We start from the raw sequence: 56,226 nt of genomic DNA, 5'->3' as shown, positions 1-56,226 counted from the left end.
CACAGCACGTCGGTGAAGACGGGGGGCTTGCCGGGCAGCCCGTAGACGCCCACGTCGAACAGGTTGATGCCGCGGTCGAACGCGTAGCGGACCATGGCTACGGCGTCGGCGAAGTCCATCCGGTCGAAGGTGTGCCACGAGCCGAGGGACAGCACCGACGCCTCAAGTGCGCTGGTGCCGATGCGGCGCTGGGGGAGCATGGTGGTGGTCATGCGTGGTTCCTTGTCTGCGGGGTGTATCCGGTCGCTTACGCGAGCCGGGGGTCGATGACGGCCTTGATCTCTTCGTGCCGGCTCATCGCGGCGATGCGTGCGCCGGCTTGCGACAGCCTGACCGGCGTGCCGAACAGCCGGTCCCAGGGCATGCGGTCCGAGAAGGAGGTGAAGAACCCGATCGCCTCGTGGTAGTCGGCGATGTCGCCGTTGAGCGAGCCGACGATGGTGAGTTCCTTGCCCATCACCGTGCCGAGCGCAAGCGGTTCGGCGACCGGTCCGGTACTGCCCACGACGACGATGCGCCCGCGCTGTGCGGCCATCGCCACGGCCTCTTGGCCAACTGTCGGGGCGCCGGCGAAGTCGAGCACCAGGTCGGCGCCGTGGCCATGGGTGAGTTCTTGCACCCGGGCGACGGCGGCTTCGGAACCCTGGGCGATGTCCACCGTCTCCTGGGCGCCGAACTCGTGAGCCAGGCTCAGCCGCGCCTGGGGAGCGCCGACAGTGATCACGGTGCCTGCGCCGCCGAGGTAGGCGACCGCGGTCGCGAAGAGGCCGAGCGCCCCCGAACCCTGCACGACGACACGGGAGCCGGGGCGTACGCCGCCGGCGCGGGAGAACGCCCGAAGAACGGTTTTCGCCGCGCAGCCGGCCATCGCGGCCCAGGTGTCGGGGATGGTGTCGGGCAACAGGAGGGTGGCCGCTTTGGGCACCACATAGGCGTACTCGCACAGGCCCGCTGTGGCGTAGGGGGGTACATCGGCGCGCTGTCGGAAGCCGTAGCCCCGGTCGGAACAGGCGACCGGCTCGCGTAGCACCGTACAACCGTGGCAGGCACCACACGTTGACTCCGACCAGCCGATGCGGTCACCGATGGCTAGTTGGCGGCCCAGCGCGTCCCGGGTGTCTTCGTCGATGGCGACGATCTCGCCGACCATCTCGTGGCCGAGCACCATCGGCAACATGCCGGGGAAGGTCATTTTGCCCGACCAGAGCTCGATGTCGGTGCCACACAGTGTCGTGCACACGATGCGTACGAGGACGGCGCCAGGTTCGAGTTTCGCTGGCAGCGGCAGGTCGGTGAGGTCTAGCGCGGCGCCGTGTGTGCTGAGGACCGCTGCACGTGTCGAGGAGGGAAAGTCCATCGATGCTCCTTCAGATCGAGCGTAGCGGGGCTCGACGATGCGTTAGTCTACGGACGTTGACTCAAATGTCGAGACCCTGAGAGCAACGAGGAGCACCCGTGCGCACAGCCGACTGCGACGCCCGCAATGCATCGGCCGACCTGATCCTGCGAGGCGGCGTGGTCCACTCCCTATCCCCGGGCGGCGGGGGAGCGACCGCGATCGCACTGCGCGACGGACTCGTCGCCCGCATCGGCGTTGACCGCGAGGTGATGGCACTGGCCGGCGCCTCGACCAAGGTCATCGAGCTCGCCGGACGTGCCGTCCTGCCGGGCATCAACGACGCCCACCTGCACGCCACTTGGCTCGGTGCCATGTGGCCGCACACCCTCTTCGGCGAAGAGGCCGGCCCCGGCCCCGCACCACAGCGGCCACTGCTGGACGCCGCACAGCGTCGCCGTGCGATCTTGCGCGCCGGCGAACTCGCCGCCTCGCTCGGCATCACCAGCTACACGGAGCCAGGCCTTGGCCCCGGCGAGGACCATGGTGCGACCGGTGCCTTCGGCACCTCGGTCGCGCAGCAGTACCGCGCGCTGGCTGCGGAGGGGCTGCTACGGGCCAGGGTCACGGTCCTTTGGCTCTTCGGAGAGCTCGACGGACCGAGCAACCTGGAGAGCTTTCTCGCCGGCCTCGCCACCACCGACGGTGCGACGAGCGACCCGCGCTGGCTCCGGTTCGCCGGGGTCAAGATATTCGCCGATGGCATCCCACCGATGCGGTCGGCCTATACGCACCACTGCTACGCAGACGGCGTCAGCGCCTCGCTCCTCGTGGCGGGCGTCGATGACGCCGACCGTGAAGAGAACCTGGCACGGATGATCGTCGCCGCGCACCGGGCGGGCCACCAGGTAGGGGTGCATGCCACCGGGGACCGCTCCATCGACGTCACGCTCGACGCGATCGAACGGGCCCGCACCGAGCGGGACATCGACCTTGGGCACTACATCATCCACGGCGACCTGGTGACCGGCCCGCAGCTGCGCCGGATGGCCGCGCTGGGGGTGGGCCTGGACACCCAGCCGGAGATAGCGATACGTACCCGCCCCCTGGTGGACGCCGCGCTCGGCCCGGGATCTGCGGCGGCTGCCTGGCCGTTGCAGGCGGCACTCGATGAGGGCGTGCCGCTGTGTTTGACCTCCGACGCACCGGTGCTCTCACCGGACTGGCGGCGCCAAATCGCAGCCGCCGACGAGTGGATGGGGCCCACGGCCGACCCGCGCCGGCGGATGGGGCGCCTGCTGCGCTGCTACACGGTGGAGCCTGCCCGCCAGGACCAGGCCATGTCGTGGAAGGGAACGCTCACTCCCGGGATGGCCGCCGACCTGTGCGTACTCGAAAGCGACCCCCTTGCCCTGGCCCCCGCCGAGTTGCCGGATGTCGAGGTCGAACTCACCGTGGTGGACGGGGAGATCGTCTATGAGCACGGCGTGCGGGTCGCGGTGCCAGAGACGGTCTGACACCGGCGGGCGGTGGCGATTGCGGCGTGCGACGGACTGTGACACTCGCGCCCACCACCCCCGCGACCCGGCCCGGGCAGCCACGGGCGCGGGCGACCCAAGTGGCCTAGCCCGCGGCGCGCTGCGGACGGCAACGCCCCGGGCGGCGGACGTCCCCCCGGGCACGGCCCGGCTAGTGCGCCGCCACCGTCACCGGGCGACGGCGCAGGGCCCAAGCGGCGCTCAGCGCCGCACACGGGGCCGCGATCAGCACGCACGCCCCCGTGACCAGGCCGATGGGCCGCCAGGGCACCATCAGCGGTGTGTCCACCGCGAGCATCGCCAAGCCGGCGTGCATGGTGCCGAGTTGAATGGCGGCCACCGCGCAGCCCAACACCGCGCCGACCACCACCACCAGCACCGACTCGGCGGTCACCAGCCGGATCACCTGCGCCCGAGTGGCGCCGGCCAGGCGCAACAGGGCCAGTTCGCGACGCCGGTCGGCGGTCGCCATCGCGAGGGTGTTGGCGAGCGCGATCCCCGTACAGGTCAGGGCGAGGCCCAGCACCAGCACCGTCCGCAGCCAGGCCAGGCGGCTCGCGGAGGGGGCGGTCGCCGCCAACCACTCCTCGCGGGTGGCGATGCTGGTGCCGAACGGGGCAGCCGCGACGCGGAGGCGATCGAAGGTGGCGGCGTCGGCCGCGCCGGTGCGCCCGATCTCGATGCGATCGACGCGGGCACCGGGGCCGTTGGCAGGCGTGACGTACAGGCCGTTGTCGCCCAACCCGTCGCGCAAGACGGCGGTCACCCGCAGGGTCACCCGGCTGCCGTCTGCGCGGATCACCGGCACCGGGGCCCCGACGGTGGTGCGGCCCCACTCCTCGGGCAGCACGATGCCGCCATCGTCCAGCGCGGACACCGATCCCGCGCGCACCGGCAGCCGGGCGATGGAGGCCAGCGCGGTCGGCTCGGCGGTCCTGGCCTCGGAGTCGACCACCGTGCCGTCCGGCTCGACCAGCGAGAGCGGGGTGGGCGCGGTCGGCGAGACGGTGACGCCGGGGACGGCGCGCAGCGCGTCGGCGAGGGCACCCGGGGACGCGGTGTGCGGCACGGCGACGTAGTCGGCGGCGGTCCGCGAGCGGGCCTCGGCGGTACGGGCCGCGCTGACCGTCTCCAGCGCCCCGGCCAGCGAGCCCGTCAGCGCCACCGCCACCAGCACGGGAGCGGCCACGGCGCCCGTGCGGCGCAGCGCTGCCGACGCGTTCTCCCGCACCAGACGTGCGGCGTACGCGGTGCGGCGGGCCGGCAACCAGGTCAAGGCGCGCAGCAGTGGCCGAGCCAGGACGGGCGAGAGCAGCCCGCAGGCGCAGATCAGCACCATCGGACGCACGGTGTACGCCTTACGCCGCAGCAGTTCGGCGGGGTCGGAGAACAGTGCGGTGACGACAAGCGCGGCGGCGGTGACGAGCAGTCCAAGACCCCAAAGCCAACGGCCCGCGGTCATCACCCCGGTGTCCACCTCAGCGCTGCGCAGCGCGTCCAGCGGACCCAGCCGACCCGCGCGACGGGCGGCCACCGCCACCCCGCCGAAGGCCACCAGCAGGCCCGTCCAGAAGGCGGCGTGCAGCGGCCAGTGCTGCGACCCGAGCGCGAGGTCGGGCGGCGCCATGTCAACGTCACCGAGCCAGCGCACCATCGAGGGCGCCGCGAGCCGACCGAGCAGGCAACCCGTAGCGGAGGCCACGGCGCCCAGGATCAGGGCCTCGGCGAGAACGGTGCGGCGGACCTGCGCGCGGGTGGCGCCAGCCAGGCGCAACAGGCCCAGTTCGCGCCGGCGCTGGGCCACCGCGTACGAAAAGGTGGAGGCGACGACGAACGCCGATACGAAGGCGCTCACCCCGCCCGCCGTGCCGAGCGCCGCCACCAGCGACACCACGGCCTCCCCACCGGGCAGCGCCAGCGCGGTGGCCAGCCCGAGCAGCATGACCGTCATCATCGCGACGCCGAGCGCCAGGGCCGTGAACGCCCCGATGAGACTGACCCAGCGGGCGCGCAGGGACTTCCAAGCAATCGGCAACATCCTCATGCCGCAAGCCAACCCGCCCGAACGCGCCTGATCAGTGGGGCGCGGGTCACTGTGCAGGGTAGGGCTAGCCCCACCGCGCGCGGCCGGTGTGGTGCCTAGGGTGGGCAGGACGGGCCGGACGGGCAGGGCAGGCCGGACGGGCCGATTGGGTCGGGAGGGGCCGGGGGCGGATGGGCGAGAACGGCGTGTGGCGCGCGATGCTGCGCCCGGGGTTTACGCGGTCGGCGCTGCCATGGCGGGCAGCCGGATACCTGCTGGTGAGCGGGGTGGCCGGGGCCTTGTTGTGCGCGGGGCTGCTGGTGGCGGTGGCGGTCGCCGGGGTGTTGGCGGTGGTGCTGGTGGGGTTGCCGTTGCTGGCGGCGTTGGCGTTGGTGGGAGTGCCGTTCGCGGCGTGGGAGCGAAGGTTGCTGCGGCTGCTTGGCGGCGCGCGGGTGGCGGACCCGCATCAGGTTCCGGCCCGCCCTGGCCTGCCTTGCTGGCTGCGGCTGCGCTACCGAGAGCAGGCGACCTGGCGGGAGCTGGGCTTCACGGTGCTGGCCGCGTTTTTGCTGTGGCCGGTGGACCTGATCGTCTTGGGCTGCGCGCTGGTGGTGCCGGCGTACCTGCTGGGGGCGCTGCCCCTGCTGCTGGTGGACGGCGAGCAGGTCAACGTCCTCAAGGTGTGGATGGTCCGTTCGCCGCTCGTGGCTGGCGCGCTGGGGCTCGCGGGTCTCGCGGTGGCGGCGCTGTGCGCGTACCCGCTGACGGCGGTGGCGGCGGGCCGGGCGGCGCTGGTCAGGCTGCTGCTCGCGCCAGGCGGGCAGGAGGTGCGGATCGGCGAACTAGTCAGTTCCCGGGCACGCCTCGTGGACGCCTTCGAGGCCGAGCGGCGCCGCATCGAGCGCGATCTGCATGACGGTGCCCAGCAGCGTCTGGTGGCCCTTTCGATGGCACTGGGTTTGGCCCGTTTGGACGCGCCGCCGGGCAGCGCGCTCGCGGACCAGCTGGACACCGCGCAAAGGGAGGCGGGGGCGGTCCTCGCCGAGTTGCGGGAACTGATCAACGGCATTCACCCCCAGGTGCTCACCGACCGTGGCCTGCCGGACGCCTGCGCGGACGCTGCTGACCGCTCGCCCGTGCCCGTCGAGGTCCGCTTCGACGTGCCGGGACGGCTCGCGCCCGCGGTGGAGTCGGCCGGCTACTTCGCCGTATCCGAGGCGCTGACCAACATCGCCCGGCACAGCGGCGCCGAATCCGCCGAGATTCAGGGGCGCTACGCTAACGGGCTGTTGACCATCGACGTGTTGGACGACGGGGGCGGCGGCGCCGATCCGGCGGGCGGCACCGGCCTCACCGGGCTGGCCGACCGGGTCTCGGTGGTGGACGGCGCACTGACGCTGAACAGCCCGCCCGGCGGCCCGACCCTGCTGCGCGTGGAGATCCCTTGCACCCCACTGAGCCCACCCCACTGCACATAGTCCTGGCGGAGGACGGCGTGCTGCTGCGCGAAGGGCTGATCGGCCTGCTCACCCGCTTCGGTCACCAGGTGGTGGCCGCGGTCGCAGACGCCGAGGCCCTACAGGTCGCCGTCGCCGAGCACGAACCGGACATCGTCATCACCGATGTGCGAATGCCGCCGGGGCAGACGGACGAGGGGCTGCGGGCCGCTGTCGCGCTGCGCGAGCGGCGGCCCGGGCTGCCGGTGCTGGTCCTCAGCCAATACGTACAGCGTTCGTACGCAGCAGACATGTTGGACTCCGGAGACGGCTCGGGCGTCGGCTATCTGCTGAAGGACCGCATCGGCCAGATCGATGACTTCGTGGCGGCAGTCGCCACGGTGGCGGCCGGCGGCACGGTGGTTGACCCGGAGGTGGTACGCCAGTTGCTGCGCCGCCGCCGAAACCCGCTGGAGCGGCTGACGCCGCGCGAGCGCGAGGTGCTGGCGCTGATGGCCGAGGGGCGGTCCAACGCGGCGATCTGTCGTACGTTGGTGGTCTCGGACGCCGCGGTGAGCAAGCACGTCGGCAACATCTTGATGAAGCTGGACCTGCCTCCGGCCGAGGAGACCCACCGCCGGGTGATGGCGGTGCTGAAGTTCCTGCGGGCCTGAACTCGCGCCCCATCAGGCCCGGGACCGGTCGCCGAGGAGGTCAGGGCCTGGCTTCCACCAGCCCCTGACAGTGCGCCGGCGTGCAACCTCCCCAGGCGCTGGGCGACGCGCGGACCGGCACGGCCGCCCGTGCGTCATCCCTCTCGTACGCGGGCGGCTGGCCGAAGTGATCAGGTCAGCAGTTGGCCGCCGTCCACCGGCAGGCTGGTGCCGGTGATGTGCGCGGCGCCGCTGCCAGCGAGGAAGACGGCCGCCGCGGCGACATCGTCCACCGCGGCGAACTTGTGCAACGGGATGCGGTCCTCCCACGCCCGCCGCTGCGGTGAACCCTCCGGCATGCCAGCGGCCATCATCTCCGTGCGGACCGGCCCGGGTGCCACGGCGTTGACGCGGATGCCGTGCTCGGCTAGTTCGATCGCCGCCCAGCGGGTAAGCGCGTCCACGGCCGCCTTGCTGCTCTCGTAGCCGCCCATGCCCGGCGTGGGCTGCCTGCCGCCGATCGAGGAGATGTTGACGATCGTCCCGGCGACGTCGGCCGCGACCATGCGGCGCGCGACGTGCTGGGTCATCAAGAACGTGCCCACCACATTGGTGCGCAGAATGGTGTCCAAGTCGCTGCCGGGCAACTCCAGGAGCTTGCCGTGCACCGTAAGCAGGCCCGCATTGTTCACCAGCACCTCGATGGGCCCGAACTGCGCTTGTAGCGCGTCGAGTTCACGGTTGATCGACGGCTCATCGGTGATGTCGAGAACCCGGCCATGGACGCCCAGGACCTGAGCCGTCTGCGTGACGCGCTCGGCGTCCCGGTCGGCGATCACCACGGTGTCGCCCGCGGCTGCGAATGCCGCGGCCACTGCTTGGCCGATCCCGCCGGCTCCACCGGTGACGAGCACGGTGCGTGTGCGCTTCATCTTCGCTCCCCTCGCGCCGAGACCCCTGTCACGGCGTCAGCGGTATAGTATACAAGCGTAGACAAAAAAGCCGAGGCTTCCGGGAGGAGCTTTGAGCACTGCACAGTCCGTGCCCCGCCGCCGATTGGGGCCTGGTGGCCCCGATGTGCCGGTGCTGGCGCTGGGGTCCTGGAATACCTGGGACCGGATGGATTTCGATGACGCGGTATCGCTGGTCGCGCGGGCCGCGGAGCTCGACTGCGCCTTCTTCGACGTCGCGCACTACAACATGGGCCCGCACGCGGAGAACGCGCGTACCGATCTGATCTTCGGCCGCGCCGTGCGGGAGGCCGGACTCGCCCGCGCCAACTGGCAGTTCTGCGGCAAACTCTGGCTTTGGGACTACCCCACCACCGGGTTCACGCAGCAGCTTGAGACGTCCCTGGAGCGCGTTGGCGTCGAGCGGGCCGACATGGTCGTCGTCGGCGACTACTTCGGCGACCTCGACGTCGAGCGAGTCGTCACCGATGTCGCCGAGCAGATCGACGCAGGCCGGTTCGGCACCTGGGGCGTGAACAACTGGCGGTATGGCGACCTGCGTGCGGCGATCGACTTCGCGCGCGAGCAAGGACTGGTGCCACCCACGTTCGCGCAGCTCAAGTACGGATTGGTGCGCAGGTCGATGGCCGAGGGTCGCTACTACGCCCCACTGTTCGACGCCGGGGAGCTCGCCCTCCAGGCGTCCGACGTCTTCGAGGGCGGCATGCTGGTCGGCAACCTTCGCCCGGGCCGCAAGATCGGTGCCGATGTCGGCGGCATCCGTGAGCGCATCGCCGCGTCCTACGGCGAAGTACGGCACCTGGCCGATGCGTTCGGCGCTTCGCCCGCACAGTTGGGCATCGCCTTTTGCCTGGCCAACCCCGGTACCGCCAACGTTTTGGTCGGCGTGTCCCGGCGGAGCCAGTTGGAGGACAACGTCGGAGCGATCGCCCTGCTCGACCGCGTGGGGCCAAAGGCGCTGCGCCGGGCCGTGGCGGACCTGTGGCTCGATCGCGACGTCGCCGCGGACGGCACCTGGTGAAACAAGACGCCGCCTGCGGGCGTGCGCATACCCCCTCAGCAGTCGTACGACAACTCTTCAGGAGGACACCATGACCGCACCCAGCACGTCCGCCGCGCCCGACCGCATCGTTGACATCGCGATCGGCTACATGGGGGCCAAGCAACTCTTCGCCGCCGCGCGCACCGGCATCTTCCGCGCCCTCGCCGATGGCGAACGCGACGTGGCCGAACTGGCATCGGCGACCGGGGTCAGCGAGCGGATGGCACGGATACTCGCCGACGCCATGAACGGACTGGGGCTGTTGGAGCGCCGCGCGGGCCGCTACCGGCTGGCGCCGGACGCCGCCGCCTACCTGACGGGCGACGGCGAGCTCGACCTCCATCCCTTCCTCGCCTTCCTGAACGAGATCAGCTACGGCCACTGGCTACAGTTCGACACCACCGTTGACACCACCAAGCCCGGTGAGCTGGAGATGGACGAGGCGCGGTGGAAGGCGTTCATGGCAGGAGTCATGCGCTACAACGCGCTGCACGCCGCCATGCTCGCCCGGTCCTTCGACTTCGGCCCCTATCGCGACCTACTTGACCTCGGCGGGCTCTCCCCGGCCTTCGCCATCGGCGCCCTACGGGCCAACCCCGATCTGTCGGCGCGCTTCGTCTTCGACCCGGGGTCATCGGACGCCATAGCCGAAGCGCTCGACACGGCGGGGCTCGCGGACCGGGCGCGGATCGATCCCGCGCCAACCGATACGGCCAGCCCGGGCGGAGACCACGATCTGGTCATGGTCAACCACGTCATCCACCGCTTCACCGCCGAGCAGAACCGCGCCATCCTCGTCAATGCCCGGGCCGCCGCGCGCGATGGAGCCACGCTGCTGCTCCTTGACTTCCTTTTGGACGACGACGACCGCCAGCGTCCGATCGACGCGCTGCACGCGGGGGAGTACCTCGTCATCGACGGCACGGTGGTCTACCCGCAGTCCGAGGTCACGGCCTGGTTGGAGGCGGCCGGATGGCGCCGGCGCGAGGTGCTCGCGCTGCCCGGAAGCCCGCGCGTCATCGTCGCTGAGGCGGTCTGACACACCTCTTGGCCCCTGGCTTAACGACGGCCCCACCCCTGCCAATTTGGCTGTGGTGGGGCCATTGCCTTTTTTGCCGACGTCCGTAGACTAACGGCCACGACACGTGAGATGGCGGGCAGGGGAACTCTTCCGTGCACCCGCCCCCCGTCTTTGGGCCGAGCGTTGCGATGGCGAAGAGGACCGGCGGTTTCCTCTCCCTGCTCAATCTGGCATCAGCGCCCCCTCTTACTTGAGAGAAGATTCCATGCAGAGGATCTGGAGAGCCACACTTGTCGCGGTCATCGCACTCGCGCTGGCCGCCTGTACGAACGCCGGTGCCTCTTCCGGCGGCAGCGGACCCGACGAGAAAATCAAGATCGGGACGCTCCTCGACGTCACCTCCTGGGACCCGGCACAGGCCGACATCGGTTTCGACGGCCCCTACCTGTCCGCCGTCTACGACCCCCTGGTCGCCCTGGACAAGGACTCGCATCCCATCCCCGCACTCGCCACATCATGGACGTACTCCCCGGATCACCTGACGCTCACCATGCGGCTGCGCTCCGGGGTCACGTTCAGTGACGGGCAACCCTTCGACGCCACGGCAGCGGTGCACAATCTTCAGCACCTCAAGGCCGGCGTCCGCTCCGGCCAGACCTACGCCAACGTCTCCGCTGTGCGCCAGGTGAACCGCAACGCCATCGCCATCCACCTGAAGAAGAAGGACGACGCCCTGCTGTACTCCATGGGCCTTGGGCGCAGTTGGATGGCGTCACCTGCCGCGATCAAGGCCAAGGCGCTCAGCACCCGGCCCGCCGGGTCGGGCCCCTACACCTACGACACGGGCAAATCGACGCCGGGGTCGAGTTACGTCTTCACCAGGAAGCCCGGGCACTGGGACCGTAAGACCTACCCGTTCGGCACGGTGAGCGTCTTCCCCATCGCCGACCCGACCGCGAGCTTCAACGCCATGCTCTCGGGCCAACTCGACGTCGCCTACGCCAACGCGGCAGACATCCCCCACGCGAAGAGAAACGGCTGGAACGTCGCATCCAAGGTCGCCACCTGGGTGGGCATCCAGTTCACGGACCGCATGGGCAAGCGGCTCAAACCCCTCGGTGACATACGAGTGCGGCAGGCCATCAACCACGCCTTCGACGGCGCGGCCATCCTGAAGTCGGTGGGGCAGGGCGCCGGGGTGGCGACCAACCAGGTGTTCCCCGCCGGAGACCCCGCGTATGACGCCTCGCTCAACGATCAATACGCCTTCGACATGGACAAGGCCAAGCAACTCATGGCCGACGCCGGCTACCCCGACGGATTTCGCGTGACGATGCCCATGTCATCGATCTTCCAACCGTGGCAGCCCGCCGTCCAGCAGATCCTCGGCCAGCTCGGCATCAAGGTGACGTGGAAGAACCTGTCGCCCGCCGACTACCAGAAGAACGCCGCGACCTATCCGATGTTCGTGGCGGTGGTGGCGCTTGACTCCAACGCGGCGGCGTCGGTGGACGGGCGGATCGCCTCACGGCAGTGGTTCAACCCGAACCCCTCGACCGAGGCATTTCCCGAACTCCACAAGCTCCTCGGCACGATCGGCGCGACATCCGGCCAGAAGCAGATCGCGCAGATCCGCCGGCTCAACGCGGAGGTCACCAACCAGGCTTGGCAGGACGTCTGGTACCAGGCGAACAACACCTACTTCAGCAACAAGGGCATCAAGGTAACCCCGCTCACCGGGATGATGTTCCCGACCCTGCGGTTCATTCAGCGCGGCTAATTCCCGTTTCGGCGGTGGTCGCCCGGTGCGCAGGCGGCCACCGCCCCCAGAGGGGTCCTTACATGATCAGATTCACGCTTCGGCGCCTGTTGTCAGGGGCCATCCTCCTGGTGGTCGTCACGTCCGCCTCATTCTTCTTGGCCCACCTAGCCATCGGCGATCCCACCGCCGGCCTGCTCGGCGACAGCGCCACCCCCGCCCAGCGGGCGGCACTGCGACAACAACTCGGCCTGAACCGCCCGCTCTTGGAGCAGTTTTGGGATTGGCTCTCGCACGCGGTGCGTGGCGACTTCGGGACGTCATGGCGTAACTTCCAACCCGTCTCGGACCAGATCAGCCTGCGCGTGCCGGTCACCTTGTCGATCGTGGTGGCCGCCACGCTCCTCGCGGCCGTGGTCGGGCTCATCGTGGGCATCGCCACCGGACTGCGTCCCAGCGGCATCCTCGCCCGTGTCCTCAAGCTCGCCTCGGTGGTCCTGTTCGCCCTCCCCGGGTTTTGGGTGAGCCTCATGCTCGTCATGGCTTTCGCGATCAAGCTCCAGTGGTTCCCCGCAGTCGGCTACGTGCCTTTGACGCACTCCGCCAGCGGGTGGCTGCGCTCCATCACCCTGCCGTCGATCGCGCTGGCACTCGGCGCGATCGTGATGATCGCCGAACAGCTCCGCAACGGCTTCCTTGAGGTGAACAACCAGGACTTCGTCCGCACGCTGCGGGCCCGCGGGCTGTCCGCACGGCGCGTAACGCTGCATGTGCTGCGCAATGCCTCGCCCGCCGCGCTCACCGTCCTCGCGATCATGTTCGTCGGGCTGCTCGGCGGCGCGATCGTCGTCGAAATCATCTTCAACCTCCCGGGCATCGGCAGCCTCACCCAGTCGGCCTCCCAGATCGGCGACATCCCGGTCTTGCTCGGACTGACCGTCGTGACGGTCGTGTTCGTCGTCGTCGTCAACTTCCTGCTCGACCTGGTGCTCGGGTGGGTCAATCCAAAGGTGCGCGAGAAATGAACGAAGCCGCATCCCCCGCAAAGACCGCACCCGTTTCGGCCAAGCAAGCACTGTGGTCTCGATACCTGCGCCGTCCCATCGGGATCGCCGCACTGGCCGTGTTCCTCCTGGTGGTCATCGCCGGACTGTTCGCCCCGCTGTTCGCCCCACACGACCCCAACTTCGTGGACTTCGCCCTCACCCAGGCACCACCGAACTCCGATCACCTCATGGGCGGCGACTCGGCCGGCCGGGACATCCTCAGCAGACTGCTGTTCGGGGCGCGTACGACCCTTTACGGAGCAGCCGTCGCCTGCCTGACCGGAGTCGTGCTCGGGGTGCCCGCCGGGGTGGCGGCCGGATACTTCGGCGGCCTCACCGACCGAGTCTTCTCGTGGATCAGCGACGGCGTGCAGTCCGTGCCCGGAATGATCGTCCTGCTCATCGTCGCCGCCGGCACGGGCGCGGACTTCACGGTGCTGATGGTGACGGTGGGCGCCTTCATGGCGCCGGGCTACTACCGCATATCCCGCTCGAAGGCCCTCGCGGTGCGCAAGGAGCCCTACATCGACGCCGCCCGGGTCGCCGGGCTCACCCACATCAAGATTCTGCACACGCACGTACTGCGGGCCGTCCACGCACCGGTGATCATCCAGTCCGCTCTCACCGCGGGTATCGCGATGGGCATGCAGACCGGCCTCCAGTTCCTGGGCATCGGCACCGCGTCCGACCCCAACTGGGGCCAGATGATGAACGACGGGTTCCGCACCATGCTGACCCACCCGCTCATCTTGCTGTGGCCATCGGCGGCGCTGGGCATCACGATCGCCGCACTCGCGTTCATGGGATCGACCCTCGCCGACCTGGTGAGCGTGCGGACCGAACCGGCACCCCGCCGCCGCCGACGTGCCCAGCAGCCGAGCGACGAGACGACCAGCAGCACCGGCGAGCTGGTACACCCGGCCGAACTCAGCGCGCTGCGGATCGAGAACCTCCACGTCACCTACGGCACACCGCACGGCGACAAACAGGTCGTACGCGGAGTCTGCCTGGACGTCGCCCCCGGCGAAGTCCTCGGCATCGTCGGCGAGTCGGGATCAGGCAAGTCACAGACCGTGTTCTCCGCACTGGACCTGCTGCCGATGGACGGCCGCGCGACCGCGGACGGCATCTGGCTCGGCGGCCAGTCGGTCGGCGAGCTGCCGCGGGCCAAGCGCCACGCGCTGCTCGGCACCCAGATCGGCTACGTGCCCCAGGAACCGATGAGTAACCTGGACCCCTGCTACACGGTCGGACATCAACTCGTCGAACCCCTGCGGGCGGTGCACAAGCTGTCCAAGGCGAAGGCGCGGGAGCGGGCACGCGAGATGCTCCTGCGGGTCGGCATCACCGATCCCGACCGCGTACTAGCCTCGCACCCGCACCAGATCTCCGGCGGCATGGCACAGCGCGTCCTCATCGCGGGAGCAGTCGCGGGCAACCCGAGCCTGCTGGTCGCCGACGAGCCGACCACCGCGCTGGACGTCACCGTCCAAGCCGAGGTGCTCGAACTGCTGCGTGAACTCCAGCAGGAATACCAGATGGCGCTCGTCATCGTCACGCACAACTTCGGCGTGGTCGCCGACATCTGCGACCGGGTCGCGGTCATGAAGGACGGCAGGGTCATCGAGACCGGCACGGTGGAGCAGATCTTCGCCCACCCCGGCGATCCGTACACCGCGGAGCTCATCAAGGCTTCGCAGGACGACACCGCAAGCCGCGCCGAACTGGACGCGGCCTGGACCAAGGCCGGACGGACGGTGCACACATGAAGACGGACGCGAACAACGACACCCCGCTGCTCGACGTAGCCGACCTCGTCGTGGACTACCGACGCGGACGCACCACCTTCCGCGCACTCAACGGCGTCTCGGTGACCATCGGGGCGGGCGAGTGCGTGGGACTGGTCGGCGAAAGCGGATCGGGCAAGTCCACCCTCGGCAAGGCCATCCTCGGGCTGACCGAGGTGACCTCCGGCCGGATCTCGTTCGCCGGCAGCGACATCACCCACGCCAAGGGAGCCGCTCGGCGTCGCCTGGCAGCCGATCTCCAGGTGGTCTTCCAGGACCCGTACGGTTCGCTAGACCCGACGCTGACCGTTGGCCACATCCTCGCCGAGCCCCTCACGGCCGCGGGCACCGGCCGAGCCGAGGCACGCAAGGCGGTGGCCGAGATGCTCGACCACGTCCGCCTGCCCGCGGACACCGTGACGCGCTACCCCAGCGAGTTCTCCGGCGGCCAGCGCCAGCGCATCGCCATCGCCCGCGCGCTGGTGCGCCGACCACGCCTCATCGTCTGCGACGAACCGGTCAGCGCACTCGACCTGACCACGCAGGCGGCGGTGATCGACCTGTTCATCGACATCCAGCGCGAGACCGGCGTCTCCTACCTCTTCGTATCGCACGATCTGGGGGTGGTACGGCGCATCTGTCACCGCGTCTCGGTGATGTACCAGGGGGAGTGCGTTGAGACCGGGCCGAACGAGACCATCACGCGAAACCCCGCACACTCCTACACGCGTCGGCTGCTCCTGGCATCCCCGGTCGCCGACCCGGCTCGGCAGGCCGAGCGCCGGCGCAGCTGGCTCGGGCTTCGTACGGCGACCGGGTCGCCAGTACCGTAGGGAAAACTATGCCGAAGATTATCGACCACGATCAGCGACGGCGGGAAATCGTCGCCGTCGCGAAAAAGCTCATCATCCAGGGCGGCTTCGAGGCCGCGACCATGAGGAGCATCGTCGCCGAGGCGGGTTTCGCCAATGGTGCGCTGAAGCGGTACTTCCCCAACAAGGACAGCATCGTTGCCGCCACGTTCCAAAGCGTACTCGCGGAGATGAACGAGCGGATCGACGACAGCGATCCATCGCTCGATCCGAAGGAGGCGCTGCGCCGCGACATCGAGGTGACGCTGCCGCTGGATACGTACCGCATCGCCTCCGCCCGTGTGCTGCTCGCGCTGTGGGAGCACTCGGTGGCCAACGAGGAACTCGCGACGCTGTACCGCGAACACCTACACGAGTGGCGCAGACGGCTCGCCGTGCGCATCACCGAAGCGCGGGGCAAGGGCGAGCCCTGCGACGCACCGGCCGTCACCGAACTCGCGGGGGAGGTCATCGGCATGTCCATCGGGGCCAATGTCACCTCCCTGATGTTCCCGGACGGCGCGTTGATCCCGGAGCACCGCGCCTATGTTGACCGGCTGATGCGCAACATCGCCGACTGCACTGACTGAGCCGGCTGCACTGACCGAGCTGACCGCACTGGCTGAGCTGACTGAGCCGCGCCCCCGCGGGCGCGCTCGTGGGGCGTGACGAAGGCCGAGAAAGGATCTTGTTATGGATGTGCGAGGCCGGCTTTTCATCGCAGGCGAGTGGACGGCCGCCGCGAGCACAGCGGAGTTCACCACCTGTGACCCTGCCACCGGGTCGGTCCTTGGTACCTGCGCCGAGGCCGGACCGACAGACGTTGACGACGCGGTCGGCGCCGCACGACGGGCGCTGGAGGACCCCGCGTGGGCCAGGTTGTCCGCTGCCGAGCGCGCCAAGATGCTGTGGCGCCTGGCCGAACTGATCGATCGCGACACCGCGGAGCTCGCGGAGCTGGAGACGCGTGACCAGGGACAACCGCTGGAGGTGGCCCGTACGGTCAGCGTCGCGGGGGCCGCGGAACACTTTCGCTACTACGCGGGCTGGGTCACGAAGATCGAGGGAGCGGTCAGCCCGGTCTCCTATCCCGACACCCTGCACTTCACCCGCCGTGAGCCGGTAGGGGTGTGCGCGCTCATCACTCCGTGGAACTTCCCGCTGATGATCGCGGCATGGAAGATGGCCCCGGCGTTGGCCTGCGGCAACACCGTGGTGCTCAAGCCGGCCGAGCAAACCCCGCTGACCAGCCTGCACTTGGGGCGGTTGTGCGCGGAAGCCGGATTTCCCCCGGGCGTGGTCAACGTCCTCACCGGCGGCCCCGCGACCGGCCGGGCCCTGGTGGAGCATCCGCGGGTGGACAAGGTTTCCTTCACCGGTTCCACCGAGGTGGGACAGGAGATCGTCCGGGCGTCGGCGAACGATCTCAAGCGGGTCACCCTGGAACTGGGCGGCAAGGCCCCCAGCATCATCGCCAAGGACGCCGACATCGACGCCGCCGTTCAGGGCAATGTGCACGGAGCGCTGCTCAACAGTGGGCAGGTCTGCGCCGCCTATGCGCGCTTTTACGTGGACAGCCGCCGAGCGGCGGAGTTCACCGAGAAACTCGCCGCCGCGGTCGCCGCCCTGCGCCTTGGACCCGGTCTGTCCCCAGACACCCAGTTGGGGCCGCTGGTGAGCGAGGAGCACCTGCGGAGGGTGGACGCCATGGTCAAGGAGGGCTTGGCCGAGGGAGCCGAGCTGGTCACCGGGGGAGCACGCGCCGATGGCCCCCTGGAGCACGGCCACTTCTACCGCCCCACCGTCTTCTCCCATGTGCGAGACGACATGGCCATCGCCAAGCAGGAGGTCTTCGGCCCCGTGTTGCCCGTACTCACCTACGAGGACGAGGACGAACTGGCGGCGCGTGCCAACGACACCCGGTACGGCCTGGCAGCCGCGATCTGGACCCGGGACCTGACCACCGCCCACCGGCTCGCAGCAGATATCCGTGCGGGCGCGGTGTTCGTCAACATGCCGCCGGTTCCTGACCCCGCCGCACCCTGGGGCGGATTCGGGGCCAGCGGGTGGGGGCGGGAGATGGGCTCCTGCGCGCTTGATGTGTTCACCGAGACCAAAGGCGTATGGATGCACCATGGGTGATCCGTCCGCCATCCAAGAGGAGAACCAGATGAGTGATCGTACGGTTGCCCACGACGGCGTTCGATCCGCTGTGGAAGCCTATGTGGCGGCGGTGAGCGCCGCAGACCCGAACGCCGTCCGAGCGGCCTTCCACACGGACGCGCACATGTGGGGATACCTCGGCCAGCAGTTCGTCTCGGCGCCGATCGAGGCGTTTTGCGAGGTGGTTGCAGCCGAAGCGGACAACCGCGAGTGGACCCTCGCCTACACCTCCACCATTCGCTCGGTGGAGGTGAGCGGCGACGTGGCGGTCGCCGTGCTGGATGAGTACGGCTACCAGGGTTACGACTTCACCAACCACTTCTCGCTGGTGCGCCAAGACGGCGTGTGGCGGATCGCCAGCAAGACGTTCTTCCGCCGGGACCCGGACCGACCGACAACCCCGGATGCGGCGCACCCTGCCACCGTGATCAGCGACGACAGCCCGCGCTGAGGCGGCCGGCGTCATCGAGTACGCCACTGGGCCCCCGCGGCGTTGCCGGCGCGGGGGCCCTGGCGGGTCATCTCCCGCGCGTCACAGGTGGTAGGCGTACTCGGTGAACTCCCAGTCGGTGACGTGCCGGTGGAAGCGTGCGACTTCGTCGCGCTTGTACGAGAGGTAGGACGTGATGAAGTCCTTGCCGAGTGTCTCGGTCACGGCGGTGTCCGCCTCCAATGCGTCGAGGGCGGCGGACAAGGACGTCGGCAGCGCGGCCGATCTCGCGGTGTCGTAGCCGTAGCCCTCCAGCGGGGCCGGCGGCTCCTCGCCGGCCACGACGCCGAGCAGGGCCGCGGCGATGGTCGCGGCGATCAGCAGATAGGGGTTGGCGCTCGCGTCGCCCAGGCGTAGTTCGAGGCGGGAGCCCGCACCGCGCTCGGGCGGTATGCGGACCATGGCGCTGCGGTTGTCCAGGCCCCAGTCGATGAGCCAGGGGGCAAGCGTGTCGGGACCAAGTCGCTTGTAAGAGTTGATTGTTGGGTTGGCCAGCGCGGTGAGCGCCGGCGCGTGGGCGAGGACGCCCGCCACCGCATGCCGGGCGGTGGCGGACAGGCCGTAAGGCGCCGCGGGGTTGGCGAAGGTGTTCTCGCCCCGGTCGTCCACGCACGACAGGTGGAGGTGGAAGCCGGAACCGCCCGCGTCGTTGAAGGGCTTGGCCATGAAGGTGGCCAGCCGTCCCTCCTTGCGGGCCAGTTCCTTGATCGCGGACTTGAAGCGGAAGGCACGGTCGGCGGCCTCGGCGGCGTCGCCGTGGGTCAGGTTGATCTCGAACTGGGAGCCGTCGTATTCGTGGTTGCCGCCGCTGACGCCGATGTTCAGATCACGCAGCAGGCGCAGCATGTGCAGCAGGTGGTTGTCCCGGTCCGCACGCAGCCCCGCCGTGTAGATGGCGCCGTCGGTGTCGCTGTAGCGGTGCCAGCCCTGCGGGTCATCGGGCGCAGCGTCGCACAGGAAGTATTCCAACTCCGGCCCCACCACGGGCCGCAGACCGTGCTCGGCGCATCGGTTGAGGACGGCGCGTAGCAGGTCGCGGGGGGACTCTGGCGCGGGCAGCCCGGTGGCCGGGTCGGTGACGTTGCCCAGACAGGTGGCGACTCCGGGTTCCCACGGCAGCGCGGTGAGGGTGGCGAGGTCGGGGGTGACGCAGATGTCGGGCAGGCCGGCGTCGAGGCCGCCGGCGACGGAGACCGTGTCGCCCCGAGGGCTGGTGTGGTAGACGGCGCGGCAAAAGGCCAAGCCGTGGTCGCAGGCCGCGGGAAGGTGCTCAAGGAGGATGTCTCGGGCCCGTTCGGTGCCGATGAGGTCGGGATAGGTCACCCGGACGACGTCGATGCCATCGGCGGCCAGTTGGTCCATGCGCCGGCGCACGGTTGGGGTGTCGGATGCGCTCACCGGTGTCTCCTACCAGGGAAAAGGGGCGCCTCCCAGGGCTTGAGGGCGCTGGGGGAGAGGGAGGAAGAGGGGGGCCTCGCACTGCGGTGGGCAGGAGGCCGAGGTTGTTTGGTGTCAAACGGTAGGGAGGTTGGGTGCTCACGTGCAAGAGGTTCGTCGTAGAAATTATCCATCCGGATAGCTATTGACCGAGGGTCCGCCGCTTCTTATCTTGTTTGAAGCCAAACGAGTTACGGTGCCCGCCGTCCCGCTGGCCGGGGCCCGGCCTTCATGGTCCGGGCCCCTACCTCCCCTTTTCTCTCCCCTGATGCCTCCTCAGCACTCCGCCAGGAGGCTCGGGCCGGCTGGTCGGTACCTCGCCCTCGCAGGCCAGGTGGCCGTGGTGGCCGCGGCCCGCTACCGCGCCCCTGCCTTCTTCAGCAGCCCGCCCTGACCGTTCAGTCCTCAAGGAGCCCCCATGACCAGCGTCCGTGGATACTTCCACCCCAAGACCGCGACGGGCGCCTCATCGTTGATCCCCTCGCCTCCGTGGCGCTACTCGGGCGATCTGCTGACCGTCGAGTACCGCACGGACCCGGCACGCGTGCGTGAGCTGCTGCCCGAACCGCTGGAGCTCGCGGCCGAAGACCCCGGCGCGGTCGCGCTGATCTGGGCCGACTGGCAGTCGTGCGCCGCCTCGGGACAGGAGCTGCTCGACCCGGTGCTGGCCCAGTACAAGGAGGCGTTCGTCGTCGTCCGTTGCACGTACGGAGGGCAGACCTACACCCGCTGTGTCTACATCTGGGTCGACAAGGACTTCGCCATCGCCCGCGGCCTACACCAGGGCTACCCGAAGAAGTTCGGCTCCCTTCACCAGACCCGCCCCCATCCCTACGGGCCCGCCCCACGGATCGAGGCCGGCGCTCGTTTCGGCGCCACCCTCGCCGCCGCTGACCGGCGGCTCGCCCAGGCCATCGTCACCCTGCGTGAGCCGTCCCAGACGAACGGATTCGTCAACGGCCATCCGATGGCCCACCACCGTTGGCTGCCCTCCATCGAGAAGGGCGGGGGCCTGGCTCTAGACGAACTGGTCGAGTCCGGCGCCGCCTCCTTCGAGGGCGGGCAGCCCTGGGTGGGGGACGCCGAGTTGGAGCTGTTCCAGGCGCCCACGGAGGAGTTGGCCCGCCTGGAAATCCATGAGCCGATCGCCGCCTACTACCAGCAGGTCGGCGTGGTGTGGGACGGCGGCCGACTTCTGGAGTCGAACACCTCAGGCGCCCAGTGACCGCACCGCAGCGCAGCGCAATGACTGTCAGGAGTACGAGGCCATGAGCGAACACCACACCACCGTCGCCGAAGTCACTATCGACACCCGGCACTGGATCGGCGGCCAACGGGTCGCCTCCACCCATACCTTCACCGATACCTCGCCCATCGACGGCGCCACACTCGGGGAGATATCCCGGGGCACTCCGAGGGAGGCAGATGCGGCCGTAGCCGCCGCCAAGGCCGCCTTCCCCGGCTGGGCCGCCACCCCACGCGCCGAGCGCGCCCGCATCCTGCACGCCATCGCCGACGCAGTCGAAAAGCACCTCGAAGAGTTGGCGATCGTCGAGACCATGGACAACGGCGCACTTTTGCGCTCCCACCGGCGCGGTGTCATGCCCCGCGTCGCCCACAACTTCCGCTTCTTCGCCGACTGGCTGCTGACCTTGGAGCACGAGGACTTCACCACGCGTGGCCATACCAATCACGTCACCTGGGACCCGGCCGGCCCGTGCGTACTGATCACACCCTGGAACGCGCCGCTGATGCTCGCGACCTGGAAGGTTGCCCCGGCGCTCGCCGCCGGCAACACGGTCGTGCTCAAGCCTGCCGAGTGGTCACCGCTGACCGCCTCACTGCTCGCCGACATCGCTGCCGAAGCCGGACTTCCGGCCGGCGTCCTGAACGTCGTGCAGGGCTACGGCTCCGAGATCGGTGACGCCCTCACCTCACACCCGGACGTACGCCGCATCAGCTTCACCGGGTCCGTGCCGACCGCGCGGCACATCGCCGCGTCGGCCGCAGCGAACCTCACTCCCCTCAGCCTTGAACTCGGCGGGAAGTCTCCGCTGCTGGTCTTCGCCGACGCGGATGTGGACCTCGCCGTAGACCTCGCCATCGAGCAGTACGACAACGCCGGCCAGGTATGCCTAGCAGCCGCACGCCTCCTCGTAGAAGAAGCCGTGGTCGAAGAGTTCACGCGCCGGTTCGTCGCCAAGGCGGCCCAGCTTCGGCAGGGCGACCCACGCGACGAGGCCACCGACATCGGCCCCAACATCCACCCCCGCCAGGTGGAGAAGATCGACGGCTTCGTGCAGCGGGCGCTTGCGTCCGGCGCGCGCGCGGTCATCGGCGGGCACCGGGGCGAGGGGCAGCATTACGCGCCCACCCTGTTGACCGACGTACGGCAAGATGCCGAGATCGTGCAAGAGGAGGTCTTCGGCCCCGTTTTGACCTTGCAAACCTTCACCACCGATGACGAGGCCGTCCGCTTGGCCAACGACACCCGCTTCGGGCTGGCCGCCACCGTAGCCACCGGCGACCTTGAGCGCGCCGGGCGGGTCAGCGCCCAATTGGTTGCGGGCACCGTCTGGGTCAACTGCTTCTTCGTCCGCGACCTCAAGGCGCCGTTCGGCGGCTCGCGCCACTCCGGCGTCGGCCGCGAGGGCGGCACGTGGAGTTTCGACTTCTACTGCGACCTCAAGAACACGGTCACCGCTGCGAAGGGTTGGCAAGACCATGGGTGAAATCGTCGGGGCGGGCCTGCTCGCCCACGTCCCCACCATCGTGCTCCCAAAAAAGACCCGACTGGAGCTCAACGAGGGCAAGGAGGTCACCCTCGTCACCGGCCTGGAGCAACTGCGTAAGGACGTTTTCGAGCGGGACGATTACGACACCGTCCTCGTCATGGACTCCCACTGGGCGACCACTGTCGAGTTCGTCGTCGCCGCCCAGTCCCGCCGCAGTGGCCTGTACACCTCCGAGGAACTGCCGCGCGGCATGTGCCGTACGCCCTACGACTTCCTCGGAGACCCCGAACTCGCCCACAACATCGCCTCGTTCGCCGGCAAGCACGGCACCTGGATCACCGCGATCGACGATGCGTACCTGCCGATCTACTACGCCACGCTCAATCTATGGAAGTTCCTCGGCAAAGGTCTGCCCGACAAACGCTGGATGACGATCGGCGTGTGCCAAACCGGCGACATGGAGGACCACTTGCGCCTCGGTCGCGCCGTGGCTGACGCCATCGCCGCCACGCCGGGCCGGCGTGTCCTGCTGATCGCCTCCGGAGCCCTGTCGCACACCTTCTGGCCGCTGCGCGAACTGCGCGACCACGAGGCCAGCGACCCGGCGCACATCTTCTCCCCCCAAGCGCGGGCAGCCGATCAAGAGCGCATCGCCTGGTTTACCCAGGGCCGCCACGACAAGGTCCTCGACACCATGGACGCGTTCTGGAAGGTCAAGCCGGAGGCGAAGTTCTTCCACTACCTGATGTTGGCCGGAGCCCTCGGCGAGCAGGCGTGCACCGCGAAGGGCCGGCAGTACGGCGAGTACGAGAACTCCGTTGGCACCGGACAGGCGCACCTGTGGTTCGACCGCCCCGCCGACGGTTGGACCGGCACCGGCCTACCCGCCGCGTCCGCCTCCCCGCACCCCGTCTAGAAAGGCTCCCGTCATGCCCGAGTACCGCCGCATCCTCCTCGACGGCGCCGCAACGGAGACCCTCCGCGACGGCGACGAACTGGTCGCCGGAGACGGGCGACGCGTCAGGATCAAGGACGCGCACCACCTGCCGCCGGTCATGCCGTCCAAGGTGATCGCGGTCCACCTCAACCACCGCAGCCGGGTGGACGAGTTCCAGATTGACCTGCCGGACAGCCCCACGTACTTCCACAAGCCGACCTCGGCGCTGAACAGCCACCGGGGCGCGATCGTTCGCCCCGAAGGCTGCAAGTGGCTCAACTACGAGGGGGAGGTCGCCATCGTCATCAAGAAGACCGCTCGCAACATCTCCCCGGCCCAGGCGGGCGAGTACATCGCCGGCTACACCGTGGCCAACGACTACGGCCTGCACGACTTCCGGGACACCGACGCGGGCTCCATGCTCAGAGTCAAGGGCTCCGACACCTTGTGCCCGCTGGGCCCCGGCCTGGTCACTGACTGGGATTTTCGCGGCAAGCGGCTGCGGACCACGGTAAACGGGAAGGTCGTCCAGGACGGCTCCACCGACGAGATGACCTGGGACATGCACTACCTCGTCGCCGACATAGCCCGCACCATCACCCTGTGCCCCGGGGACGTGCTGCTGTCCGGAACCCCGGCTAATTCCCGGCCGGTGCAACCGGGCGACGTGGTCGAGGTAGAGGTCGAGGGACTCGGCCGCCTCACCAATCACATCGTCACCGGCCCCACCGCCATCCGCGCCGATGTCGGAGCCCAGCCGACCGAGTCCGAGGAGGTGCTGTCCACCGCCCTCGGCGGCGACTGGGAGTTTCGTGGCATCAGGCCGCCGAAGCGCTGAGCGGCCCGCCGCCGGTAGGGTCGGCGTCATGACCGACCCCGTCGAGCCCACTGGCGCATGCGGCACCCGCAAGCGCGTGACGAACTACGGGACGGGTCGGGTCGCCCTGCTGGACGCCGCAGTACGCGTAGTGGCGCGAAGTGGTCTGCGCAAGCTGACCTACCGGGCCGTCGCCGAGGAGGCCGGGGTTACCCACGGGCTCGTCGTCCACCACTTCGGCTCCCGCGACGCGCTCATCGAAGCGGCCGTCAACCATGCCATCCACTCCTCGCTCCGTGTCAACGCCCTCAACACCGGCACCGGCACGGCGGAGGACTTCGCCGCCAATCTGGGAGGGATGGTGGCGGCAGGGCCGGACGTGCAGGCGTTCCAGTACGAACTGCTCCTAGAGGCCAGGCGCCGACCGGAGCTGATGCCCCAGCTGCGCGGCCTGTACGAGGAGTATTTCGACGCCGCGCAGCGCGAGCTCGCCCGCGTACTCGCCCGGCCGATCGACCGGGGGCTGTCACGACTGGTCTTCGCCGCACTGGAGGGGCTCGTACTCCACCAGCTCGTCTTCGGTGAGCGAGACGTGACCGAAGAGGCGCTGTCGGAGCTGCGGGCGCTGCTGGTGAAACTGACCGCGGACGCTACCGACGCCACCGTCACCGACGTCACCGTCACCGTCACCGACGCCACCGTCACCGACGCCACCGCCACCGCCACCGTCACCGACGCCGACAATACGGCCCGCGCCGACAACGCCGCCGCCGACAACTGAACCGCACCGTTGCGGCTCGACCTACCCACCGGGGGTCTTTTCCCCTCTCGGGCCGTGACCATCTGTTGCCACGCACCCTGTGCCGGCGGTAACACCCGCCACACCCTTTGGACCGCAAGTTGCGTACGAAGGGCCCTCGGCATCGGCATCGCTGTCGGATCGGCCGTACCGTTCGAGTCCCTCGGCATGGACCCGATGGCGCGTCCCTTCGCCCGGTTCAGCGCTTGGCCGTCCTGGCGCGGACACTGCTGCCGGGTCGGCGCCGACCAACCGCGCCGCGCAAGCGCCGCCGGGAGCTGACCGGCCCGGCGCTGCGCGCGGTGCTCGCCCGAAGGCGCCGGGTCGGCTCACGCCGCCCGGCCCCGCCCCTACTCCCGAAAGCCGCGTGCCGGCCTGGCACACGCTTGCCCCACCCACTCGATCTCCCAGCGAAAAGAGGACGCACGGTGGATGCCACCCACGACGACTGGATACGCCGAGCGCAGACGCTCCAACTCCCTGGCCCGCACATCATCGACGGTGTCGAACACGAGACAGACGACACGTTCACCGTGGTCTCGCCGAGGGACGGCCGGCCGCTGGCCGACGTGGCCGATGGGGGAGCGGCGGAGATCAACGAGGCCGTCGCGGCGGCACGCCGGGCCTTCGACAGCGGGCCCTGGCCGCGGCTCGCACCCGCCGAACGCGGCCGGGTCTTGCTACGCATCGCCGACCTGATCCAGGCAGAGCGAGCGGACCTCGCTCTCACGGTGAGCCTGGAAATGGGAAAACCGATCACCGACGCCCACGACATCGAACTGCGCGCCCTCATCAACACCTTCCGCTGGTATGGACAGTTGACCGACAAGCTCGCCGACGAGTCCCCGCACACCGCACCCGATACCCTCGCCCTGGTCACCCGCGAGCCGGCAGGCGTCGTGGGTGCCGTCGTGCCCTGGAACTTTCCCCTAACGCTGGCAGGTTGGAAGGTTGCCCCCGCGCTTGCGGCCGGTTGCACGGTCGTCCTCAAGCCATCGGAGAACTCACCCCTGTCCGCCCTGCGCCTCGCCAAGATCGCCACTGCGGCCGGACTGCCGCACGGCGTCCTCAACGTCGTCAACGGCAGCGGACCGATCGCTGGACGAGCCCTTGGCCTACACCCCGACGTTGATGTCCTGGCCTTCACCGGCTCCACCGCCGTAGGCCGTCAATACCTGCGCTATGCCGCCGACTCCAACCTCAAACGCGTCTGGCTCGAACTGGGTGGCAAGTCCCCCAACATCATCCTTCCGGACGCTCCCGACGTGGAGAAGGCCGCCGCCACCGCCGCCTGGAGCATCTTCTTCAACCAGGGCGAGATGTGCACCGCACCCTCCCGGCTTCTCGTGCACTCCTCCATCGCCGAACGCGTCAGCGAGGTGATCGTCGAGCGGGCTCGCGCGCTGCGCGTCGGCGACCCACTCGATCCGTCGACCGAGATGGGCCCACTGGTCGGACAGGACCATCTCGACCGGGTGCTCGGACACATCCACGCCGCCGTAGACACCGGCGCACGGCTGCGCGTCGGGGGAGAACGCACCCTGCCGCAGACCGGCGGGGCGTATCTCCAGCCCACGGTCTTCGACCGCGTCGCCCCCAACGCCGCACTGGCGCGCGAGGAGGTCTTCGGACCGGTCTTGTCCATCTTCACCTTCGACGACCTCGACGAGGCGGTGGCCCTCGCCAACGCCACCGACTACGGCCTCGCCGCAGGTCTGTGGACCTCCAACCTGTCCACGGCACACCAGGTCTCACGGGCCCTGAGGGCCGGGACGGTCTGGGTCAACTGCTACGAGGAGGGTGACCTGACAGTGCCCTTCGGCGGCATGAAGCAGTCCGGCAACGGACGCGACAAGTCCGCCCACGCCTTGGAGAAGTACACCGAAGTGAAGACCACCTGGTTCCAGCTGTGACCCACTCTCACCGCCCCCTCATCGCCGTCCCGGCTCGTTTCTGTGCCACCACCTCGGCCCTGCGCTACGCCGCCGAGGTCAACGCCCGAGCACTGATCGAGGCGATCTGGCGGGCGGGCGGCGAACCCGCCACCATTCATCCGTACGCTCCTGCCGGCCGCTGCGATCCGGCACTGACCGCCGCCCGCCTCGCCCGCTTCGACGGCATCGTGCTCCCCGGCGGTGGAGACCTCTCACCGCACCGCTACGAGGCCGACCAGGCGCACGAAGCCGTGTACGACGTGGACCACGAGCAGGACGCGTTCGATCTCGAAGTCGCCCGCCAGGCACTGGCGATGGGCCTGCCACTGCTGGCGATCTGCCGCGGCTTGCAGGTGGTCAACACCGTGTTGGGCGGAACACTGCACCAGGACATGGGCGGTCCAGACCGCGAACACCGGCACATCAGGCATCCGGTCTCCCTCACCCCCGGCACTGCCATCGCGGCCATCGCCGGGGCCGACACCCTCCAGGCGTCCTGCTTTCACCACCAGCACGTCGCCCGGCTCGGCGAGGGACTTGTCGCCACCGCGCGAGCCATCGACGGCACGATCGAAGCGGTGGAGGCTACCGAAACCAGCGGATGGTTCTCGGCCGTGCAATGGCACCCCGAGGACACGGCGCGAGAAGACCCAGCCCAACAGCGCCTGTTCGACACCCTGGTGCGCGCCGCGTATGAGACCCGCTGAGGGCTACCGCGCATCGCGCAGCGGCGGCTCAGCCCTTGGCGCGCCGGCCGCTGCGCCGGGGCGCGGGCTCCGTTCCGTTCAGCAGTGACCTGCGGCGCTCCTCACCGTGCTGCTCCACCTGAAGGACCACGCGCCGCAGCCCGTCGGCGAGGCTTCGGCACTCCTCGTCACTCAACTGCGACGTCACGAACGCTTCCTCCTCGTTGAACTCGGGGAATACGCGCCGCATGAATTCCTCACCTTGCTTTGTGAGGCACAGCAGCACGAGCCGCCCATCGACGGGATGCGCGGCGCGACGAAGCAGCCCGCGCGATTGAAGGGTGCGGGAAACACCGGTCAACGTCCCCTTCGAGACGCCCGCCTCCTCCGCGACATGCCGGGTCTGCGACTCGCCCCCAACCCACACCACCCACAGCACAACGAACGCGGTCCAGGACAAGTCCGCGCCGCGTAGAACGGAGCTCTCCAGGTGCTGGCGTACGGTGGACGCGGCCCGGTAGATATTGGCCACGGCCACCATCTGCTCTCGCCGGACGGGTATGCCGCCTAGCTTGGCGTCCGCGAGCTTTTCCGCTTCTGTGATGGATCGCTGGCCGGGCAAGAGTGCTCCCTCAGTCGCCTGTACAGACCCGAACGGCCCTTCGGCGCGTCCGGTCGTTCGGGACCAAATTGTAGGGGCGAGATCTCGTTCGCCCGCCCTGGTACGCGATGCGTTCCTGCCCAGCGACGGCTATGCGATGGACAACTCGTCGGCGGTCCACCTGAGGTGCTCCAGTCGCGCCACTACAGGGAACAGCCCGAGTGCGTTGAGCTCCATCATGCCTTCGAGGGTATGACGCCATAGCGATATTGGCCTTAGACAAGACGACTTGGCAGTCATAACGTCAAGGGCATTCGTACCTGGAGATCACAGCGAGGGGTATCCACCATGGTCGTCAACAGTTCGAAATCCTCCGCCGCGTATCGATGGGAGCGGAGACATGCAAAGGGAGGCGGCACCACACGAACGACGCTTATGCGATTCGTTGCCGTATCGCTGGCCGCCGCTGCTGTCGGCGTCTACGCTCTGGACAGCGCAGATGCTAATACCCCGGAAAGAAGCCACGTCGAGGTCCTGGATCTCAAGATTCAAAACGATCAATACGCGGCTACTGACCTCGACCCAGCAGGGCCAAGCCTGGGTGATATGAGCGTCTACTCTGGCACCGCCATAAGGGACGGTCGCAGAGTCGGGCGTGGGGGTGGATCATGCCAGGTCGTGCATATCGATGGTGGAAAACTTACGACGCAGTGCCTGATCACAATAGAAATCGAACGTGGCTCTTTGACGATGCAGTCGCTCGCGGTGAAGGGAGCAAGCTCGGTCGATATGGCCATCACCGGCGGTACAGGGCTTTACCGTAATGCGCGGGGTACGACTCGCTACTGGGACATCGCAACGCCAAATGAGAGGTTGCGGGCCGAAATCCTACGCTGATAGGCGAAGCGCATGGGGACTGGGTGTGGAAGCCCCAGGGATAGGGGCGGCGCGTCCCTGACCCATGCGAACGCGAACCGGACGGCGGCGGCCGGGCGTCGCACCATCAGGATGTACATAGCCTTGAGGGATTGGCGCAAGGGCCTATCGCTCCGCGGCTCGTCGAACGACAATTTCGATGAAGACTGCGAAAACAGCGAAGACTGCGAAGACGGCGAAGACAGCGAGGGACAGGTTGAAGTCGGTCCGCATCCGTACGTGATCGGGGAGGCTGGCGATCCAGTCCGCGCGGCGTTCGTGGACGGCTGGCCGACAGGGTGCTGCGACCCAAGGGTTGAGGTCCGGGCGGCTGAGCAGAGGTCGCCAGGACGTGTCATTAGTCAACTCGTTCACCGCCGCCCGTCACCGCCTCCTGATGGGCGAGGAGGACCTTGGCGTCGGCAGCGTGCGGGCGCCCGCGAGTCGGGCGGCCCGGGCCAGCTGCTCGGTGACTGCGCCGGCGACCCGGACGTAGGCCCCGGCTGGCTCTTCGTGGCCAGCAGTGGCGGTACGGGATCGGCGATGGACTGTGCAGGCTTCGCCTAGCGTTCCGCTGCCTCCCACGGTTTGACCCCGAGCTTTCCGGTGGTTCCGAGGTCGAGGTTCACCGTCACCGTCACCGGGCCGGCACCGGCCTTCGCTCGTACTCGCACATGGGGCACGTTCACCGGCGTGCCGGACTCGGTGGTATTGCGCCACACCAGGCTGGCGGTCGCTGAATCGCCGGGCTTGAGCGTGATGGGGCGGGGCTCCTTGTCGGCCCCAGCGCCGGTGGTGATCTCGCGACTGCCGTCGAGGACCTTGACGCCGTTGACGGGCTTGAGGCCGTCGTCCAAGAGCTCCAACAGCGGGTAACCCTCGACGGTGTAGTCGCGCGTGCCGCAGTTGTCGAGATGCAGGCCCACGACGCGCAGTCCCATGGCCGCGTCGCCTTCGTCGGCGCTGACTTGGATTCCGGAGGCGGGGCACGTGCCTGGTTCGGCTGGTGCCTCGCTCGCGGGGACCTTGGTCACTTCGAGCACCTTGGCGTGCGTCACCCGCGGCGCGGCGGGCGGCAGCTGTCCCGCCTTGACCGTGCTCCGTACGGTCTTGCCGGGGCCGACGTCGCGCACGGTCGCGGTTTGGTTGACCACGGCCCCGCCGTCACCGCTCACGAAGGTGAAGACGACCGAGTAGGTCAAGGTCTCGGCTGCCTGGTTGGTGACCTCGTAGGCGGCAATGACCCCGGAGTCCGTGGCAAGGCTGTCGGCGGAGACAGAGCGGCTGCGGGTGGGCGAGGGAGAAGCGGATGGGAGGGTCAGCGCGGTGATTCGTACGCCGTCCTTGCCCGGATCGTCGACCTGCGTACGGGACGGCGATCCGGCCGCGCTGGCGCCGGCACTCCCGTCGCCAGCGCCTTCGGTCCCGCAGGCCGTGAGCAGCAGAGCGGTTACGGCGAGAGCTGACAGGAAGGGGGCGGTGCGGGCGAGAGCCGAACGCAGCGGGACAGGTCTGGGCATCCGATCATCTGATCAGGATGTGAACCCTACGCACGTGATGGAGGCCACAGCTCCGGTCACAGGCGTGTCACGATTTCGGGGTCGGGGTCGGGGGCGTGGTCGGTTGAGGTGTTTGGCTCCCTGAATCGTGGGCGCAACCCCTGCGGATTCCGCGAAGTCCCATGCTGTGCCCGCTCGTCGGCCCTGGCATCGGCGTGGCCGAGGCGCGTTCGTCGGCGAGGCGCTCGCTCCATCCGCACAAGGACTTTCACAGCGACGGCCAGTTCGATCGCTCGGCCTGTACCTCTGCTACCTCTGCCAGCTGCTTGGCCAACTGCCTTGCCTAATCAGCGAGTTCGTCCTTTTCTGGTGCTGGAAGTCGAACTGCTGGAACGAAGCACCGCATGGGGCGCCACCCCGTCAGGCAATTCAAGGCTGCCCACACCTGCCCGACCACCCTGCGCGCCCGCCAACTGGATACGGACAAAACAAAAACGGACCCTCCCCGCTCATCCACCTCAGCCCCGCAGAGATCAAACACCTGATCACCCGCCTCACCAGCCGTCGTCCCACCCCAGACGACCACATCCGCCACTGGTCGCATGGCACCGCAGACGACAACACCACGCCCGCATCAGCCACTACAAACGACGTACACGCAACCCAAGACAACCGACCACCCGGCACCACAAACACCGTCTCAGCACTAGATGGCATCTCATTTGGTAAGTCTGCGGTAGCAGATGAGGGTGCAGGCGATGCTGGCGAAGGCGAGGAAGCCGTCGGCTTTGCGTTCGTAGCGGTGATGCAGGCGTCGGCATCCGGCGAGCCAGGACATGGTGCGTTCGATGGTCTAGTGCTGGCGGCCGAGTCGTTGGGAGGTTTCGATGCCCCTGCGGGTGATGCGGTGCCGGATTCCTCGGGCGGATAACCAGCGCCGCAGGTGGTTGTGGTCATAGCCCTTGTAGGGGGTGGAGCTTGTGGAGCCTAAGCCGCCGGGGCCGCCGGCGGGAACGGATCGGCGGTATGCCCTTCACCTGCGGGATCAGTGCCTGCGTGTCGTGCGTGTTGGCGCCAGAGATGCCGATGGACAGGGGCAGTTCGGTCCGCTTCGTGATCAAGTGGATCTTTGACCCGTACTTACCCCGGTCTACCACTTTCGGGCCTGTCGGCTCCCCCTTTTCAGGGCCCGCATGTTGACCGAGTCGATCGCGCACCGGGACCAGTCCAGCTCGCCGCGGGATTCGAGTTCGTCGAGGACCAAGCGGTGGAGTTCGGCCCACACTCGGGCCTTCGTCCACTCGGTAAAGCGCCGGTGGGCCGTCGCGCCGGACGGCCCGAACGACGCGGTCGGCACCTGCTGCCACGTGCAACCCGAGGTCGCCACGAAGACGATTGCGGCCAGCACGGCACGGTCGCCATGCCGACGTCGGCCTCCACCCTGAGGACGCAACGGCGCCTCCGGAACCACCCGCTGGAACAGCTCCCATAACTCATCCGGCACCAGCCGCTCAACGATCCCCGCCACGACTGGCAGTTTACCCAGCCAAATGAGATGACGTCTTATGTGGGTACTATCGGCGCTACATATGTCCCCCCACATCGAGAGCTGAGGACTACATGTCCGTAAACCTTCCCGTCCCGAGTGTCACCGCAGACTATGCCCAGCGGGTGGCTGACGACCTGTCGGCGAACCGGGGCGAACAGGAACGCGTGCGTACCGAGTTGGCACGTTTGCAGGATGATCTCGTCCGCCTGGAGGAGAGCGAGCAGGTTCTGACACAGATGCAGAAGGTGCTCGGCGGTACATCCAAGCGGACAGCAAAGCAGAGCAAGAGCCGTAAGACGGCCGCCGTTCCCGCGGCCCGGCGTTCCAACGGCAAGGCAGCGGCGGGGAAGCAGGCTGCCGCCACCGGGCGTAAAGCCCCCAAGAAGGCAGCCTCGACAAAGAAGCCGGGTGAGCCGACCTGGCTGGAGCTGACTACGGCCTACCTGGGTGGACAGAGCGAGCCCAAGTCCGCAGCAGAGGTCTCGGATGCGCTGACTGAGGCACATCCTGAGCGCACGGTGCAGGTGACCGTAGTCAGGAACACGCTGGAGCAGGGCGTCGCGCAGGGACTGCTGGAACGTTCCAAGCAAGGACGCTCGGTCTTCTACAGCCTGGCCACGACTGCCACAGCCCCTTCCGACTCCTAGAAAAAAGTAACGGCCACCACCTCCGCGACAACGAAGGCTGGACCGACCCGGAACCAGGCCCCGGCTCAGCGGTCTCCCCGCTGTTCCCGCACCGACCGTCGCGCATCGAGGTCCTCCTTCCGAGGGCGCTCGCGACCGTCGCGGGCCGTCGCGACACGCACGCGGCGGTTGGGCCGCCCAAGGCGGAACCCGGTGCATCGCGATCGGCGTAACGGAGGTGGTGCTTTGCTCACGGTCCCGCGACGAACGGCGAGGCGGCAAGCACACGCAATCAAGGTAGTAACACGGAGAAAGACACGCCCGCGCCGCTGCGGCTGGTGCTGTCGGATGTGCCACCGGAAGCACTCCCGGCCCCGGCCGGGACCGCGTGAAGCCGTGGCGCCGCGTGCGGCTAACACCGATGTTCCAGTTGTCGGCGTACATGTGCACGTCCCCACCCGCGTACGGATGAACAGGGACAGTTGTTGACGCGTTGAGACCTGCTGCTCGGCACTCTTGTGCTTGGTCGGTGAAAGACGGCGGGAGGCTATGGGAGGAAGCCGGCGGTGGTCTCGGGTCCGCATCGATGGTTGGAACTGCGGCGCTTATGGAGTGTGTTGGAGTCCGGGGTGATCAGCTCGGCCGGAGGGGACGCTGGGCATCGTCTTCTGACCAGGGTTGGCAATGCAGGATCGGGCTCCCGGTCACATGGTGCGAGGAGTCGTCATCGGTGCGTCGTGGCGGTGAGCAGGTCCACTCCGAGGGGCGTACAGGAGTGCCAGACGGCTTTGCCGTCACGTGTAGTGCTGATGAGCCGGGCATCACGGAGTGCCTTGGCATGTTCAGACGCCGAGGATTTGCTGATGCCCAGTTCCCGCGCGAGGTCGCTGGTGGTGCATTGCCGGGCGAGTACTTCCAGGGCAGCGGCGCGGGTGCGTCCCAGCAGCACGGCCAATGAATCCGTCGCGGGCTGGTTGCCCAGTAGCGGGAACGGAACCATGGCGGGGTAGACCAGGACTTTCGCGGTATCGGGGCGCGCTGCCAGCAGTGGCCACCCGCGCCAGAACATCGATGGCAGCAGGACCAAGCCCTCACCGTCGAACACGACGTCACGATCGTAGGGGGCATCGAATTCCACCGTAGTGCCCAGCCAGCGCGCCCCGGGAGCGAGACTGGTGATGGCCGACTGGATGCCCTGCTCGGCCATGAGCCGCACTCGCCAGGCCCGTTCGGCATCGAATCCGTATATGAGGCGCTTCCAGTGTGGCCCTAGAAGACTTCCGTGAGCCGCGCTGATGGCCTGCAGCAGGACAGACCAAGCCTGTTGGTCCTGGTCAGCCAGACTGCGAATCCACAGAGACGGCGGCGAGGGTGCGCACACGCGCTGCAACTCAGAGCGGACGAAGCTGGCCGACGCCGCCCGCACCAGGTCGATACCTTCGTCCACCCCGCTGGTGAGGAAATCGAGAAACAGCGGGCCTCGGCCCGTCGATGTCACCAGTTCGAGCAGGGGACGCGCGCTGGGTGGGAGCGTCTCTGTCGCCTGCCGCTGCCATCTGCCGATCGAGGAAGGCAGGTCGGTCCGCTGCAGGGCCGCCAACGCCATGACCATCTCCATCAAGGGCGCCGGCTGGGCGGCGAAGGTCACGTGCAGCAGGTCCTCCGCAGTGCAATGCAAGCGCAGCATAAGAGTCGCTCCCCGTGTGCGAAGTCCCCTGGGACGGCCACTGTTCGGTCAGAACCGAAACCATGGCGGCTTGCTGTGGCCAGGTGTGAGCATGGCAGGCGTCGAGATGTCGTCGGCACTCGACTTCACGCCAAGAGCGGTGGCCGTGAGTTGATCTCCGAGCCGAAAGTACGGCGACCGTGGGGAACCCCTCGGCATCAGTACGTGCATCACCACGAAGCCGCGGCCCGGAGTGGAGAACGGGCAGGGAATTCGACACATCAGGCGACACGCCTACGCACCATCCGGCGGCACGTACCCGGTCCGAACCGTGTCCGACAGAACGGCCGTGCAAGACCCGAACTATCCGCAGCAGGGCTGGTGATAGCTCGTACCGGCCCAGGAAGGACAGTCAATGTCGATTCGCTCGAAGCTTGCCGGGCTCGCCGCAGGTATGACTCTCGCCGGCGGATGCCTCGTGTTCGCCCCGGCAGCCGAGGCGGAGTCAATGGACTCCGACCCGACCGCCACCTCAGCGCACACCTGCAACACCGGGTACTACTGCGTCTACTCGAACGCCAACTACGGGGGCAGCGAGTACCTCTTCGCGGATAACAACCCCAGCTGGAAGGCCTGGGCCATCGACGACAACGATTCCTCCTCCTGGAACGGCGGCACATCCGGTATGGGCGTCTACCTCTACCGGGACATCAACTACCGAACCCCACTGGGTTGTCTCCCCGACGGCAGGGGCTGGACCCAGCACAGGCCCAACGACAGTGGTTCGGGCAACAAGTGGACCAGGGACTGCTGAGCAGTACCGCAGGAAGTCCGACCCCACCGACGTTCGCACGGCCCTGGGCGCGGACCTGCGCTCGGGACCGTGCGAACTACACCCCAGGGAGGGCCCTGCAATGACCATCCGTCGCTGTCTGCGCCCGCACGCGGTGATCGTGTACGCCTTGGCTCTCCTGCTTTGGGCAACGGGTTGCACCTCGCAAGACGCCTCCTCTTCCCCTGCCTCAACCCCGTCACCTCTCAAGGGCTCGGAGCTCGCCAAGGTCCGAGGCAGCCTCACCGAGCAAAAGCGGCTGTTCCAGGCCGAACAAGAGCTCCGGGCCGCATGCATGGCACAGCGCGGTCAGGTCTACCGCCCCGCACGGTGGCACCGGCCGTCCCCACCGGACCCCACCCAGGACCCGCGGCGCGGAGACGATGTTGAGCTGCGTCGGCGCCATGGCTACGGAGCGGCCCCCTCCGAGGCCTCTCCCCAGGCGGGACGTGATCCCAACGCCGCTCATCTGCGCTCGCTCTCCAAGAGCCGTCAGCAGCGATACGGGCACGCGCTCTCCGGCACCCCCCAACACCGGATCAGCGTCCGCCTGCCGGACCGGAGCGTCGCGTTCATGAACGAGGACGGGTGCGTCGCGCGAACCGAGAAGCACCTGTACGGAGATCTCCGGACCTGGCTCAAGGCGCAGATGGTGGCCATCAATGTCGAGACAGAGGTCCTTCGGCTGGTCTCCGACGACAAGCGACTCCGCCACACTGAGGAACCGTGGCGGCGGTGCATGAGAGAGAGCGGGCACACCTACCGCACTCCCGAGGCGGCCCGAACTGCCGCCACCGCCGTCCGCGAGGAGACTGAGAAGAGCAAGAGCACACGCGGCAAGAACTCGAAGGTTCCCGAGGACATCGCCATCGCGGTCGCCGATGCCCAGTGCGACCGGCACGTCGGCCGGGCCAAGCTGGTGCGCTCACTCGATCACCACTACCGCGACCAGGTCGCCCGCACCCGCTCGGAAGAGATCGTCACCTATCGCACGCTACGCACCCGGGGCCTCATCTCCCTCGGGTCGGGACCACCGAGCTACTGAGGGGTTCGGGCTCACCGGACGCTGTTGGTTGAGAAGCCAGCATGGCGGTTCAACGGATGGACAACGTCGGCATCGTCGTCGAGGACCTGGACGGTGCGATCGCGTTCTTCGTGGAACTCGGTATGGAGCCGGAGGGCAGAGCGGAGGTCGAGGGCCCCTTTGCCGACCAGTGCACCGGGCTCGACGGCGTCCGCTGCGACGTCGCGATGGTCCGAACCCCGGACGGTCACAGCCGGCTTGAGCTGGCGAAATACGTAGCCCCGCCGTGATCAGCGCAGGGCCCCGCAACCGACCGCACAACATTGTGGGGACGCACCGCGTATGTTCGCCGTCGCGACGTCAAGGACACCGTTGCTCGCCTGCGCCCTCACGGTGCCGAACTCGTCGGCGAGATCGCCCGGTTCGAGAACAGCTATCTCCTCTGCTACCTCCGCGGACCGGCAGGCATCATCATCGGGCTGGCCGAGCAACTGCGCTGAGAACAAGAAGCTGAAGCATGCCGGCGACAGGGCGAGCCCCGATGCGGTTGGTCTCCTCGCACTCACCGTGCTCGCAGCGCACTGCGCGCGTGAGCCGGTCCTCGCTAACGCAGCTCGCGATCAGCTCTCCACCGGTGGCGTGGAGCGGCTCGCCTGGCGAAGGTGATCACGCAGCAGAGTGCGCAGCCTGACCAGGGGGACGGCAGCTCCCAAGGCCCTGAGGAACTCCGAGACCTCCCAAGTGATCAGTGCCCCTTGGCGGGAGAGGTAGAAGCCGACCCGGTCGATGCCGTACGCGTCGTCGTAGTCGAGTAAGAGGTACCCGGCCAGTTGCTGCACAGCGGTGCGATCGAGCTTGTGCGGACGGGTGGTGGCCTTGCAGTCGATCAGCAGGCCTCCAACGATGAAGTCAGCGTCGGCACCACCCAGATCGGCACTGCCGGTGAACACGGGGCCGCACACCCGCTGCTCCGCCGGCAAGCGCCTAAACGGCGCGAACGGCTCGTGTGCCAGTGCCACCTGTTCCGCGATGTCTTCCAGCACATACGCCGGCACCGCGGCAACCAGATTCTGCAAGGTCGTATCCGCTTGAGCCAGTGTGAGCAGGTTCCGGCGCCGGGCGAAGACGCCGCTGCGGTAGACCGCTTCGTAGAAGCCTGCCACGTGACACAGCCGAGTCAGTTCCTCCTCATCCAGGTGGAGTTCGCCTTCCACATGGGACTGAAGGCGAGCCAGTAGCTGGGTGCCGGCCGTATACAGCGCCGCCCGTACCTCAGGCGAGGGCGCACCTTCCAGCACGCGGGAAGCGCCAAGAAGGCGAACACCCATGGCGACCGCACTTCCAGGACCGTGCCCTAGGCCGAGCCGGAGGCGGTAGTCGATCGTATGACCAAGGGCTGAGTAGTGGGGACGTCGCTCATCCATGGGCTGTACGCTGGGCGGAAGTTCCCGAGACTGTCGCAGGTAGGAATCAAGCACCTGCTCCGTACGCGGCAGATGCCGGCTGAAGAACTTCGACATCGGCGAGCGCGGGTACTCAAGCTGCTTCGTCAACGGCAGCGCTCCCAACGGCACACCCTCCGGGGAGCTCGTCAGCGAGCCGCGCGAGGCCCCGCGGATCTGAGCCTCGGCCCACTCAAGCCCCGTCAGGTCCAAGACCTCCCGAGCGCGCGTTACCGCCACGTAGACCAGCCGCGCCTCCGCCGGCGACACCCCCCGGCGCCCAGTCTCACCAGGTGAGGGAGCGAACCCACCCCCGACCCGCACTCGCCGCCACTCGCGCCCCTTGGCTTTATGCACGGTGGACACCACCACCCGCGCGTCCTTCTCCTCAACCATCCGCCTGACGGCCGCGATGATCTGCTGCGGCCCGTAGGTGTCCACTATCTCCACGATCGCCTTCAGCTCCGCTGCGGCAGAGTCCTGCTCGGCGTACTCCTGCACCTCACCCCATGAGGAGAACAGAAACAGCTCATGGTGCGAGGTTCGCCGACCGGCCTGGAGATCGATCGCCGCCTCAGCGATCTTCATAAGCGGCTTACCGCCACCGACCAGCGCGACAGGCACGCCCTCCTCGAGGAAGCGCAGCACTTCAGCCAGCGCGTCAGCGTTCCCCCTGCACAACACCGCATCGGGAAACTCCACCCGCCCCAACCTAGAAGACCCGCCGGCTCGCCCGATCAGTCGCATCGTCGATGACGCAGCCCGCAACCACCGGTTCGCCACCTGTGCGATCGGTGGACCGAACCTGAACGACTCCGTCAGCTCAAGCTGCCGCCCCGGAAACCCACTCATGATGTCCTTGGCGTGCCGCCACTCATAGATCTGCTGCGCAGGATCTCCGACACACACCCGTTGGGCATCCTGTGCCAGGAAGATCTCCTCAAGGACCGGGTTGGTGTCCTGCGCCTCGTCCAGCAGCACAAAGTCCGCGGGCAAGCGCGGCCGTGTCAGCGCCCACATCTTCAGGTAGTGATCGTGCTGGAACGGCAGCTCTCCGTTGGGCGAACAGATGTCCTCCCATGCCCACCGGGCTCTCTTCAACAGCACTTCCGCCAGGTACTGCGCACCCAGATCGTCCAGCCCGTTCACCGGCCCGAGATGCCGCGCCGCCACCTGCTCATCGGTGCTGTAGCAAAAGCGTCGGACCATCTCCATGACGAGTCGCGCCTGCGTCGTCGCTCTCAGTCGTCTCGTACCCACCGCCAAGTCACGGTCTAACCCCAGTAACTGCGCGGTGTGCTTCAACGGCATGTACCGAGAGACATCGAGCCGGCCCTGGAACTCACGGCCAACTGCCCGATGGGCCAGCGAGTGCGAGGTCCGGCACTCCACGTTCCTCGCGAACCGGCCCCTGGCCTCGTCCGTGTTCTGACTGTTGAAGGCCACGTACAAACCCCGCCGACGCGTGGCCGACCCCATCATCACCAGCACCGCAGTCTTCCCTGTACCGGCGCCGGCCCTCAACGCCAGATCATGACCTGCGGCGAACGTCTCCCGGGCCTTTCCCTGCTCAGCCGTCGCCTTCAAAGCCACGCCACACGCCCTTCCACCCGCACTACGGTCTGTCATGCCGCGGCCCTGCCCGGCCGCGAACGACCAGCTTGGCGAGCCCCACTGGCACCCTGCCACCCCAATCCGCGTCCCGGCGGCGAAAACTCAAATAGATGTCCGATCAACCAACGTCAACTCGCCTTACGTAGAACGACAGTTCGACAACTTGCGCGCCGAGCACACGCCGAAAGCACCTGAAAGCCGGCGTGCGCTCTGCAGCCCAAGCGGCCAAGGGCGTACGTCACATGGCACCGCGTGATCGGGACCTGAAAGTAGGGACCCGCAGGACTAGCTGACCGATCGATGGAAGAGGTGGCTGTCAGTGCCCGCCGGGCAGTGGACCGCCGAGAATTCATACCGTGACTCGAAGGCCAAGCCGTCCGGTCCCCGGCCTGTGCGGACAGCAGGGGTGGCTGGGTGCCGCGGCGGGTCAGCTGCAGGAGCTGAACGGGGCCGAGGGCTGCGTGGGCAACCGCCGTACGGTGCCGTCTGCGAACTGCCGGCGCAGCCGGTGCAGTTCGGCGTGCTGAACCGCGAGCTGCGATAACGCCCGCTTGCGGAACTCCTTCAGCTCGGCGATCTCAGCGTCTCGGGCGGACACTCGGGCCCGCAGGGCAGAGTTGTCCTCCTTAAGTCGGGCGATCTGTCCGTCGCGGGGGGCGGGCATCGCTCCAGCGTGCTGCATCGCCTTGAGGCGCCGCTCGAACTGCTCGGCCAGGTGCTGGTAGGGGCCGCGCCGGTCGCCAGGGCGCCCCCTCGCGCAGATCGACCTCAGCCGACGTCCCGGCGCGCGAACCGCCACCAGGCCGCCGCCACGACGGGGAGCAGGTGAACAGACAGGGCGAGGAAGGCGGTGGTCGCTGTGGTGCCCTCCTGCATGGCCAGGCAGGCGGCCTCGCCGACACAGGTGGTTCGGTCCGTCTCCATCAGCAGACGCTCGTTGAGGACGGCGAACGTGATCCCGGGGAGCTGGTACTCAGCCAGTGCCGGGACGTAGTCCTGGACGATGCGGCCGGAGGCGACCAGATAGGCGAGGGCGATACCGAGGGCCGTGGTCGTGCGGCGGGTCAGCATGGCGAGGGAATAGCCCAGCAGCGCCACCAGGCCGACGAGGGCCGCGCCCCGCGCCCCGATGACGGCGAGCACCGTCCAATACCGCCCGTCCGCTTCGGCCAGGGACCCCTTGGAGCTGGCCACAGCCAGCAGGAGGGGCACGAAGAAGAACGAGGCCAAAACGGCGGTGGCGGTCGCGACCGCGGTGACGAGCAGGCCCCTGGCGAGGAAGAGACGGGTGCGCCGGGGCTCGGCCGCGGTGAGGGTGAGCATCACGCGGGACGACCAGTCGGCACCCCCGCTGAGGACACCGAGAACCAGGGCGGCCAGCGATAGCCCCGACAGCACGGCGCGCAGATCGACGAAGGACGCCTTCGTCATGAGGTAGCGGGGGTCGTCGAAGAACTCGCGAGGGGACAGGGTCTCGACCGAGCCCGCGGGCCGGGTCGCCGCTTCCTCCGCGTACGTACGGTAGGCCGCTTCTGCCGCCCGCCACGCCGCCGCCACATCGGTGTGATGACTGAGGAAGGTGGATACGGCAAGGGCCAAAAGGATCGCGGGGAGCGCCAGGAGGCCGTACCGAACGGACTTCGGACTCAGTACCCGGTGCAGTTCGGCCCGGACGAGGCGGCTTAGGGGCGGCGATGAGGGTTTCGCGATGAGAGGCATCAGCCGACGTCCGTTCGGGTGGAGCGCCACAGGGCCAATACGAGGACCGGCAGGAGATACAGGAGGACCCCGGCGAAGCCGTCGAAGGCGGTCAGGTCGACGTGGGTCGCCGCACAGCCGGGGCCCGAGATGCAGTTCGACTCCGCCATGGGGATGACGGGCTTCTCGTTGAGGACGGCGAAGGTGAGGCCGTCCATGTCGTACTCGGCCAGTCGTGGCCCCCGCCCCCCGAAGACCCGGCCCGCGCCGGCGAGATAGAGGAAGGCGATGGCGAGGGCGGCGGGGACGTGGCGCGTCAGTACGGCCAGGCTGTAGCCGAGGAGGGCCAGGAGGCCCACGAGCACGATGCCCCGCAGGAACTGGCTGACCAGCACCGCCCAGTACGCGGAGTCCAGGCCCTCCGTATTCCCCCGTAGATGAGCCGCGAGCAGCAGACACGGCACGAGCAACAGCCCGAACAGGGCGGTCGCCGCCATGGAGAGACTGCCGACCAGCACGCCGCGGGTGAGGAAGAGCCGGGCGCGCCCGGGTTCGGCGGCGGTGAGGGTGAGCATCACGCGCGAAGCCCAGTCGGCCCCGCCGCTGACGATCCCGAAGACCGTGGCCACCGCGCAGAGACCGAGCAGGACGGTGCGCAGGTCGCCGAAGGAGAGCGACTCCATCAGGTAGCGCGGGTCGTCGAAGAAGGAGTCCCGCCCGATGCTGCCGGTCGGCATGCCCGTACGAGCGGCCTGTTCGATGAACTCCTGGTAGCGCGCATCTGCTTCGCGCAGCGCCGGTCCGGTGTCGGGGCTGTGGGTGAACAGCTTCGACAGGCCGAAGGCCAGGACCAGCAGCGGCAGCGCGGCCGTGACACGGCGTACGGCGGGCGGGGCGGTCAGCCGGTGCAGCTCGGCCCGCACAAGGCGGCGCCAGGGCGGGGCGCCGAGGCCGCGCACCTGGTCAACGGCGTTCAAAGGGGCCGTCCTCCGCTGCGGCGTCGGCGGCCCGGACCGCCGCGACGTAGATGTCCTCCAGGGAGACGGACTCCACCAGCAGCTCGCGCGGATACACGTCCTGGGCGGTCAGCAGCCTCAGCACTTCGGGCGCGTGCGGGTGCGGCCGGGGGGCGGGCATCCGCAGCTCGTCGGTGCCGCGCGGGCCTGCGGCCCGGGTGAGGGTGTGGCCGTGCCGCTCCAGTACGGCGACGGCCTGCTCGGTGACCGTGTCGTGCACCCGCACCACCAGGTGCTCGGTCCCCCGGGAGATCAGCTCGGAGACCCCGGCGTCGCAGATGACGCGGCCGTTCCTGACGATGGTGACCCAGTCGCAGACCAGCTCGACCTCGGCCAGGATGTGGGAGGAGACGACCACGGTCATACCGCGCTCGTCGCGCAGTCTCTTCAGTAGCTCCCGCATGTCCCGCACGGCTTCTGGATCGAGCCCGTTCATGGGCTCGTCGAGGACGAGGAGTTCGGGATCGGAGATCAGGGCCCCGGCCACGCCGAGCCGCTGCTTCATGCCGAGGGAGTAACCGGAGTAGGCGCGCCGGGCGGCGTGCGCGATCCCGACCAGTTCCAGCGCGTCGGCCACCTCGGCGGGCCCCGCGCCGTGCAGCTCGCCGATCAGCCGGAGGTTGTGCTCGCCGGTCAACGAGGCGTTGAACGCCGGCCCCTCGATGAGCGCGCCCATGCGACCGGCGACGTACCGCTGGTCCTTGGGGAGCGCGTGGCCGAAGGCGTGAACACTGCCGCTGTCGGCCCGGACAAGGCCGAGGAGAGTTTTGAGGGCAGTGGTTTTGCCTGAGCCGTTCGGTCCCAGAAGCCCCACGACCGAACCCCGGGGAATGGACATAGAGAATCCGTCCAGGGCCTGCTGCCGACGTCCGCGCGCGGTGCGGAAGGACTTTCGGACGTCGTCGAAGCGGACGAGCGCGTCGGAGAGCCCGGTGTGTTCGGGCTTCTGCGTCACGCGGCTTTGCCGATCTTTCCGGTTTTGGGCTCGGGGAAGGTTATGGAGCAGTAGCCGGTCCTGTTCCCGGCTTCCCAGGAATCCTTTTTGAGCGGCACGAAGAGCAGTCCGATCATAGATCCCTTGTTCTTCGAAACGAGGGGGTCCAGTACGGGAGCGCAGAGGGTGCGCATGGCGTCCATGACGCCGCGATCACCGGGGAACGGGCTTCCCCCGCTTTTGGGAATCTTGGCCTCGGACAGAATCTCGAATCGGTGCGGCGTCGAGCAGTCCACCGTACCGACTTCCTGGTCCGAGCGGACATCTCCCTGGAAGTTGGAACACATGCCGACCTTGAGATCGGAATACGGGGTGGGAATTCCGTCCGGCAGATCACTCATCGCATCGCGGGAGTTCGCGGACTGCTCCGCCCCGGGAGCCGGGTCATCCGCTTCCCCCTCGGTTGTGGCGCAACCCGACAGCATCAGCGCCGTCAGGGCGACTGTGGCCAGCGGTGACGTGAGGTGATGGCGCATGCCTGGTTCGCCTTCTGGTGTGGGGAACGCGTGGTGCGGGTGAACTGCCACCCGCACCACGGTAATTGGTTCAAGCGGTCGGGGAGGCTAGCACTTGCGCGTACCGTAGTACGAGTCCCAGGTGTCGCCGTCGCTGCCGCCGTTGTTGTCCGCCCACCAGTCGACCAGGTCGCCGGCGATGTAGCGGACGTAGTGGTTCCCGGTGTCGTGCTTGTGGCCGGACGCCGCACTCGGAGCCTCGGCGCCCTTGCCGCTGTTGATGGTGATGGTGCTCCAGGTGCAGCGGGTGTCCGCCTGTGCCGTGGCTCCTTCGGTTGTGCCGGCCGTGCCGGAGCGTGACCGGGGCGGTTTCAGCACCTCGTTGTCCGGAGAGACGGCCGGTTGACCCCTGTTAGAGACTCAACTCGGCCTCATATGCTTGAGGTTGCGACCCAAGCGCCTGTTTCAGGAGGTTGTTGTGCCACCAGGCATCAAGTTCTGTTACACCTGCGACACCGACGAACCGCACCGTCCTCTCACTGAGAACGAGGAGGTCTGGCTCAAGGACCGCACGGGCCAGAAGAACGTGGATGGGTACTTCATGTGTGAGGCGCCGAGCTGCCGCAACGTACGCACTGGCTTCGACAAACGCCCCTTCGATCCTGTTATCCGCGTGCCCCTACCCGACTGACGCCCACCTCATCGGCGGCCGACGATTCCCGCGAGTAACCGACATGACTCTTCCGAGCTTCGCGCCGCGCTCCCAAAGGGCCGCCCCCATCACCGCTCGTATCCGAGGCGGGACACCTGCCGGGTCCTGACCGCCACCGGCTGTGTCCTCGCCGTGGTTACTGAGCGCGCCACCATCGCCGATCACTGAAGCGTCACAACGCACTTCCTGGAACTGCTCACCCACGAGCGCTTCAGCAGGTCGTGCTTGAAGACGCTGGGCAGTGCTTTGTCTTTCCAGTAATCCCCGCTCGCTCCCATCAACATGGCCCCCACCTCGTCACGGTCCGGACAACCGTCTGCCACGCGTCGTCAGCCACGTTCGCGAGTCCGACAGGAAGCCCGCTGCTTCACCCCTCGCGATTCCGGCCCGGCCGCGCTGCTTGAGAGCGCACGGCGCCAGGACGCGGATACCAGGGGCACCCCGTTCCGGTGAGGGCCGCGTAGCGGAACCGGCGCGGCTCGATCGAGCCTCACCGTGCTGGCGCAGTTGGTGCTGTCATGGCCGGCCCGGTCAGCCTTCGGTGCCACGGGTACCAGCAGGCGCGGACGCCCGGCGGAGTGCCGGGCGTCCGCGCCGCGATGGGTGCGCTCACCCGGTGTAGAACGAGTCGAGCATGCCGTCGAGCGCCTCCAGCGTGTCATCGCGGCTGCTGATGCCGTGTGCGGCGAGCAGGCCGATGCAGGAGGCGATGTAACCGCCGAGTTCGACGATGAGGTCGTAGAAGGCCTCCTCATCGTCGTGAAAGAGCCGGACCATGAACTTCGCGGTCTGTTCCATGCCGGCGGGACCGGTCAGCAGTGTCTTGAGCATCTCTACGAGCGGGGTGCTCGCGAAGCCCTGAGAGCCAGCCACCTTCTCGAACTCGGAGATGATGTCGGTCGTGTCGCGGTCGCCTTCCTGGGCCAGCCAGGCGGTCAGCCCCGCCGCCGCCACACCGGCACCGATCGCGAGCATGTTCACGTGTTCGGCGCCATCCGCCGCCAGGTCGGACTCGACTACCCGTATGACCACCTGGCACGCGGGGTGTTCTGCACGAAGCCGCGCCGTGTTCGCGGCCGGCTCCAGGGATGCGTGTACCAGGTCCATGACGGGGTCTTGGAGTGACGTCATGCGCCCATCTTCGTCCTTCGGTAAGGTCACTTGGAGCTGAATGCATGGTTCCGTTTCTGGCGCGGAGTAGCCCGGGCCTTCCAACAGCGGTAGTTGACGACGCTCACCGAGTGGACGACGCCGTGACGGCACAGGCGGTGCTCGGCCCGGACCGCATGTTGAGCCCGTGAGCCTTGCCGCCGCCCTGAACCGGGTCCAGGCTGGGTGCAGCCGTTCCGCACGAGGCGTGGGGCGGGTTCGAGCCCCACGGGCACGCGTCGCGCCGGCGGCGGGCGGCGCACCTATGCGCGCGATCGGCAACGAGCGCGGCCTGTGTCACTACACTGCGCCGTGGCGTCACAGGACGCCCACAGCAAGCTGCCGAGATGAAGGGGGAGCGGCATGGCTACGGGGGGATGGGGACCGGGCAACGGCCCCGGTCAAGCGGGCGGCAACGGACCGGGAGGCCTGGGCGGCTGGGGCACCCCCCACGGACCACCGCAGGGCGATCCGTATGGTCCACCACCACCGAATCCAGGCCCGTACCCGAACCAGCCTGCGTACCCCTACGGCCCCCAGCCCACGAGGCCCCCCGCCAGGCGTTCCCGTGGCTGCCTGTCATACCTCTCACTCTTCGGGTTGGTTTCCGCGATCCTGCGCTCCGCGCACCGCGTCGCCACCAGGCTCTTCGCGCAGGAGGGTGAAGGCCGGATCGCGGACCGCGCCGTAGACCGCGTTCAACTGGCCCGCACGGTGCTCGGTGCTGCCGCCACCATCGCCCTGATCCTCGCCTACAACGTGGACCGCAACCGCTGGGAGGACGCGGCCTGGGGCGGCGTCGCCAACCTCATCGTCGCTCCGTTCGTGCTGCTCATCGCCGGACCTTTGGTCATCCTCGGATTCATCTCCTACGCGCCCCCGCACCTGCGACCGCATCTGCGCTCCCGCTTGCGCGCTCCGCTCACCGCGGTCGGCTGGTACGTGCTGACGTTGGCCGTCATCGGCGGAATCCTCGTTCTTACGGCCCAGATCGACGACCGCGACGGGAGGAGCTGGTGGGAATACGTACTGGCCGTCGCCGCGCTCATCGTCATCGTGTGGGGTCTTCCCTTTTTCTTGCTGGCGTCGCTGTACTCAGCCCGCACTGCCTTCAACAGCGCCCAGGTCCACCCAATGTTGCCGCCCGTCCTCACCATGGCGCTGGTGTGGGTGTTCGCGGTCTTCAACCTGATTGGCGACGGCATGCCAGGGGGCCCGCCCGTCGTCCAGTTCAGCTCCATGTTGGGGGGACCGCTGTCGGTAACGGCCGCTTCGCTGTGGGAACTGCGGCGGATGAAGTCCCGTTTCGGCGTCACTCTGCGCGCCTGAATCGGCTTCGGCGCGCCCCGCTCGCTGACGCGCCGCGTGGCGTGCGGCTTAACTGATCGTCTCTGGCTCAAGGGCCGATGCTGAAGAGGCAGGGGACAGCACCTTCGATTAACTGGCTATCGACTGGCACCAAGTGCTGAGCCAGCCGGAGCCCGAAGCGTTCGCGTGGAAGGTGGTCAAAAACCGCACCATCGATGTTGCCCGGGCCCGCGGCCGACGCCCTCGCATCGTGGACGTCGCCTCGTTCGAGACCCGCGCCATGCACAAGGCGGTCGATCCCAACGGGGAACTAGGCCGCGTATCGATAGTGGATCTTGCGCGATGAATGATCTCGGTTCATGGGTCGGCGAGATCTCCCGGACGAGCAGTGGGCGGTGCTGGAGCCGTTGTTGCCGAAGGGGACGAAGGCGGGGCGACCGCCCGTCTGGTCCCGGCGGCAGCTGATCGACGGCATGCGGTTTCGGGTGCGGACCGGTGTTCCGTGGCGGGACTTGCCCACCGATTACGGGCCGTGGGGCCGTATCTACCACCTGTTCCGCCGATGGCAGCGGAACGGCACCTGGCAGCGGATTCTCACCCGCCTTCAGGCCCTGGCCGACGCGAAGGAGGCGATCACCGGGGACCTGGGCGTCGATTCCACGGTGTGCCGCGCTCACCAGCATGCGGCCGGGGCCGGGAAGCGGGGTGACCTGTAGAAGGAACCGCCGGGCGGCGTGTTCACCGAGCCCGGTGATCACGGGCTCGGACGCTCGCGCGGCGGGTTCACCACCAAGCTGCACCTGGCCGTCGAGCAGGGTCAGAAGCCCATGTCGATCGTCGTCACGGCCGGGCAGCGCCGGGACTCACCGCAGTTCGAACCCGTGCTGGCGAAGCTCCGGGTGCCCCGCATCGGTCCGGGCCGTCCCCGCGTTCGTCCCGATCGGGTGCGGGCTGACAAGGCGTACGCCTCCCACAAGAACCGTACCTACCTGCGCCGACGCGAGATCCGCTGCACCATCCCGGACAAGGCCGACCAGGCACACAACCGCCAGGAGCTTGGCTCCCGCGGCGGTCGGCCACCAGGCTTCGACCCGGTCGACTACCGCGAGCGTCACGCGGTCGAGTGCGGAATCAACCGTCTCAAGAGCCACCGCGCTGTCGCTACACGCTACGACAAGCTCGCCGTCCGCTACGAGGCGACCGTTCTCGTCGCTGCCATCAACGGGTGGCTGTGACCCTCCGCCGTCACGCGGGGGGATCGATCCACGTTCCACGCCACAGGCAGATCACCGCCGCAGGAGACACAGGTGAACGGTTCGACCAGCTCCGCCGCCGATCGCCCAGCGATCCAGCTGGCGAGATGTCTGAAGCGTGACGTCGGCTGCTTCCCCTACCGGCGGGGGGTCTCCTGCACGCTGAGCACCAACCCGTCCTGCATTACGGCAGTCACCACCCGCTCGTCCACGACGGAGCCGTCCACGAGGTGGCGCTCCAGGAACCGGTGCACCTCGGGGGTGATGCTGGTGACTTCCTCGATCTGGATCGACAAGCCAGGCTGGCTGCCGCCTGCGCCACGCAGCGATTCCCGCAGCGTCTCAAGGTCGAGAATCGCTCCGTCGGTCGTCACCAGCGCGAAGGACTCGTGGTGGGCGCCCAGGAAGGCGTCGAGGCTTTCGGCCTTTCCGTCCCCCAGCCAGGCGGCCAGATGGTCGTGGTGCCGGGTCAAAGAGTTTCCGTTCATCCCTCAACTGTGCCAGTTGCTGCCTGCCGGCCGCCGGGTGGGAGCGATGTCGTACCAGGGCGAACGACGGCCGATGCGGCACCGGTCCCCGACACGGAGACAGGCATCGCACCGGCCCTCATCAGCTGCTCCGCCAGGGCTGACGAGGGCCGGTTCGCACTCGCAGCAGTTCGCAGGAAGGCTTCGGCGATCGGCTTTCGATACAGAGCACCTAGGGCCTGTGTGACGTTGTGATCAGCCAGTTGCCTTCAGTAGGTCGTTGATTCAGATCATTGAGGCTCGGAGGCGGAGACCGGACCGGCGAGGTAGCTCTCGGGCGTCTTGTCGTATCGAGTCGCGATGCCCCGCCAGGCTTTCAGCTTGTTGATGAGCTGCTCGACGGTGTTCCGCTCTTTGTGGAGATCGCCGTCGTGCCATGTGGGACGGCCGGTCCGAGGCTTTGCTTCTTCCGGTTGGCGGCCTCAGCGATCATGCCGTTCAGTAGTGCGGTAAAGACGCCGGCGTCCCGCCAGACCCGGAAGCGGCCGTAGACCGTCGGCCACGGGCCGAACTCGCCCGGCATCTCCCGCCACCGGCTGCTGGTGCGGCACCGCCAGATCCCCCCTCGAACCGCTCCCGCAGCCGCTCGGGGTACGGACCGTACTCACCTATCAGCAGGAACGGTTCGATGAACTCCCCTTGCACGTCGCTGAGTTGCTACGTGCTACACCCAGTGTCCTGCCAGGCCCTGCCCCCGCGCGGGACCAGAACCCGGAAGCGATCACGACCCCACACAGGCCCCAGTCCGCACACTTCCGCGCCGGTAGTCACAGTCGATGCCTACCCCTCTTGCAGGTCAAGGCAGTTGAAGGTACCGACCCCTGGACGCGAACCTACCCAGAAGGATGACTTCAAGGAATAACTTTTCTTTGCAGTTAACCAGGGGGAATTCTCATGTCTGCTCCGATCGTCGACTTGACCGGTGACAACGCCGCCGAAGTGGTGAAGGACTGGGACACGCTCCGCCACGTGGTCACCGCCAACGGCGGTGTTTCGCGCGTCGTCATGTGGCTGCTGCGAGACTTGGAGGAGAAGGGACGCCTCGGCGTTCACGTCCGCTCGGCCATCAGCCGAAGGCTCGACAGCCTCGGTCTCGCCCACCTCCCAGTGGACCTCCCCTCGGACCAGTACGACATCATCACTGTCTACAGGCGCGGCACAGCTTCCGCGACAGTCATCGATGCGACCTACCACAACGGCAACAGCGAAGAAGCAGAAACTGCACTTCGCCGCCTTAACACGTCCCAGGACGCGGAGAAATTGGAAGCAGTAACCGAGAAGGTGGCAGAGCTGACTGCGATCCTCGAAGGGGTTCGGTATCCAGAGGGGAACAAATGAAGAGTGCAGTTCGACAAAGCGGCTATGGCCGCTTTACTCGCGATGATACTGATCCCGGCGACCCTGACCACTGCGACGGCGGCCGACGCCCAGCCCGCGACCACGGCGGCTATGCCACGGGTGACAATCGGCATACAGACCGCCGATGCGCAGAAGGTTCGCGACTTCTGGACGCCGGCTCGTATCAAGCGGGTTCACGCGTGAGTTGACCAGGCGCCGAACTCCGTCGGCACTTCCCGCCATCGCCCACCCGTCTTGAACCGCCAGCTCACGCCCTCGAACTTCTCCCGCAGCCGCTTAGGGTACGGGGCCGTGCCCTGAACGGCCTTCGTCGTGGTCACGTGCACCTTGGTCGGAGCACATGATTAGGCGAGGGTTGCCTCCGCGTTCGGCGAACTTTCAGGTGAGCGGTGCCGTTTGAGGTGCCGTTTGAGGTCGGGGGAACAGAAGTACGCCTACGGGGCAAGCTCAGGCCAGGGATTCGAAGTATGCCTTCTGCGCGGGGTAGTAGTCCTTGAAGTCAGGTCGTGGTCCGCCTGTGCGTGCGGCGGTGAGCATGTCCAGGTAGTACTCCCAGCCGGGGCCGGTTTGGCCGGGGTGCTCCGTGGGGGCGAGGTGGTGGATCAGTTGGAGTTCGGTGGTGCCGTCGTTCTCGGTCAGCAGCAGTTCTATCGACCAGGATGCGGTGTCATCTTCCATGGAGACGGCGAGTCGGCGTGGGGGTTCGCAGGCTTCGATGCGCAGTGGACACCAGGGTGCCGACTCCTCAAACACCAACTGCACCTCGATGGTGCGGCCGGCTGCCGCCTGGCCGCGCCATGGGCCGAACCAGCGGGCGGTGCGCTCCGGTTCGGTGACACTTGCCCACACGTCGTCGGCGCGGGCGCGGTAGCTGCGGGTAAGGATCAGGTCGTGCCCCGTCGGTGTGGGGATGAGTTGTCCGGTGGGCTGGGGGGTCATGCTGTGTCCTCCTTGGAGTGGTGCGCGGTGGCCTGATCGTTGGTGGGCTCGGTGCGATGACGGTCTCGTCGGGTGCGGTGGACCTCCATCTCCAACGCGGCCAGGTGCTGAGGCCAGTTGACACGTTGGGTGTCGAACTGAGTGAGCCAGGCGGTGAGGTCACCCAGCCCGGGGCGCAGGAGGCAGTACCGCCGGTGGCGTCCGATCTGTTCGTCCTGGACCAGGCCGCTCTCTCGTAGCACGCGCAGGTGACGGCTGACCGCGGGTCGGCTGATGGTGAACCGGGCAGCGATGTTGCCTGCCGTCAGCGGGGTCCGGCGCAACATCATCAAGATCTCCCGGCGCACCGGATCGGCGATGGCGTCGGCCACCTTGCTCAGATCGTCCACACCCAAAGCGTAACCCATAAGTTACGCGTCTAACGCGTCAAGATGGCCAACCCCAGGTCGAACTCGGCTCCACGTCCACGAGGAGCCACCCGCGCACCGCGCCACACACTGGTACGCCCGTATCGGCAGGCCGACCTCGACCACCTCCTGAACACCCGCCATCGACCGGCCAGTCGTCCACACCACGCCGTACGGACGCCGCTCCCCGCTGGCCCCCCTACCTCCCCACGAGGAGCCCCACGCCGCACGAACCGCCTTCGCCCGGCAGGCGGCGTTCTCCTGCGGCCGGCTGAGCCGGCCGCAGGGAGAGATTCACAGCTGTGAGCGAGTGACCTCTGATTGACTCCGCCGCTGGCCCGACGCGAAGACTGTGCCGAACCGCGTCCATCCTCGCCGACCCCCACGGGAAGCCTGATCACACCTCGACACGTGTACCTCGTGTGCTCATGCGCCATCACCCCAGGTGGGTAGGTTGCGGTGCCCGAAACACTGCGTACAGCAAGAGGTTTGGAGCCGGGGCACGAGCAGCTCGCTCGCCGACTACCACGCAACTCGCCAAGTGAAGTGCCTGGTCACACCCGATGAGACCGAGCAGCTCAGTTGACACCTGCGCACTTGAGTTGCCAGCGTGAGCGCTTCGGATGGCGTGCGGGGTACTCCCGCACGCCGCCGGTCTGGCGGTTTACGTGATTTCGACCCTTTCGCCTGAGCGGTGTTCCATGGGTGTCGTGCGCGGCGCAGTAGGAGACGCACGGTTTCGTGCGGAGCTGACGATAGGGGGCTTTCACAGTGGGCACGGTCGATGAGGTGCTGCGCGGCGCGGGCGATGCTTGCGAGAGGCATTTGCGGCGGTGGGTGGGATCGCTTGAGGGGCCCGTTGCTCAGGTGGCCTCCTATCAGTTCGGCTGGTCGGGGGAGGGCACACGGCAGGGCGGTAAGTACGTGCGTGCTGCTTTGACACTCGCATGTGCGCGAGCAGTTGGAGGTGCGGACCGGCGGGCGGTGCCGGCGGCTGCGGTAGTGGAGATGGTGCACAACCTGTCACTTCTGTACGACGACGTTTTCGACGGTGACACGGTGCGGCGCCACCGGACGGCCGCGTGGCAGGTCTTCGGCCCGTCGTCAGCCGCTCGGTCTGCGGACGCCCTGATGCTGACCGCGTTCGACGTACTGTCGGACACCGACGGGCCGAACGGGCCGGTGGTTCGTGAGGCGTCGGCCGCCCTGCTGGACGTGCTGATCCAACTGGCCGTCGGCGAGAGCCTGGACCTGGTCTTCGAAGGCCGGACCCAGGTGGCCCTGGCGGAGTGCCTGGAGATGGTCTCGGGCAAGACGGCCTCGCTGTTCGCCTGCGCCTGCCGGTTGGGTGCCCTCTACGGAGGCGCAGGCCCGGCCGCCATCGATCAGTGGGCGGCGTTCGGGCACGACCTCGGTATGGCCTTCCAACTCGTGGACGACCTGCTCGGCATCTGGGGCGACCCGACGCTGACCGGAAAGCCCGTCTTCAATGATCTGCAGAACCGCAAGATGTCGGTGCCCGTGGTCGCCGCGCTGACCTCCGCGACCCCGGCCGGCAACGAACTCGCCCGCCGCTACTCGCGCCCCGGGAGCGATACGGCCGGCCTCGCCCGCCTGGTCGAGGAGGCGGGCGGGCGGCGCTGGACTAGCGATCGCGCCGCCCAGCACGCGACTGCCGCTCGCGACCGGCTGCACCGCCTCACAGCAGTCCCCGCAGCTCTCGAAGATCTCGAAGCGCTGTGCACGGTCGTCGTCAGACGCGTGCACTGACCGCCCACGGCGGCGGCCCGTCCATGAGGTGAGCGCGGCCCTGCTCGAACAGCTCGGCGTCCACCTCCTTGAGCCTGCGCAGTTCCCCGGGCTGGTGCAGGGCGTGCACGTGCGCGGGGGCCCCGGTGCCGCCGGCCGCCTCCAACAGGGCGTTCACAGCGAGGCGGGCGGCCTGGTTCGCGCCTTCCATCGTCGCCAGGTTCACCGGGGAGCGCACGTAGTCCCCGGCCATGAACAGGTTCGCCGCCGCCGTCACCGCCCGCGGGCGCGCCGCCCAGGAACCGGTGGTGTTGATCAGCAGCGGCTCGTCGTTGACGGCCGGCCCCGGCCCGTCCAGGTTCCGCACCGCCGAATCCAGCTCCCACGAGTGCAGCAACCCCTCGTGCAGGCGAATGTGACCAGCTCCGTTGAGCCCGTCACACAGCTGCGCCCAGACCTCCGCCGCGATCTGCGCCCGGCTGCACTCACGGGCCGGCTTACCGTACAAGATGCCCGGGGTGTCCCAGGAGGAGATGTCCACCGACAGGCAGTCGGCCACCGTCCCGTCCCCGTAGGTGGCGGGGAAGTCGCAGTCCCAGAACTGGGCCTGGCTGATCGAGGTGAGCGCCCAGGGCGAGTCCAGGAACAGGACATGGCCGTGGGTGACCGGCACCGGCTGAGTCAGGTAGAACTGCATGCCGACCATCCAGTCCGTGTGCAGGCCCGTCACACTCTTGAGCTCAGCGTCAGCCTCCGCCAGCCCGCGCTCCAGCAGCAGTCCAACACGATGGACCGGCAGCGCGCAGACATACCAGTCGGCTTCCAGCTCACGCCGCCGGCCGCGCGGGCCGCACACTTCGGCCCCGGTGACACGCCGACCGCTCAGGGTCAACCGCTCGACCCCCCAACCGAGTTCCAGCCGCACCCCCAGAGAATCCAGATGACGGACCCACGGGTCGATCCAGGCCGAACTAGTGGGACCGTTGAGGACCCGGTCCGCCGGCTGCAGTTCCTCGCCCCGGCCGAGGAACCCGTAACTGAAAGCCTCAAGAAACCCGCCGACCGTGTGCGCACTACAGACCTCGGCCCGTGCCGCGACCACCGTACGGGTCGCGCCCACCACACACGCCTTGATGTACTCCTGCGAAGCACCGTCAGCCGCGGCGAAATCCCACCACGAGGTCGCCTCCCACTGACCCAGCCGCCGCTCATCACTGCTCGTCATGTAGACGAGCATCCGGTTCGCGAAGTACAGCAGCTCCTCGCTCGTCAGCCCCCTGCCGCCCGCCTCCAGCCCGACAGCACGCAAGAACTCCATCGGAGTACGAGCTCCCGCAGCCGCGGACACATCCGTGACCCGCTCACCCACCCGGCCCGAGCGCGCGGAAAGCATGAGCGTCGCCTCCCGCAGATTCCCCGCCACCCCTTCCGCGCTGCCCTCGACCGGTATCCGGCGCAGCGTGTCCGGCAGGCTGCGGTAGAAACCGGGGAAGAACCGGAACCCGTGCTCACTGGGCAGGTCGAACCGCCCGCCTTTGCCGGTCCCCGGCACCCAGGCACTGCGGGCCTTGCCACCCCAACCGGCGGGCTCCACCACCGTCACCTCGAAGCCGCGCTCCGCCAGCTCCATCGCCGCCGTCAACCCAGCCACACCACCACCCAGCACTGCGACCCGCAAACCCCGTCCCACTGACACCACCACATCCCTTACGGGGGCCACCGGCAAAAGCCCCCTCCACCCAGCCATGGTGAGTAGATCACGCCTCTGCACGGCGTCACATATCGCAGAGTCGTGCTCCATACGGTCGGATACGCACCTAGGTTGGCGAATGGTGTCAACGTGGTTCGTCCGTCATGCTGTCCGAGCTGTGCCGAGTGGGGGTGTGCCTCTATGTTCTTGTCGAGACGCCCGGGTTCGGTTGAGGATGGTTTGACTTGCTGGGGGCATGCGGCGAGTCGGGCGTTTTGGGGGACGCGAGGTACGTAAAAGTGCCGTCGGTGAGCTCCTCCAGGACGCATGAAGCCCTCGACCGGGGGCGGTGGGTGTCTCGTTGGCGTGGAAGGATTGTGCTTCAAGTGGCTGGGCGATGAACGTCAACCGCCCACTCAAACTACGGTGGGTGCAGTTCCGTTGGAGGGATGGCCTCATGTCTGATGAGCCGAGGGCGACGCGGGGTGTAGTTCGCCCTCGACACACTGACCGCAGCAAAAGCAAGGGGGAGCACATGAGTGAGCGGGATGTCGATGCGAGGGTCGAGGAGCTGACCCGGGGGTTGCGGCAGATGGCCGCAGGGCTGTTGGAGGCGTCGGCGAAGCATCCGGATGCCGTACGGGCGCGGGAGTTGTCGGTGGCGGCCCGGTTGCTGACGAACGACGTGCTGACGTGCCTGGACGGAGAAGCCGTCACCGGGTCCCAGGCGCGCCGGAGCGAGCCCGATGTGCAGGACGCTGATCCGTCGATGCGGAGCACGGTTGCCGGGTCTGGGTCGGCGCTCGAAGAATTGGTGGAGCTGTATCTGAATGACTACGACCGGAGCCTGCACGGCGACCCAGTGATGATCGCCCCGGACCTGCGACACGGGGGATGGGAGCATCTGCATCGAGTCAAGTTCGGACGCGGCAAGCCCTTCGAGGGCGCGCCGCTGTGGAATGACACCGTGTCCAGCCGAGGGAAGACGGTGGTGCGCGGCATGACCTCCAAGAGGGAGGTGTTGCGCCGCCTGCACCACAGTTACGTGACCCGGCGGGACCTGGACGGCCCGGAGGGCGAGCTGGCGGTTCGAATACTGCAGGGGTGCGAAGCGATCCGGCGCTGTCGCGTGATCAACGACGGCGACTTCGTCAAAACGTCGGCTCTAGAGGTGAAACTGATGGACCTGAAGTGGCGGGCGCTGGTGATCGCCGCGGGTCGGAGCGAGCACGCCGGCGCCCAACTCCTCACCCGGCTCCGGCAACTGGAGGTTCTGGCTGCCGCGGTCCTCAAGCTGGACGCGGCGTTCCGGCAGCACAACAACGACCCCTCCATGGGCACCCGAATTGCCGGGGCCGCGTACGGGCTGAAGGCGCTCCTCCACCACTGGCCGCTGGAGGAGTCGGTCGCGGATTCATGCCACTTTGCACCGTAACGCCCGGATGGAGCGCGATCGGTAGGAAGCCGCCGCCCCGCTCACGCTTTGGTGCGAGCGCGGCCGTGCGGCCCGCGGACTGATGTGGGCAGCCGCGACCTGATGCTGTCGGCCAGCAGCAGCGCACCGAACTCACCGATCAGCCGGGCCAGATCGGGGCCATCGGCGTGAAACTCCGCGAGCGCGGCCTCGCCACGCTCGCTGCCCTGCTTCTATCAGTTCAGCTCCATGTGGCCGAGACGGCTCCTTGCTGTTCGCGGGCCGGGGCGCCTGCTGCGCCCGGTCGATCGCCCGACGGTGAGCGCC

General features: G+C 68.1%; 52 protein-coding genes and 4 pseudogenes (1 of these 56 running past the window's edge). 32 read left to right on the top strand and 24 right to left on the bottom strand.

The annotated features are described in order from the left end of the window. Both FHS42_RS30575 and FHS42_RS30570 read right to left on the bottom strand, forming a co-directional pair. Positions 1–212: the start of an aldo/keto reductase gene (locus FHS42_RS30575; RefSeq protein ID WP_184578184.1), read on the bottom strand. It extends 751 nt beyond the left edge of the window; 212 of the gene's 963 nt are visible here — the first part of the coding sequence; its start codon is at positions 210–212; the stop codon falls past the left edge of the window. Positions 213–247: 35 nt separating this feature from the next. After that, on the bottom strand, positions 248–1,357 hold the full coding sequence (locus tag FHS42_RS30570; protein ID WP_184578182.1) for a zinc-binding dehydrogenase: 1,110 nt from the start codon (positions 1,355–1,357) through the stop codon (positions 248–250). 98 nt (positions 1,358–1,455) lie between these two features. On the opposite strand from FHS42_RS30570, the gene FHS42_RS30565 reads away from it, so the two are divergent. After that, positions 1,456–2,853, top strand: coding sequence for an amidohydrolase (locus tag FHS42_RS30565; protein ID WP_184578179.1), 1,398 nt, complete (start codon positions 1,456–1,458; stop codon positions 2,851–2,853). 172 nt (positions 2,854–3,025) lie between these two features. Here FHS42_RS30565 and FHS42_RS30560 read toward each other — a convergent pair whose 3' ends face one another. Further along, a complete protein-coding gene (locus FHS42_RS30560; RefSeq protein ID WP_184578176.1) occupies positions 3,026–4,918 on the bottom strand; it encodes an FtsX-like permease family protein in 1,893 nt (630 codons plus the stop codon). Positions 4,919–5,088: 170 nt separating this feature from the next. Here FHS42_RS30560 and FHS42_RS30555 point away from each other — a divergent pair, with 170 nt between their 5' ends. Then, the gene (locus tag FHS42_RS30555; protein ID WP_246495635.1) at positions 5,089–6,375 is read left to right on the top strand and encodes a sensor histidine kinase; all 1,287 of its coding nucleotides are present in this window, start codon (positions 5,089–5,091) and stop codon (positions 6,373–6,375) included. Next, on the top strand, positions 6,342–7,007 hold the full coding sequence (locus tag FHS42_RS30550; RefSeq protein WP_184578173.1) for a response regulator transcription factor: 666 nt from the start codon (positions 6,342–6,344) through the stop codon (positions 7,005–7,007). Before FHS42_RS30555 ends, FHS42_RS30550 begins: the two co-directional genes overlap by 34 nt. 170 nt (positions 7,008–7,177) lie before the next feature. On the opposite strand, the gene FHS42_RS30545 is transcribed toward FHS42_RS30550, so the two are convergent. Beyond that, entirely contained in the window at positions 7,178–7,918 is a 741-nt protein-coding gene (locus tag FHS42_RS30545) for an SDR family NAD(P)-dependent oxidoreductase (protein ID WP_184578170.1), read from the bottom strand. Positions 7,919–8,009: 91 nt separating this feature from the next. Here FHS42_RS30545 and FHS42_RS30540 point away from each other — a divergent pair, with 91 nt between their 5' ends. The 9 genes from FHS42_RS30540 (at position 8,010) to FHS42_RS30500 (ending at position 18,077) form a co-directional block, all read left to right on the top strand. Next, entirely contained in the window at positions 8,010–8,978 is a 969-nt protein-coding gene (locus tag FHS42_RS30540) for an aldo/keto reductase (RefSeq protein WP_246495634.1), read from the top strand. Between the two features lie 70 nt (positions 8,979–9,048). After that, positions 9,049–10,038 (top strand): methyltransferase, encoded by a 990-nt coding sequence (locus FHS42_RS30535; protein ID WP_184578167.1) that lies wholly within the window; start codon positions 9,049–9,051, stop codon positions 10,036–10,038. Positions 10,039–10,285: 247 nt separating this feature from the next. After that, positions 10,286–11,800 (top strand): ABC transporter substrate-binding protein, encoded by a 1,515-nt coding sequence (locus tag FHS42_RS30530; RefSeq protein WP_184578164.1) that lies wholly within the window; start codon positions 10,286–10,288, stop codon positions 11,798–11,800. Between the two features lie 62 nt (positions 11,801–11,862). Then, positions 11,863–12,804 carry an ABC transporter permease gene (locus FHS42_RS30525; RefSeq protein WP_184578161.1) on the top strand — a complete coding sequence of 314 codons (942 nt, stop codon included), beginning with the start codon at positions 11,863–11,865 and terminating at the stop codon, positions 12,802–12,804. Further along, positions 12,801–14,594 carry a dipeptide/oligopeptide/nickel ABC transporter permease/ATP-binding protein gene (locus FHS42_RS30520; protein ID WP_184578158.1) on the top strand — a complete coding sequence of 598 codons (1,794 nt, stop codon included), beginning with the start codon at positions 12,801–12,803 and terminating at the stop codon, positions 14,592–14,594. The genes FHS42_RS30525 and FHS42_RS30520 overlap by 4 nt, the downstream gene beginning before the upstream one ends. Continuing rightward, positions 14,591–15,445 (top strand): ATP-binding cassette domain-containing protein, encoded by an 855-nt coding sequence (locus FHS42_RS30515; protein WP_184578155.1) that lies wholly within the window; start codon positions 14,591–14,593, stop codon positions 15,443–15,445. The genes FHS42_RS30520 and FHS42_RS30515 overlap by 4 nt, the downstream gene beginning before the upstream one ends. A gap of 8 nt (positions 15,446–15,453) precedes the next feature. Then, positions 15,454–16,053 (top strand): TetR/AcrR family transcriptional regulator, encoded by a 600-nt coding sequence (locus FHS42_RS30510; RefSeq protein WP_184578152.1) that lies wholly within the window; start codon positions 15,454–15,456, stop codon positions 16,051–16,053. Between the two features lie 103 nt (positions 16,054–16,156). Further along, on the top strand, positions 16,157–17,605 hold the full coding sequence (locus FHS42_RS30505) for an aldehyde dehydrogenase family protein (protein ID WP_184578149.1): 1,449 nt from the start codon (positions 16,157–16,159) through the stop codon (positions 17,603–17,605). A 28-nt stretch (positions 17,606–17,633) separates the two neighbouring features. Then, positions 17,634–18,077: a nuclear transport factor 2 family protein gene (locus tag FHS42_RS30500; RefSeq protein WP_184578144.1), complete on the top strand. Its 444-nt coding sequence runs from the start codon at positions 17,634–17,636 to the stop codon at positions 18,075–18,077. Positions 18,078–18,158: 81 nt separating this feature from the next. Here FHS42_RS30500 and FHS42_RS30495 read toward each other — a convergent pair whose 3' ends face one another. Continuing rightward, positions 18,159–19,514, bottom strand: a complete 1,356-nt coding sequence (locus FHS42_RS30495) for a glutamine synthetase family protein (RefSeq protein ID WP_184578141.1) — start codon at positions 19,512–19,514, stop codon at positions 18,159–18,161. A gap of 457 nt (positions 19,515–19,971) precedes the next feature. Here FHS42_RS30495 and FHS42_RS30490 point away from each other — a divergent pair, with 457 nt between their 5' ends. The 7 genes from FHS42_RS30490 (at position 19,972) to FHS42_RS30460 (ending at position 27,482) form a co-directional block, all read left to right on the top strand. Then, a complete protein-coding gene (locus FHS42_RS30490) occupies positions 19,972–20,778 on the top strand; it encodes an acetoacetate decarboxylase family protein (protein WP_184578138.1) in 807 nt (268 codons plus the stop codon). Between the two features lie 43 nt (positions 20,779–20,821). Beyond that, positions 20,822–22,285, top strand: coding sequence for an aldehyde dehydrogenase (locus FHS42_RS30485; protein ID WP_184578135.1), 1,464 nt, complete (start codon positions 20,822–20,824; stop codon positions 22,283–22,285). Then, the gene (locus tag FHS42_RS30480; RefSeq protein WP_184578132.1) at positions 22,278–23,204 is read left to right on the top strand and encodes a 3,4-dihydroxyphenylacetate 2,3-dioxygenase; all 927 of its coding nucleotides are present in this window, start codon (positions 22,278–22,280) and stop codon (positions 23,202–23,204) included. Before FHS42_RS30485 ends, FHS42_RS30480 begins: the two co-directional genes overlap by 8 nt. A gap of 13 nt (positions 23,205–23,217) precedes the next feature. Then, positions 23,218–24,063: a fumarylacetoacetate hydrolase family protein gene (locus FHS42_RS30475; RefSeq protein WP_184578129.1), complete on the top strand. Its 846-nt coding sequence runs from the start codon at positions 23,218–23,220 to the stop codon at positions 24,061–24,063. A gap of 28 nt (positions 24,064–24,091) precedes the next feature. After that, complete coding sequence (locus FHS42_RS30470) at positions 24,092–24,823, top strand: TetR/AcrR family transcriptional regulator (protein ID WP_184578126.1); 732 nt, start codon at positions 24,092–24,094, stop codon at positions 24,821–24,823. Between the two features lie 446 nt (positions 24,824–25,269). Further along, on the top strand, positions 25,270–26,754 hold the full coding sequence (locus FHS42_RS30465) for an aldehyde dehydrogenase (protein WP_184578123.1): 1,485 nt from the start codon (positions 25,270–25,272) through the stop codon (positions 26,752–26,754). Next, positions 26,751–27,482, top strand: coding sequence for a gamma-glutamyl-gamma-aminobutyrate hydrolase family protein (locus FHS42_RS30460; protein ID WP_312867103.1), 732 nt, complete (start codon positions 26,751–26,753; stop codon positions 27,480–27,482). The genes FHS42_RS30465 and FHS42_RS30460 overlap by 4 nt, the downstream gene beginning before the upstream one ends. Before the next feature lie 28 nt (positions 27,483–27,510). Here FHS42_RS30460 and FHS42_RS30455 read toward each other — a convergent pair whose 3' ends face one another. Further along, positions 27,511–28,083, bottom strand: coding sequence for a MarR family winged helix-turn-helix transcriptional regulator (locus FHS42_RS30455; RefSeq protein ID WP_184578120.1), 573 nt, complete (start codon positions 28,081–28,083; stop codon positions 27,511–27,513). A 327-nt stretch (positions 28,084–28,410) separates the two neighbouring features. On the opposite strand from FHS42_RS30455, the gene FHS42_RS30450 reads away from it, so the two are divergent. Further along, on the top strand, positions 28,411–28,959 hold the full coding sequence (locus tag FHS42_RS30450) for an allene oxide cyclase barrel-like domain-containing protein (protein WP_221477011.1): 549 nt from the start codon (positions 28,411–28,413) through the stop codon (positions 28,957–28,959). A 144-nt stretch (positions 28,960–29,103) separates the two neighbouring features. Here the strand turns inward: FHS42_RS30450 and FHS42_RS30445 are convergent, their stop codons facing one another. The 3 genes and pseudogenes from FHS42_RS30445 to FHS42_RS30435 all read right to left on the bottom strand — a co-directional run bounded on the left by FHS42_RS30445 (position 29,104) and on the right by FHS42_RS30435 (position 31,995). After that, the gene (locus tag FHS42_RS30445; protein WP_184578102.1) at positions 29,104–29,352 is read right to left on the bottom strand and encodes a hypothetical protein; all 249 of its coding nucleotides are present in this window, start codon (positions 29,350–29,352) and stop codon (positions 29,104–29,106) included. A 188-nt stretch (positions 29,353–29,540) separates the two neighbouring features. Next, positions 29,541–30,497, bottom strand: a complete 957-nt coding sequence (locus FHS42_RS30440) for a DUF4232 domain-containing protein (protein WP_184578098.1) — start codon at positions 30,495–30,497, stop codon at positions 29,541–29,543. A 697-nt stretch (positions 30,498–31,194) separates the two neighbouring features. Then, positions 31,195–31,995 (bottom strand): annotated as a pseudogene (locus FHS42_RS30435) (IS5 family transposase). A 101-nt stretch (positions 31,996–32,096) separates the two neighbouring features. Between FHS42_RS30435 and FHS42_RS30430 the strand changes: the two are divergent. Continuing rightward, positions 32,097–32,672 carry a hypothetical protein gene (locus tag FHS42_RS30430; RefSeq protein ID WP_184578093.1) on the top strand — a complete coding sequence of 192 codons (576 nt, stop codon included), beginning with the start codon at positions 32,097–32,099 and terminating at the stop codon, positions 32,670–32,672. A 703-nt stretch (positions 32,673–33,375) separates the two neighbouring features. Here FHS42_RS30430 and FHS42_RS30425 read toward each other — a convergent pair. Then, positions 33,376–34,338: an ArsR/SmtB family transcription factor gene (locus FHS42_RS30425; protein WP_184578090.1), complete on the bottom strand. Its 963-nt coding sequence runs from the start codon at positions 34,336–34,338 to the stop codon at positions 33,376–33,378. A gap of 394 nt (positions 34,339–34,732) precedes the next feature. Here FHS42_RS30425 and FHS42_RS30420 point away from each other — a divergent pair, with 394 nt between their 5' ends. The 3 genes and pseudogenes from FHS42_RS30420 to FHS42_RS30410 all read left to right on the top strand — a co-directional run bounded on the left by FHS42_RS30420 (position 34,733) and on the right by FHS42_RS30410 (position 36,673). Continuing rightward, entirely contained in the window at positions 34,733–35,131 is a 399-nt protein-coding gene (locus tag FHS42_RS30420) for a peptidase inhibitor family I36 protein (protein ID WP_184578087.1), read from the top strand. A 100-nt stretch (positions 35,132–35,231) separates the two neighbouring features. Then, entirely contained in the window at positions 35,232–36,194 is a 963-nt protein-coding gene (locus FHS42_RS30415; protein WP_184578084.1) for a hypothetical protein, read from the top strand. Between the two features lie 41 nt (positions 36,195–36,235). Next, positions 36,236–36,673 (top strand): annotated as a pseudogene (locus FHS42_RS30410) (VOC family protein). Positions 36,674–36,793: 120 nt separating this feature from the next. On the opposite strand, the gene FHS42_RS30405 reads toward FHS42_RS30410, so the two are convergent. From FHS42_RS30405 to FHS42_RS30375, 7 genes are all read right to left on the bottom strand, one after another. After that, entirely contained in the window at positions 36,794–39,208 is a 2,415-nt protein-coding gene (locus FHS42_RS30405) for a UvrD-helicase domain-containing protein (protein WP_312867102.1), read from the bottom strand. 448 nt (positions 39,209–39,656) lie between these two features. Next, entirely contained in the window at positions 39,657–39,893 is a 237-nt protein-coding gene (locus FHS42_RS30400; RefSeq protein ID WP_184578078.1) for a PilN family protein, read from the bottom strand. Positions 39,894–39,997: 104 nt separating this feature from the next. Beyond that, positions 39,998–40,948 carry a hypothetical protein gene (locus FHS42_RS30395; protein WP_184578075.1) on the bottom strand — a complete coding sequence of 317 codons (951 nt, stop codon included), beginning with the start codon at positions 40,946–40,948 and terminating at the stop codon, positions 39,998–40,000. After that, a complete protein-coding gene (locus FHS42_RS30390; RefSeq protein WP_184578072.1) occupies positions 40,948–41,904 on the bottom strand; it encodes a hypothetical protein in 957 nt (318 codons plus the stop codon). The genes FHS42_RS30395 and FHS42_RS30390 overlap by 1 nt, the downstream gene beginning before the upstream one ends. After that, positions 41,891–42,898 (bottom strand): ABC transporter ATP-binding protein, encoded by a 1,008-nt coding sequence (locus FHS42_RS30385; RefSeq protein ID WP_184578070.1) that lies wholly within the window; start codon positions 42,896–42,898, stop codon positions 41,891–41,893. Before FHS42_RS30385 ends, FHS42_RS30390 begins: the two co-directional genes overlap by 14 nt. Then, a complete protein-coding gene (locus tag FHS42_RS30380) occupies positions 42,895–43,413 on the bottom strand; it encodes a septum formation family protein (protein WP_184578068.1) in 519 nt (172 codons plus the stop codon). The genes FHS42_RS30385 and FHS42_RS30380 overlap by 4 nt, the downstream gene beginning before the upstream one ends. An 87-nt stretch (positions 43,414–43,500) precedes the next feature. Continuing rightward, entirely contained in the window at positions 43,501–43,770 is a 270-nt protein-coding gene (locus tag FHS42_RS30375) for a hypothetical protein (RefSeq protein ID WP_312867101.1), read from the bottom strand. Between the two features lie 100 nt (positions 43,771–43,870). Here FHS42_RS30375 and FHS42_RS30370 point away from each other — a divergent pair, with 100 nt between their 5' ends. Continuing rightward, on the top strand, positions 43,871–44,083 hold the full coding sequence (locus FHS42_RS30370; RefSeq protein WP_184578066.1) for a hypothetical protein: 213 nt from the start codon (positions 43,871–43,873) through the stop codon (positions 44,081–44,083). 630 nt (positions 44,084–44,713) lie between these two features. On the opposite strand, the gene FHS42_RS30365 is transcribed toward FHS42_RS30370, so the two are convergent. Then, a complete protein-coding gene (locus tag FHS42_RS30365; protein ID WP_184578064.1) occupies positions 44,714–45,235 on the bottom strand; it encodes a hypothetical protein in 522 nt (173 codons plus the stop codon). A gap of 618 nt (positions 45,236–45,853) precedes the next feature. Between FHS42_RS30365 and FHS42_RS30360 the strand changes: the two genes are divergently transcribed. From FHS42_RS30360 to FHS42_RS30350, 3 genes and pseudogenes are all read left to right on the top strand, one after another. Beyond that, entirely contained in the window at positions 45,854–46,582 is a 729-nt protein-coding gene (locus tag FHS42_RS30360; protein WP_246495633.1) for a hypothetical protein, read from the top strand. Positions 46,583–46,715: 133 nt separating this feature from the next. Further along, the gene (locus FHS42_RS30355; RefSeq protein WP_184578060.1) at positions 46,716–46,907 is read left to right on the top strand and encodes a hypothetical protein; all 192 of its coding nucleotides are present in this window, start codon (positions 46,716–46,718) and stop codon (positions 46,905–46,907) included. A gap of 13 nt (positions 46,908–46,920) precedes the next feature. Beyond that, positions 46,921–47,796 (top strand): annotated as a pseudogene (locus tag FHS42_RS30350) (IS5 family transposase). 155 nt (positions 47,797–47,951) lie between these two features. On the opposite strand, the gene FHS42_RS30345 reads toward FHS42_RS30350, so the two are convergent. Further along, positions 47,952–48,302 (bottom strand): hypothetical protein, encoded by a 351-nt coding sequence (locus FHS42_RS30345; RefSeq protein ID WP_184578057.1) that lies wholly within the window; start codon positions 48,300–48,302, stop codon positions 47,952–47,954. A gap of 269 nt (positions 48,303–48,571) precedes the next feature. Next, positions 48,572–48,986: pseudogene (locus FHS42_RS30340) on the bottom strand (transposase). A 249-nt stretch (positions 48,987–49,235) separates the two neighbouring features. On the opposite strand from FHS42_RS30340, the gene FHS42_RS30335 reads away from it, so the two are divergent. Both FHS42_RS30335 and FHS42_RS30330 read left to right on the top strand, forming a co-directional pair. After that, the gene (locus tag FHS42_RS30335) at positions 49,236–49,679 is read left to right on the top strand and encodes a hypothetical protein (protein WP_184578055.1); all 444 of its coding nucleotides are present in this window, start codon (positions 49,236–49,238) and stop codon (positions 49,677–49,679) included. Between the two features lie 3 nt (positions 49,680–49,682). After that, entirely contained in the window at positions 49,683–49,883 is a 201-nt protein-coding gene (locus FHS42_RS30330; protein WP_184578053.1) for a hypothetical protein, read from the top strand. Here FHS42_RS30330 and FHS42_RS30325 read toward each other — a convergent pair. The 3 genes from FHS42_RS30325 to FHS42_RS30315 all read right to left on the bottom strand — a co-directional run bounded on the left by FHS42_RS30325 (position 49,874) and on the right by FHS42_RS30315 (position 51,028). Continuing rightward, complete coding sequence (locus tag FHS42_RS30325; RefSeq protein WP_184578050.1) at positions 49,874–50,020, bottom strand: transposase; 147 nt, start codon at positions 50,018–50,020, stop codon at positions 49,874–49,876. The genes FHS42_RS30330 and FHS42_RS30325 overlap by 10 nt on opposite strands. A gap of 127 nt (positions 50,021–50,147) precedes the next feature. Beyond that, positions 50,148–50,639, bottom strand: a complete 492-nt coding sequence (locus FHS42_RS30320) for an SRPBCC family protein (protein ID WP_184578045.1) — start codon at positions 50,637–50,639, stop codon at positions 50,148–50,150. Further along, complete coding sequence (locus FHS42_RS30315; protein WP_312867100.1) at positions 50,636–51,028, bottom strand: ArsR/SmtB family transcription factor; 393 nt, start codon at positions 51,026–51,028, stop codon at positions 50,636–50,638. Before FHS42_RS30315 ends, FHS42_RS30320 begins: the two co-directional genes overlap by 4 nt. 789 nt (positions 51,029–51,817) lie before the next feature. Here FHS42_RS30315 and FHS42_RS30310 point away from each other — a divergent pair. Next, on the top strand, positions 51,818–52,816 hold the full coding sequence (locus FHS42_RS30310; protein ID WP_184578039.1) for a polyprenyl synthetase family protein: 999 nt from the start codon (positions 51,818–51,820) through the stop codon (positions 52,814–52,816). On the opposite strand, the gene FHS42_RS30305 is transcribed toward FHS42_RS30310, so the two are convergent. Continuing rightward, the gene (locus FHS42_RS30305; protein WP_281392900.1) at positions 52,800–54,542 is read right to left on the bottom strand and encodes a hydroxysqualene dehydroxylase; all 1,743 of its coding nucleotides are present in this window, start codon (positions 54,540–54,542) and stop codon (positions 52,800–52,802) included. The two genes, FHS42_RS30310 and FHS42_RS30305, sit on opposite strands and share 17 nt — an antisense overlap. Positions 54,543–55,020: 478 nt before the next feature. On the opposite strand from FHS42_RS30305, the gene FHS42_RS30300 reads away from it, so the two are divergent. After that, the gene (locus tag FHS42_RS30300; protein ID WP_184578032.1) at positions 55,021–55,920 is read left to right on the top strand and encodes a hypothetical protein; all 900 of its coding nucleotides are present in this window, start codon (positions 55,021–55,023) and stop codon (positions 55,918–55,920) included. Positions 55,921–56,226 lie beyond the last annotated feature (306 nt).

The organism is Streptomyces zagrosensis (genome assembly GCF_014203645.1).
Classification (GTDB): domain Bacteria; phylum Actinomycetota; class Actinomycetes; order Streptomycetales; family Streptomycetaceae; genus Streptomyces; species Streptomyces zagrosensis.
The sequence above is the reverse complement of the archived record's forward strand: the minus strand, read 5'-3'. Positions and strand labels throughout refer to the sequence as shown.

What these genes read in the sequence shown, in the direction of transcription:
- FHS42_RS30305 (WP_281392900.1), bottom strand. Translation starts at nt 54,542, where the DNA reads ATGGCTGGGTGGAGGGGGCTTTTGCCGGTGGCCCCCGTAAGGGATGTG.
- FHS42_RS30300 (WP_184578032.1), top strand. Translation starts at nt 55,021, where the DNA reads ATGAGTGAGCGGGATGTCGATGCGAGGGTCGAGGAGCTGACCCGGGGG.
- FHS42_RS30510 (WP_184578152.1), top strand. Translation starts at nt 15,454, where the DNA reads ATGCCGAAGATTATCGACCACGATCAGCGACGGCGGGAAATCGTCGCC.
- FHS42_RS30555 (WP_246495635.1), top strand. Translation starts at nt 5,089, where the DNA reads ATGGGCGAGAACGGCGTGTGGCGCGCGATGCTGCGCCCGGGGTTTACG.
- FHS42_RS30560 (WP_184578176.1), bottom strand. Translation starts at nt 4,918, where the DNA reads ATGAGGATGTTGCCGATTGCTTGGAAGTCCCTGCGCGCCCGCTGGGTC.
- FHS42_RS30475 (WP_184578129.1), top strand. Translation starts at nt 23,218, where the DNA reads ATGCCCGAGTACCGCCGCATCCTCCTCGACGGCGCCGCAACGGAGACC.
- FHS42_RS30345 (WP_184578057.1), bottom strand. Translation starts at nt 48,302, where the DNA reads ATGAACGGAAACTCTTTGACCCGGCACCACGACCATCTGGCCGCCTGG.
- FHS42_RS30535 (WP_184578167.1), top strand. Translation starts at nt 9,049, where the DNA reads ATGACCGCACCCAGCACGTCCGCCGCGCCCGACCGCATCGTTGACATC.
- FHS42_RS30440 (WP_184578098.1), bottom strand. Translation starts at nt 30,497, where the DNA reads ATGCCCAGACCTGTCCCGCTGCGTTCGGCTCTCGCCCGCACCGCCCCC.
- FHS42_RS30525 (WP_184578161.1), top strand. Translation starts at nt 11,863, where the DNA reads ATGATCAGATTCACGCTTCGGCGCCTGTTGTCAGGGGCCATCCTCCTG.
- FHS42_RS30420 (WP_184578087.1), top strand. Translation starts at nt 34,733, where the DNA reads ATGTCGATTCGCTCGAAGCTTGCCGGGCTCGCCGCAGGTATGACTCTC.
- FHS42_RS30450 (WP_221477011.1), top strand. Translation starts at nt 28,411, where the DNA reads ATGGTCGTCAACAGTTCGAAATCCTCCGCCGCGTATCGATGGGAGCGG.
- FHS42_RS30520 (WP_184578158.1), top strand. Translation starts at nt 12,801, where the DNA reads ATGAACGAAGCCGCATCCCCCGCAAAGACCGCACCCGTTTCGGCCAAG.
- FHS42_RS30545 (WP_184578170.1), bottom strand. Translation starts at nt 7,918, where the DNA reads ATGAAGCGCACACGCACCGTGCTCGTCACCGGTGGAGCCGGCGGGATC.
- FHS42_RS30505 (WP_184578149.1), top strand. Translation starts at nt 16,157, where the DNA reads ATGGATGTGCGAGGCCGGCTTTTCATCGCAGGCGAGTGGACGGCCGCC.
- FHS42_RS30415 (WP_184578084.1), top strand. Translation starts at nt 35,232, where the DNA reads ATGACCATCCGTCGCTGTCTGCGCCCGCACGCGGTGATCGTGTACGCC.
- FHS42_RS30480 (WP_184578132.1), top strand. Translation starts at nt 22,278, where the DNA reads ATGGGTGAAATCGTCGGGGCGGGCCTGCTCGCCCACGTCCCCACCATC.
- FHS42_RS30485 (WP_184578135.1), top strand. Translation starts at nt 20,822, where the DNA reads ATGAGCGAACACCACACCACCGTCGCCGAAGTCACTATCGACACCCGG.
- FHS42_RS30425 (WP_184578090.1), bottom strand. Translation starts at nt 34,338, where the DNA reads ATGCTGCGCTTGCATTGCACTGCGGAGGACCTGCTGCACGTGACCTTC.
- FHS42_RS30365 (WP_184578064.1), bottom strand. Translation starts at nt 45,235, where the DNA reads ATGACGTCACTCCAAGACCCCGTCATGGACCTGGTACACGCATCCCTG.
- FHS42_RS30530 (WP_184578164.1), top strand. Translation starts at nt 10,286, where the DNA reads ATGCAGAGGATCTGGAGAGCCACACTTGTCGCGGTCATCGCACTCGCG.
- FHS42_RS30430 (WP_184578093.1), top strand. Translation starts at nt 32,097, where the DNA reads ATGTCCGTAAACCTTCCCGTCCCGAGTGTCACCGCAGACTATGCCCAG.
- FHS42_RS30470 (WP_184578126.1), top strand. Translation starts at nt 24,092, where the DNA reads ATGACCGACCCCGTCGAGCCCACTGGCGCATGCGGCACCCGCAAGCGC.
- FHS42_RS30400 (WP_184578078.1), bottom strand. Translation starts at nt 39,893, where the DNA reads ATGCCCGCCCCCCGCGACGGACAGATCGCCCGACTTAAGGAGGACAAC.
- FHS42_RS30500 (WP_184578144.1), top strand. Translation starts at nt 17,634, where the DNA reads ATGAGTGATCGTACGGTTGCCCACGACGGCGTTCGATCCGCTGTGGAA.
- FHS42_RS30335 (WP_184578055.1), top strand. Translation starts at nt 49,236, where the DNA reads ATGTCTGCTCCGATCGTCGACTTGACCGGTGACAACGCCGCCGAAGTG.
- FHS42_RS30380 (WP_184578068.1), bottom strand. Translation starts at nt 43,413, where the DNA reads ATGCGCCATCACCTCACGTCACCGCTGGCCACAGTCGCCCTGACGGCG.
- FHS42_RS30490 (WP_184578138.1), top strand. Translation starts at nt 19,972, where the DNA reads ATGACCAGCGTCCGTGGATACTTCCACCCCAAGACCGCGACGGGCGCC.
- FHS42_RS30320 (WP_184578045.1), bottom strand. Translation starts at nt 50,639, where the DNA reads ATGACCCCCCAGCCCACCGGACAACTCATCCCCACACCGACGGGGCAC.
- FHS42_RS30570 (WP_184578182.1), bottom strand. Translation starts at nt 1,357, where the DNA reads ATGGACTTTCCCTCCTCGACACGTGCAGCGGTCCTCAGCACACACGGC.
- FHS42_RS30395 (WP_184578075.1), bottom strand. Translation starts at nt 40,948, where the DNA reads ATGCCTCTCATCGCGAAACCCTCATCGCCGCCCCTAAGCCGCCTCGTC.
- FHS42_RS30515 (WP_184578155.1), top strand. Translation starts at nt 14,591, where the DNA reads ATGAAGACGGACGCGAACAACGACACCCCGCTGCTCGACGTAGCCGAC.